The organism is Streptomyces sp. NRRL B-24484, from assembly GCF_000717715.1.
Lineage (GTDB): Bacteria > Actinomycetota > Actinomycetes > Streptomycetales > Streptomycetaceae > Kitasatospora.
In genome coordinates, this window is record NZ_JOAI01000045.1 from 1 (window position 1) to 57671 (window position 57671).

45 protein-coding genes (1 of these 45 running past the window's edge) are annotated in these 57671 nt (G+C 74.1%); 34 read left to right on the forward strand and 11 right to left on the reverse strand.

The features are described 5' to 3' along the window. The first annotated feature begins 195 nt into the window (after nucleotides 1-195). A complete protein-coding gene (locus IE98_RS0131685) occupies nucleotides 196-348 on the forward strand; it encodes a hypothetical protein (protein ID WP_159401134.1) in 153 nt (50 codons plus the stop codon). A 338-nt stretch (nucleotides 349-686) separates the two neighbouring features. Continuing rightward, a complete protein-coding gene (locus IE98_RS0131690) occupies nucleotides 687-2054 on the forward strand; it encodes a PP2C family protein-serine/threonine phosphatase (protein WP_078661479.1) in 1368 nt (455 codons plus the stop codon). Nucleotides 2055-3217: 1163 nt separating this feature from the next. On the opposite strand, the gene IE98_RS43400 is transcribed toward IE98_RS0131690, so the two are convergent. Together IE98_RS43400 and IE98_RS0131700 are read right to left on the reverse strand one after the other, a co-directional pair. After that, the gene (locus tag IE98_RS43400; RefSeq protein ID WP_052391233.1) at nucleotides 3218-3904 is read right to left on the reverse strand and encodes a class I SAM-dependent methyltransferase; all 687 of its coding nucleotides are present in this window, start codon (nucleotides 3902-3904) and stop codon (nucleotides 3218-3220) included. Nucleotides 3905-4013: 109 nt separating this feature from the next. After that, nucleotides 4014-5588, reverse strand: a complete 1575-nt coding sequence (locus tag IE98_RS0131700; protein WP_030274960.1) for an HD domain-containing phosphohydrolase — start codon at nucleotides 5586-5588, stop codon at nucleotides 4014-4016. 36 nt (nucleotides 5589-5624) lie between these two features. On the opposite strand from IE98_RS0131700, the gene IE98_RS49595 reads away from it, so the two are divergent. The 4 genes from IE98_RS49595 (at nucleotide 5625) to IE98_RS43405 (ending at nucleotide 8804) form a co-directional block, all read left to right on the forward strand. Next, a complete protein-coding gene (locus IE98_RS49595) occupies nucleotides 5625-6065 on the forward strand; it encodes a hypothetical protein (RefSeq protein WP_030274962.1) in 441 nt (146 codons plus the stop codon). A 69-nt stretch (nucleotides 6066-6134) separates the two neighbouring features. Beyond that, nucleotides 6135-6515, forward strand: a complete 381-nt coding sequence (locus IE98_RS51315) for a hypothetical protein (RefSeq protein WP_030274964.1) — start codon at nucleotides 6135-6137, stop codon at nucleotides 6513-6515. Then, nucleotides 6512-6934, forward strand: coding sequence for a hypothetical protein (locus IE98_RS0131715; RefSeq protein ID WP_030274966.1), 423 nt, complete (start codon nucleotides 6512-6514; stop codon nucleotides 6932-6934). The genes IE98_RS51315 and IE98_RS0131715 overlap by 4 nt, the downstream gene beginning before the upstream one ends. Before the next feature lie 31 nt (nucleotides 6935-6965). After that, nucleotides 6966-8804, forward strand: coding sequence for a hypothetical protein (locus IE98_RS43405; RefSeq protein WP_043175599.1), 1839 nt, complete (start codon nucleotides 6966-6968; stop codon nucleotides 8802-8804). Between the two features lie 54 nt (nucleotides 8805-8858). Here the strand turns inward: IE98_RS43405 and IE98_RS49600 are convergent, their stop codons facing one another. Then, a complete protein-coding gene (locus IE98_RS49600; RefSeq protein WP_159401135.1) occupies nucleotides 8859-9065 on the reverse strand; it encodes a hypothetical protein in 207 nt (68 codons plus the stop codon). Nucleotides 9066-9197: 132 nt separating this feature from the next. Between IE98_RS49600 and IE98_RS49605 the strand changes: the two genes are divergently transcribed. The 3 genes from IE98_RS49605 (at nucleotide 9198) to IE98_RS52670 (ending at nucleotide 10865) form a co-directional block, all read left to right on the forward strand. Continuing rightward, nucleotides 9198-9392 carry a hypothetical protein gene (locus IE98_RS49605; protein WP_043175601.1) on the forward strand — a complete coding sequence of 65 codons (195 nt, stop codon included), beginning with the start codon at nucleotides 9198-9200 and terminating at the stop codon, nucleotides 9390-9392. 146 nt (nucleotides 9393-9538) lie between these two features. Continuing rightward, the gene (locus IE98_RS45290) at nucleotides 9539-10330 is read left to right on the forward strand and encodes an alpha/beta fold hydrolase (RefSeq protein WP_030274969.1); all 792 of its coding nucleotides are present in this window, start codon (nucleotides 9539-9541) and stop codon (nucleotides 10328-10330) included. Between the two features lie 55 nt (nucleotides 10331-10385). Continuing rightward, nucleotides 10386-10865 (forward strand): sigma-70 family RNA polymerase sigma factor, encoded by a 480-nt coding sequence (locus IE98_RS52670; protein WP_078661462.1) that lies wholly within the window; start codon nucleotides 10386-10388, stop codon nucleotides 10863-10865. Here IE98_RS52670 and IE98_RS0131740 read toward each other — a convergent pair. Then, nucleotides 10786-11415 carry a hypothetical protein gene (locus IE98_RS0131740; RefSeq protein WP_030274972.1) on the reverse strand — a complete coding sequence of 210 codons (630 nt, stop codon included), beginning with the start codon at nucleotides 11413-11415 and terminating at the stop codon, nucleotides 10786-10788. The two genes, IE98_RS52670 and IE98_RS0131740, sit on opposite strands and share 80 nt — an antisense overlap. Before the next feature lie 235 nt (nucleotides 11416-11650). On the opposite strand from IE98_RS0131740, the gene IE98_RS0131745 reads away from it, so the two are divergent. From IE98_RS0131745 to IE98_RS49610, 5 genes are all read left to right on the forward strand, one after another. Then, on the forward strand, nucleotides 11651-12319 hold the full coding sequence (locus IE98_RS0131745) for a hypothetical protein (RefSeq protein ID WP_052391234.1): 669 nt from the start codon (nucleotides 11651-11653) through the stop codon (nucleotides 12317-12319). A gap of 189 nt (nucleotides 12320-12508) precedes the next feature. After that, on the forward strand, nucleotides 12509-13216 hold the full coding sequence (locus IE98_RS0131750) for a TNT domain-containing protein (RefSeq protein ID WP_159401137.1): 708 nt from the start codon (nucleotides 12509-12511) through the stop codon (nucleotides 13214-13216). A gap of 226 nt (nucleotides 13217-13442) precedes the next feature. Next, nucleotides 13443-15479, forward strand: coding sequence for a thioesterase domain-containing protein (locus IE98_RS45295; RefSeq protein ID WP_159401138.1), 2037 nt, complete (start codon nucleotides 13443-13445; stop codon nucleotides 15477-15479). A gap of 1 nt (nucleotide 15480) precedes the next feature. Then, complete coding sequence (locus IE98_RS0131760; protein WP_043175603.1) at nucleotides 15481-16746, forward strand: ATP-grasp domain-containing protein; 1266 nt, start codon at nucleotides 15481-15483, stop codon at nucleotides 16744-16746. 156 nt (nucleotides 16747-16902) lie between these two features. Next, nucleotides 16903-17055 (forward strand): hypothetical protein, encoded by a 153-nt coding sequence (locus IE98_RS49610; RefSeq protein ID WP_159401139.1) that lies wholly within the window; start codon nucleotides 16903-16905, stop codon nucleotides 17053-17055. A gap of 31 nt (nucleotides 17056-17086) precedes the next feature. Here IE98_RS49610 and IE98_RS0131770 read toward each other — a convergent pair whose 3' ends face one another. The 5 genes from IE98_RS0131770 to IE98_RS45300 all read right to left on the reverse strand — a co-directional run bounded on the left by IE98_RS0131770 (nucleotide 17087) and on the right by IE98_RS45300 (nucleotide 25797). Next, entirely contained in the window at nucleotides 17087-17857 is a 771-nt protein-coding gene (locus IE98_RS0131770) for a hypothetical protein (RefSeq protein WP_030274981.1), read from the reverse strand. Then, nucleotides 17841-19070, reverse strand: coding sequence for a hypothetical protein (locus IE98_RS0131775; RefSeq protein WP_030274988.1), 1230 nt, complete (start codon nucleotides 19068-19070; stop codon nucleotides 17841-17843). The genes IE98_RS0131770 and IE98_RS0131775 overlap by 17 nt, the downstream gene beginning before the upstream one ends. A 63-nt stretch (nucleotides 19071-19133) precedes the next feature. Then, a complete protein-coding gene (locus tag IE98_RS0131780; RefSeq protein ID WP_052391237.1) occupies nucleotides 19134-22088 on the reverse strand; it encodes an AfsR/SARP family transcriptional regulator in 2955 nt (984 codons plus the stop codon). A gap of 182 nt (nucleotides 22089-22270) precedes the next feature. After that, on the reverse strand, nucleotides 22271-23539 hold the full coding sequence (locus tag IE98_RS0131785) for a cytochrome P450 (RefSeq protein WP_234443752.1): 1269 nt from the start codon (nucleotides 23537-23539) through the stop codon (nucleotides 22271-22273). Then, nucleotides 23536-25797: an alpha/beta fold hydrolase gene (locus IE98_RS45300; protein ID WP_052391238.1), complete on the reverse strand. Its 2262-nt coding sequence runs from the start codon at nucleotides 25795-25797 to the stop codon at nucleotides 23536-23538. Before IE98_RS45300 ends, IE98_RS0131785 begins: the two co-directional genes overlap by 4 nt. 228 nt (nucleotides 25798-26025) lie before the next feature. Between IE98_RS45300 and gntD the strand changes: the two genes are divergently transcribed. The 18 genes from gntD (at nucleotide 26026) to IE98_RS0131880 (ending at nucleotide 54648) form a co-directional block, all read left to right on the forward strand. Further along, nucleotides 26026-27078: a guanitoxin biosynthesis L-enduracididine beta-hydroxylase GntD gene (gene gntD, locus IE98_RS0131795; RefSeq protein WP_234443753.1), complete on the forward strand. Its 1053-nt coding sequence runs from the start codon at nucleotides 26026-26028 to the stop codon at nucleotides 27076-27078. Next, nucleotides 27075-27923: a dimethylarginine dimethylaminohydrolase family protein gene (locus tag IE98_RS0131800; RefSeq protein WP_043175605.1), complete on the forward strand. Its 849-nt coding sequence runs from the start codon at nucleotides 27075-27077 to the stop codon at nucleotides 27921-27923. Before gntD ends, IE98_RS0131800 begins: the two co-directional genes overlap by 4 nt. Nucleotides 27924-27931: 8 nt before the next feature. Continuing rightward, nucleotides 27932-28144: an MbtH family protein gene (locus tag IE98_RS0131805; RefSeq protein WP_030274999.1), complete on the forward strand. Its 213-nt coding sequence runs from the start codon at nucleotides 27932-27934 to the stop codon at nucleotides 28142-28144. Next, nucleotides 28141-33126: a non-ribosomal peptide synthetase gene (locus tag IE98_RS0131810; RefSeq protein ID WP_043175607.1), complete on the forward strand. Its 4986-nt coding sequence runs from the start codon at nucleotides 28141-28143 to the stop codon at nucleotides 33124-33126. The genes IE98_RS0131805 and IE98_RS0131810 overlap by 4 nt, the downstream gene beginning before the upstream one ends. Then, complete coding sequence (locus tag IE98_RS0131815) at nucleotides 33116-40648, forward strand: non-ribosomal peptide synthetase (RefSeq protein WP_052391239.1); 7533 nt, start codon at nucleotides 33116-33118, stop codon at nucleotides 40646-40648. Before IE98_RS0131810 ends, IE98_RS0131815 begins: the two co-directional genes overlap by 11 nt. 84 nt (nucleotides 40649-40732) lie before the next feature. Beyond that, a complete protein-coding gene (locus tag IE98_RS0131820) occupies nucleotides 40733-41704 on the forward strand; it encodes a TauD/TfdA family dioxygenase (protein ID WP_052391240.1) in 972 nt (323 codons plus the stop codon). Between the two features lie 14 nt (nucleotides 41705-41718). Then, a complete protein-coding gene (locus IE98_RS0131825; RefSeq protein WP_052391241.1) occupies nucleotides 41719-42894 on the forward strand; it encodes a Zn-dependent hydrolase in 1176 nt (391 codons plus the stop codon). Next, complete coding sequence (locus IE98_RS0131830) at nucleotides 42891-43478, forward strand: TIGR00730 family Rossman fold protein (protein ID WP_030275009.1); 588 nt, start codon at nucleotides 42891-42893, stop codon at nucleotides 43476-43478. The genes IE98_RS0131825 and IE98_RS0131830 overlap by 4 nt, the downstream gene beginning before the upstream one ends. A 69-nt stretch (nucleotides 43479-43547) precedes the next feature. Further along, complete coding sequence (locus tag IE98_RS0131835; RefSeq protein ID WP_030275010.1) at nucleotides 43548-44429, forward strand: FAD binding domain-containing protein; 882 nt, start codon at nucleotides 43548-43550, stop codon at nucleotides 44427-44429. Then, nucleotides 44429-44902 carry a (2Fe-2S)-binding protein gene (locus IE98_RS0131840; RefSeq protein WP_030275011.1) on the forward strand — a complete coding sequence of 158 codons (474 nt, stop codon included), beginning with the start codon at nucleotides 44429-44431 and terminating at the stop codon, nucleotides 44900-44902. Before IE98_RS0131835 ends, IE98_RS0131840 begins: the two co-directional genes overlap by 1 nt. A 3-nt stretch (nucleotides 44903-44905) precedes the next feature. Continuing rightward, complete coding sequence (gene pucD, locus IE98_RS0131845; RefSeq protein WP_030275013.1) at nucleotides 44906-47293, forward strand: xanthine dehydrogenase subunit D; 2388 nt, start codon at nucleotides 44906-44908, stop codon at nucleotides 47291-47293. A gap of 16 nt (nucleotides 47294-47309) precedes the next feature. After that, nucleotides 47310-48491 carry an XdhC family protein gene (locus IE98_RS0131850; RefSeq protein WP_030275015.1) on the forward strand — a complete coding sequence of 394 codons (1182 nt, stop codon included), beginning with the start codon at nucleotides 47310-47312 and terminating at the stop codon, nucleotides 48489-48491. Nucleotides 48492-48608: 117 nt separating this feature from the next. Further along, the gene (locus IE98_RS0131855) at nucleotides 48609-49679 is read left to right on the forward strand and encodes a branched-chain amino acid aminotransferase (RefSeq protein WP_030275017.1); all 1071 of its coding nucleotides are present in this window, start codon (nucleotides 48609-48611) and stop codon (nucleotides 49677-49679) included. Between the two features lie 26 nt (nucleotides 49680-49705). Next, on the forward strand, nucleotides 49706-51463 hold the full coding sequence (locus IE98_RS0131860) for a non-ribosomal peptide synthetase (protein ID WP_030275018.1): 1758 nt from the start codon (nucleotides 49706-49708) through the stop codon (nucleotides 51461-51463). Then, nucleotides 51460-52761 (forward strand): MFS transporter, encoded by a 1302-nt coding sequence (locus IE98_RS0131865; RefSeq protein WP_043175609.1) that lies wholly within the window; start codon nucleotides 51460-51462, stop codon nucleotides 52759-52761. The genes IE98_RS0131860 and IE98_RS0131865 overlap by 4 nt, the downstream gene beginning before the upstream one ends. 4 nt (nucleotides 52762-52765) lie before the next feature. Next, on the forward strand, nucleotides 52766-53143 hold the full coding sequence (locus IE98_RS0131870; RefSeq protein WP_052391242.1) for a nuclear transport factor 2 family protein: 378 nt from the start codon (nucleotides 52766-52768) through the stop codon (nucleotides 53141-53143). A 133-nt stretch (nucleotides 53144-53276) separates the two neighbouring features. After that, entirely contained in the window at nucleotides 53277-53933 is a 657-nt protein-coding gene (locus tag IE98_RS0131875; protein ID WP_043175633.1) for a response regulator transcription factor, read from the forward strand. A 1-nt stretch (nucleotide 53934) separates the two neighbouring features. Then, entirely contained in the window at nucleotides 53935-54648 is a 714-nt protein-coding gene (locus IE98_RS0131880; RefSeq protein ID WP_030275025.1) for a thioesterase II family protein, read from the forward strand. Between the two features lie 16 nt (nucleotides 54649-54664). On the opposite strand, the gene IE98_RS0131885 is transcribed toward IE98_RS0131880, so the two are convergent. After that, nucleotides 54665-55594, reverse strand: coding sequence for a hypothetical protein (locus IE98_RS0131885; RefSeq protein ID WP_030275027.1), 930 nt, complete (start codon nucleotides 55592-55594; stop codon nucleotides 54665-54667). Between the two features lie 183 nt (nucleotides 55595-55777). Between IE98_RS0131885 and IE98_RS0131890 the strand changes: the two genes are divergently transcribed. After that, nucleotides 55778-56356, forward strand: a complete 579-nt coding sequence (locus tag IE98_RS0131890) for a hypothetical protein (protein WP_030275029.1) — start codon at nucleotides 55778-55780, stop codon at nucleotides 56354-56356. Between the two features lie 41 nt (nucleotides 56357-56397). Here the strand turns inward: IE98_RS0131890 and IE98_RS0131895 are convergent, their stop codons facing one another. Further along, on the reverse strand, nucleotides 56398-57078 hold the full coding sequence (locus IE98_RS0131895) for a macro domain-containing protein (protein WP_030275031.1): 681 nt from the start codon (nucleotides 57076-57078) through the stop codon (nucleotides 56398-56400). A 196-nt stretch (nucleotides 57079-57274) separates the two neighbouring features. On the opposite strand from IE98_RS0131895, the gene IE98_RS0131900 reads away from it, so the two are divergent. Beyond that, nucleotides 57275-57671: the 5' portion of an ADP-ribosyltransferase domain-containing protein gene (locus tag IE98_RS0131900; protein ID WP_030275033.1), read on the forward strand. The gene runs 1223 nt beyond the window's last position; the window shows 397 of its 1620 coding nt (coding positions 1-397); its start codon is at nucleotides 57275-57277; its stop codon lies off the right edge, out of view.

Genomic DNA, 57671 nt, shown 5'->3' on the forward strand with positions numbered 1-57671 from the left:
TTCGAGGACACGCCCCACCGGATCGAGGCCTGCTTCAGCCCCGGAGCGTGGCTCCAAGTCGCGGGCACCTACCTGCGAAGCGGCTCCGAGTACTGACGATCCGGTTCACCTGCCCGCGCCCGTCGGGCGGTGGCCCGCGCGCGGCGGTCGGCCGCCGCCGTCCCTTTCTTCCTGCTCGGGACCATCGTCTTGACGTTGCTCGCGACGAACGCACTCCCCGCACCGAGCGCCGACCCTGCGTTCTTCACTGGCCTTGCCGTGCTGTGCGCCGTGTCCACCGCCGTCGCGGTGATCGACCTGGTCGTCATCCGGCGCCGGATGACGGAGGAACGACGGTGGCACCGCTGACGACGCGGCCGAGCAGAGGACATGTTCGCACGCTACTGGGCGGGCGCAGGAGCAGAACGGAGTCCGCCCGAGTCCAGCGCCGCGGGCGACACCACGGAGGGAGACCGTCCGAGTGATGCCGCCGTAGCTGAGGATGCGGCTGCACTGGTCGCAGTCGCGGTCGGCAACGGGCCTGCCTACGGTTGAGAACAGGACGCGCCGAGGCGTCCGGCCTCCGGTTGCGCAACGCGTCGAAGGTACGGTCCACCAGCACAGGAATCGTAGGTGGGCCAGTGGATCCGGAGGATGGGGCCGGGTGGGCGGACGTTCCCGACCGCAGCCACCGGATCGATGACGAGATGGACCGGATCGTCGGACGTCTACGGGACCTGGCCGACACCCAGCGCCGTTTCCAGGACCTGCTGGACGCAGTGATCGCGGTGGGCCGGGAGCTGGAGCTGCCGGTCGTGCTCCGCCGGGTGATCACCACCGCGATGGACCTGGTCGACGCCCGCTACGGCGCACTCGGCGTGCTCAGCGAGGACGGCGAACACCTGGAGGAGTTCATCCCCGTCGGGCTGAGCGAGCAGCAGGTCGCAGCCCTGGCCGGGGTCGCCCTTCCGCACGGGCGCGGACTCCTGGGACACCTCATCGACCACCCCGAACCCCTGCGTGTCGCGGACATCGGCGCCCACCCGAACGCAGTGGGCTTCCCGCCGGGCCACCCGCCGATGCGGACACTGCTCGGGGTGGCGCTCACCGGACGTGGACGGGTCTACGGCAACCTCTACCTTTGCGAGCGACGCGACGGGCAGCCCTTCGACAGGCACGACCAGGACATCGTCGTGGCGCTCGCCGGCGCGGCCGGCCTCGCCATCGAGAACGCACGTCTCTACCGGCAGGTCCGCGCCAGCGCCGAGTACTTCCAGCGCCTCCTCCTTCCCCGCCTGCCCGATGTGGCGCCCTTCTCCGTCGCCGCGGTCTACCGCCCCGCCGCCACCCCGGACCACGTCGGCGGAGACTGGTACGACGCCCTGATGCTCCCCGACGGCGCCTGCGCCCTGGTCATCGGCGACGTCGCCGGACACGACCTGAAGTCCGCCGCCACCATGGCCCAGACCCGCAACATGCTGCGCGCCCTCCTCTACGACCGCCGCACCCCGCCCAGCGGCGTCCTGACACAGCTCGACCGCACCCTCCAGGCGATCACCGACAACCCGATCACCACCACCTGCCTCGCCCGCATCGAACCCGCCGAGGACGGCTGGACACTCCACTGGAGCAACGCCGGACACCCGCCACCGCTCCTGATCGGCCCCGACGGCACCGCCCGCTACCTGCACGCCGACCCCGGCCTGCCCCTCGGCGTCGACCCCGACGTGCCCCGCCCCGACCACAAGCGCCCCCTGCCCGGCAACGCCACCCTCGTGCTCTTCACGGACGGCCTGGTCGAGCACCCCCACCGCCCCCTGGACGCCGGCCTCACCGCCCTTGCGCAGGTTGCCGCCGCCCACCCCGCTCTGCCCCTCGAAGACCTGTGCCGGACCCTGGCCGACGCCCACCTCGGCGATGGACGCGACGACCTCGCCGTCCTCGCCCTGCGCACCCCGCCCACCGCGCCGGCCCCCGGGAACACCGGCGACGCACCCCCGGACCCGGGAACAGCACGAACCCCGCACCCCGGCGGGCCCGCAGCTCGGTCTCGGCGGTGGTCCTTCAGCACCTGATCCCGGCCGCTCTTCACTCGTGTCCATGACCTCTGCCGCTCCGTGATCCGGGGGCCCTGCCGCAGGGGAGGCCGGCCCTCCGACACGGAGGGCCTCCGTCTCCGTTCCGCAGCATCGAAACCCGGAATGCGCCACCACGGCACGGCACGGCACCGCCACTGCCGCACCTGCCCGTGCAGTTCGTCGACGCCGCAGCGGCGACCACCGGCGGGTGCGGACGGCCGGGGGCGGTCCGGTCATGAACCGGCTTGCCACCCGTGCGCTTCCTGGTTCACACCCACGACACCGAGACCGGTGTCGCGATGGCTGCCCGAATGCTGCACGAGCTCGGACCGCACGAGGGCTGCGCGGTACGTCTGGGCAGTGGGGACCTCGGCGCGCTCGCCGCCTCTTCCCGGCGGATCCTGGACACCGCCGGGCTGCCCGAGCCACGGATCACCGCCAGGGGCGGCACCGGTCGCCGACGACGGTCGACCGATGATGAGCCTCTCCACCGGCAGAGTGACCGTGCAAGGGGCCGAGGAGGTCCACCGCGGGCCCGGACTATTCACCCGACCACGGCCGCTGCGCTGTCTCCGGACTGAAGCCCGGGGTGCAGCGTAGGTCCCGCTCCTCCCTCGCGTTGGCTCGCCTGCCCGGGCCCCTGCGGCTCGTCGTGGGTGGTGTTCGTGCCGGCATTCGTGGTGCTGCCACTGACGCCGGCCACGGCGAGGACGGTGAAGCCGCGGCAGGCCGAGCCGAAATCGTCGTCCCGTCGGCATGGTCGACAACGACGCGGCATTGATTATCTGATCGCCAGTCAGGGACTTGCGGCCAGGTGCATCGAGGCCTACGTGGAGCGACCTACCTCCCACGCCGAGCGCCGGTCCGACCACGCTCCGGTGACCGCCGTCTTAGACTTCGGTCAACTCCCATAGCAACAAAGGGAGATCGGACCACTGGCTTCGGATGTCCCAGTCGTCTCGCTGCCTGATCAGGGCGACGACCCGAGACTGCCACCGGTCAGGGGCCGGCGACCGGCGTCCGTGGAGGAGCCGTAGACCTGCTGGGGTTGATGAGGACCTGTGAGAACGGTTCCGGCCCGCGATCCCGTGAGAGATCATGGTTCGCACATGACGCACTGACAGCCGGGGTATCCACTGCCCGGTCCGTCTCCGAGAACGTCAGGGCGCCTCGCGGCTTCGGGTCCTGGTGGTTCCGTGCAGGTGCGGGCTCGGGGCGTTGGCCTTCTGCGGCCGCCGCGCGGTGCCGAGGATCAGTGGGCGGGCGAACGGAGGTGCCGCGGGCAGTTCGCCGTGCTCAACGGACCCGACCTCGAAGCCGGCGGCCTCGATCGAATCGAGGGTCGGACGGTTGCACTCGCAGCAGACCACCAGGCGGTTGAACCAGTTGAAGCGGTCCTGGGTGCGGGCGAGCTGCGGGTCGCGGGAGCGTACGTGTTCGAGGAAGAGCAGCTGTCCGCCAGGACGCAGTACTCGGCCGATCTGGCGCAGGACGCGCGGCTGGTCGGCGACGCCGCACAGGACCAGGGTGGAGACGACCGTGTCGAAGCTGTCGTCCTCGAAGGGGAGGTCCTCGGCCGGGGCGCGGAGAACGGTGGTGTGCGGTGCGCGTTCCCGGACGTGTCGTTCGAGTCGGCGGAGCATCGCGGCTTCGGGTTCGGTGACGGTCAGGGAGAGCACGTCCGGGCCGTACAGTTCGAGGTTGGCACCGGTCCCGGCACCGATCTCCAGGACCTCGCCGGTTGCTCGGGCGATCAGCCGGCGCCGCAGCTCGCGCAGCCCCGCCTCCTCGGCCCGGGCCATGGAACGGTCGTAGACCAGTGCGAAGAACGCCGTGTGGATGCTCATGGCCGCCTCGATTCCTCACCACCGGGCTCACGCGCCCGGTACGCCTTCGACGCTACGGGCCCGGGGACGGGCACCGCATGGGGCGGTTGCCCCATCTTTCGCGGGGTCCTCACACGGTGGCCGCCTCGGCCTGCGGCAGCAGGCCGTTCTCCAGCGCGAAGAGGCAGGCGCCGGCGCGGCTGGAGGTGCCGATCTTGGCGTAGATGTGCTCGACGTGGTTGCGGGCGGTCTTCGGGGAGATGACCAAGCGGCTCGCTATCTCCTTGTTGGACAGGCCGCGGGCCAGCAGCCGCAGCACGTCGGCCTCGCGACCGGTCAGACCGGCGGGGCCGGCGGTTCGACGGGGGACGCGATGACCCGCTGCGGCGAGCACCGCCGTGACGGCCTCCGCGTCGAGTCGGCCGGCCGCGGCCTCGGCGCGCAGCTCGGCGGCAGCCTGCGGTGCGGTCAGCGCGTCGCGGTACGGCCGTGGCTCGATCATGGACCGGTAGGCGTCCGCCGTGCCGAGGATCCGGGCCCGCCGGGAGATGGCGGGCGCAGTGAGTCCGCGCGGGTAGCCTGAGCCGTCCAGCCGCTCCCGGTGCTGCACGGCGATCGCCCCGAGCGGAGCCAGCGTCGGCGACTGGCAGAGCATGCGCTCCGTCAGGTAGGGCTGCAGGCGCACCCGTTCCCGTTCGCCCGTACCGAGCGGCCCGGGTTTGTCCCAGATCGCGTTCGACACACCCAGGCGTCCCAGACCGTGGAGCAGGGCGGCCCGGTGAAGCTGGGTCCGCTGGTCCTCGGCCAGGCCCAGTCCGATGGCGGCCGCGTCGACCAGGTCGGCCACGGCCCGCGCATGGCCCAGGGTGTAGGGCGACTTCAGGTCGACGAAGTCGGCGACGGCCAGCAGCGCCTGCTCGAACTGCTCTCCGCCGAGCCACACCCCCAGCGCCGGTTCGGCGGCGATCACCGCCTCCCAGGTGGCCACCGCGTCCAGCCCGCCGAGCACCGTGTCCGCGTCCCGGCACAGCACGGCCGCGAGAAGGGGGTCGAACTGGGATCCGGCGCGCCGTTCGGCCAGCGCCGTGGCGGCCGCGGTGCCGCCCAGGCGGTGCGCGACCTCGGCGAACTCGGCCAGCTGTGCCAGGCGCGACGCGATCGGTACGGCTTCGCCCTTGAGCTCCCCGGGCCAGCCGCGTCCGTCCCACTGCTCGTAGGAGGCGGCCACCGCGCGCCGGACGGCGTCCGGCAGTCCGAGCCTCGCGGCCAGCGAGGTGGCCAGGACAGCGTGGCCGCTGATCATCCGGTCCACCTCGTGGAAGCCGCCCAGGGCGAGCTCCAGCCCGACCCGGAACCGGTGCAGCGGCGGGTTGCCCGACCCGATCAGCCGCACCGTCGCGGCGGCACCGGCCAGGCTGCGCTGCTCGTACCGGTACTTGCCGGCCTTCAACGCGATGTCGTCGCCGAACCACTTCGCCTGCTCGTGGGCGTCCGCGTGACACCCCACGTTCACCAGCAGTGCCGTGTAGTAGACGGCGACCCGTTCCTCGTCGTCCAGACCGATCCGCTCGGCCAGGCGCAGGGCGATCAGGCACTGTCGCAGCACGTGCTCCATCGGCTGGCCGAAGCCGAGGTCGACGCCCAATGACAGCGCGGCGACGAGCTCGGCCAGCCGCAACCGCGGACCGGCGTCGCTACCGCTCACACCACGACCCTACGTCGCCGCCGAGCGGGCCGCGGCATGGCGTTCCGGTCCAGCCCCGGCTTCCACGTCCACCACGACGGCCCCGCCGCCCGGCCGGCCTCCGCCGCCACCGGCCGGAGCTCGACCTGCTGGGTCACCGGCTTCCGCGCCTCCGAAGGGGGCCGCACGCTCACCGGCCTCGGCGGCACCCCCGCCGGCCCCGGCACCGTCGGCACGGCCGCCCCGCGCGACGGCCGCTTGCTCCAGGCCCGGACCGGCGTCAACGGCGTCGTCGACGAGTTCGCCGTCAACCCCGACGGGTCCCTCACCTGCCTCGGCCCGGTCACCGTGCCCGACGCAGCCGACGGCGAAGGAGTCGCCCCCCCGCACCACGGCCGCGGCGCATCACAGGGTTCGCAGTCGCGGCAGACCCCGACGCGCACAGACCGATCCCCTGACCGACGGCGCACAGCTCGGCGGACGGCGCGCCCGATGTGACCTCACGATGTGATGCCGCGAATTCACGCCTCATGGGTGAGGCATCAATCGAACCCGGAGGTGGTCATCATGCCGTGCACACGCAAGGAAGAGGCGCCGCTGCTCGTCGACTCACCGGTCGTCCGGGGCCGGTACGCCGAGCTCGACGACTGCACGGTCTCCTTCGAGACCTTCCCCGAGGACGCCGACGGCACGCCCGCCTTCCCCGGGCTGCCCGACGACCGCTGCCAGGGCCCGCACTGGGGCATGGTGATATCCGGCCTGCTCCAGCTGCGCTACCGCGACCGGACGGAGTGCTACGCGGCCGGCGACGTCTACCACGCGCCGCCCGGACACCTGCCGGTCGTGGCGGCCGGGACCGGGACGATCGACTTCGGCCCGTCCGACGAGCTGAGGGAGACGACGGCGGTCGTGGCCGCCGACATGAGCCGCGCAGGAGGTGCCCGATGAGCACCGTGCAGGTCAGTGCCGAGAGCACGGCCCAGGAGTTGGCCGACGAGTTCATCACCTTCCTGGAGACCGGCGCCGCACCGGACGGGCTGTTCGCGCCGGAGGTGTTCGTCGACTTCACGATGCCGCAGTGGCGGCTGCAGGCGCAGGGTGTTCAGGACGCCGTGGCACTGCGCAAGGCCGGCCACCCCGGGCCCAGTCGGGTGCCCCGGTCCCGGCTCGATGCCACGGCGACGGGGTTCGTGCTGGAGGTCGAGGAGCAGTGGGAGCAGAACCGGGAGTCGTGGTACTGCCGGGAGCTGTTCCGCGCCGATGTGTCCGACGGGTCGATCTCCCGGCTCTCGGTGTACTGCACCGGTGACTGGGACCGGGCGCGCGTCGCCGAACACGGCAGGACGGTGCGGTTGCTCCAGCCCTGAGCGCGCAGCCGGACCGCAGTACGATCTGATCATGGACTCTGCGGCCGAGCGGGCCGCCGCCGCCCGGGTGGCGTTGCTGGAGGCCTACTTCCGGGCCCGTGACAGCGGCGACGCCGCCCTGATGGCGGCGGCCGCGCTGGACCTGCCGTCGAGCCAGCGCTTCGGCACCCATCCCGGTCAAGTGCCCGCCCTGATCCACGAGGCGTACGCGATGGCCACCGATCCGGTGAGCCGCTGCCGCCTGGCCGCCGCGCTCGCGCTGGCCTGGGTCTACGGAGGCGACGCCCCGCGAGCGGTGGCCTTCGCCCGCGAGGCCGTCGCCCTGGCGGAGGGCCTCAACGAGCCCGACGTCACAGCCGATGCCCTCGGCGCCGCACTGGCGGCCCGCTGGGGGCCCGACGACTTCGCCGAGCGGCTGGCACTGTCGGCCCGACTGGCGGACGCGGCCGCCCACCTCACCGATCCCGCCCGCCGGTCAACCGCCCACCTGTGGCGGCTGACCACCGCATGGGAGTGCCTGGACGTGGTCGCGGTACAGCGGCAGCTCCGCGCATTGGACCTGCTCGCCGAGGACTCCGGATGCCCGCGCGACGCCTTCTTCGCCGCGTCCCGCCGGGCCATGCACGCCCTGGTCGTCAACGACCTCACAGCAGCCGACCGGCTCATCGCACAGACCGCCGGCTTGGGCGAGCAGGCTGCCGTGCCGGATTCCGAGGCCGTCCTGCACAGCCTGGTAGCGGCACGGGCCCGCCAGACCGGGGACACCGCCACCCTGCACGGCGAGGCGCTCGCCTTCGCCGCCTTCGGCGCCGCCGAGGGAGTGCCCTCGGTGGCGGCCGAGGCCGCGGTGCTCTGGCTCGCCGCCGACGAACCCGATCGGGCACGGGAACTGCTCGACCAACTCGCCGGTGGCGGACTCGACGCCGTCACACGCGACGTCGACTTCCTGCTCACCGTCACCTCACTCGTCGAGGTCGCCGCCGGCCTGCGCGTCGAAGACATCCTCGAAGACGGCGTCCGCCTGCTGGAGCCCTTCGCCGGCCGAGCCGTCCTCAACACGGGCGCGGTCGTCTTCCACGGCGTGGTCGACGACTACCTCCACCGCGCCGAACAGGCGCTGGGCCGCACCGGCGCCACCCACTGGCACCACCGCGCGGCCTCCTGCTACCAACGGATCGGCGCCGACTGGTGGCGCGAACAACTCGGCACTCCGGCGGTCCGGCCGCCGCCGCCCCGGGCGCTCACCGCCCATCTGCACCAGGACGGCGACCGCGGCTGGGTGGTCGGCAGCAGCGGCGCCGTCTTCGCGCTGCCCGACCTCAAGGGGCTCCACTACCTGCGTGAACTGCTGCGCAACCCGGGCACCGAGCTGAGCGCGCTCGACCTGTCCGCCGCAGCGCCGGGTCATGCGCCTGTCGTCATCGACGACGCGGACACCCACGAGGTCATCGACAAGCAGGCTCTGCTCGCCTACCGGACGCGGCTGCGACAGATCGACGCCGAACTGGACCAACCCGAGCCCTGGACCGACCAGGCCGAACTCGACCGTCTGGACACCGAGCGCGAGGCCCTGCTGACCGAGGTGCGCGCGGCCACAGGCCTGGGCGGACGCCGGCGCCGCTTCAGTTCGACCTACGAGCGGGCCCGCGTCGCCGTGCGCAAGGCGATTGCTTCCGCCCTCGACCGCATCCAACAGCACGACGACACCCTCGCCCGACTGCTGCGCGACACCCTGCACACCGGAGCGTCCTGCCGCTACGACCCGGACCCCGCCCGCCCGGTGACCTGGTTGCTCGACCCTGGCGAACCCGGGCCCGGGCCCCGGGCCGGCAGCGGCCCCGAGGGCGGAGCCGGCCGTGGGACTCCCTGACCGGACCGTGGTCGCGGCGGCGCACGAGGAGACACCGGAGCGGTGCCGCCGCGCTCATCGTGCTCGGTCCTCGCTCCAGGTGGGTCGGCGGACGGCTTCGGCGAAGTGCTCGGGATCGACGACCGCGTCGCGAAGATCACCGGGCTGGCGTTCGACGAGGTCCACGGCCCGGTCCGACCGTTCGGCGACGAGACGGTAGTACTCGGCGAGGAACCGGCCGACGAGGAGGAGCCGGGCGGCCCGCTCGGGAAACGGTCCCACGCCCACCCGGTAGTCACGGGCCGCCGCGAGAGCAGGCCGAGGACCGCGTACGACGCGGTGCTGAGGGCCGACTCGCCTGACATCGCCGATGCCGGCTTCCGGACTCCGCGCGTCGAAGGACTCACCGCCCCGATGCACTTCGGCGCGGACCCCGACACCGCGCAGCGCTTCGTCACCGGCCTGCTCGGCCGGCTCCTGGGCGGTCTCGACGGCACCGGGCGGACCGGCGCCCTTGCCGAGCTGCACACGAGCATCGAGGCCCACCACACCCCCGAGGGCATCCTGGACCCGTCAGCCACCTGGCTGATCACCACGGCCCGCCCGTGAACGGCCAACGGTGCACTGCGGCCGACCGATTCGCGGAGGTGGCTCACCACATGGGCTGCGACCCGCCGTCCTGCGCCACGCCGCAGTCGACACCAGACTGGAATCAGCCGGTCGTCCCCGGGGAAACCGATCGCTCGGAGGGAGCGATGGGCACTGAGTGGCAGCTTCGCGAATCCGGTCCGGCTCACGCCCCGAGCACGGTGCTGCTGCTTCCCGGCGGAATGTGCAGCGCCGGGTCCTACGCGGAGGTGATGGCGCAGCCCGTCCTCGGGCAGGTGCGGTTGGTGGCCGCGACGCTGCCGGGGCACGCAGGGACCGTGCCCTTGCGGGACTGCAGCATCGAGTCCTACGCGCGCGTCACGGCAGAGTTGGCGGCGCAGGTCCGGGCGGACGTCGTGGTCGGGTTCAGCATCGGCGCGTGTGTCGCAGCGGAGATGGTGACCTCCGGCGCGTTCAGCGGGCCGGTCGTGCTGCTGGGCATCAGTCTGTCCTCCGCGGACGAGCCGGCGTTCTTCCACGCGATCGTGGGGCTGGGCCGCGTGCTCGGCGGCCTCCCCGCGACGTTCCTGGCGAAGGGGGCGGCGTCGATGCTCAAGCGGAAACCGTTGACGCCGGAGCGCCGGGCCGAGCTGCAGGCCGACCTGGAGAGGAACGACCCGGCCGGGATGAGGCTGATCCTGCTGGACTACGCGCGGTGGCTACGACGGAGCGATCGTCGGGCCGCACGGCTCGGTCAAACCGGTGTGCCGGCCTGGATCGTCCATGCCGAGAAGGGCGACGGCGGGCTCACGGCCGCCGAGCGGAGCACCCTTGAGGCCTGCGCGAACGTCCGCCTGGTGACGATCCCGGGCTCGGTGTTCCTGCTTCCCGTCGAGGCCCCGGGGCCGGTAACGGCAGTCATCGGCGAAGCCGTCGCCCACGCGACTCGATCCGCCTGACGGTGCCGTTCCAGATCGGGTCACCGAGTGCCGTCACGGCCCCGGACGCCGAACTGTGTCTCGCGGCGCAGCGTGGCGACGCCCAGGCCCCGGCCGCGCTGCTGGAGCACCACCGGACCGGCCTGTACGCCTCGGGCTGCCGGGCAACCGCGACGACGCCGCGGACGCCGTGCAGGACACCGGCGTGGTGGCGCTACTGGGACTCGCCGAGCTGCGGGAAGCCGGGGCCGCGCGGGCATGGCTGCACACCGTGCTCCGCAGTGTCTGCCTGATGCAGCTGCGGCGACGCCGTGAGATCCCCGTCGACCACGTCGAGCCGCCCGGTACGGTGCCCGGGCCCGAAACGGTGCTGGAGGAGCACGTACCGCGCGAGTGGCTGTGGCAGGCGCTCACGACTCCGAGCCCGGACGAGCAGGTCACACCGCTGCTGCGCCACTGCCGTCCGCGCCGGCGCCTCACTGGGCGGACTGCGTCACGCCGCCCACCGGGACGACGGTCAGGTCCCAGCCGTCCGCCTCCAGTGGCTGGTCGATGAAGTTGCTGTCGTTGGAGCACTGGAGGTCGACCCCGCCCGGCGAGGACAGGCTGCCGGCGACCGTCATCGCCTGGCTCCCGAACTGGACACCCCTGATCGAGTCGAACGCGTCCGAGTGGTGGCCGCCGTTCATGACCACCCGGCAGTGCGCGAAGTAGATCGCGTCGGAGTGGTTGAACATGGAGACGTTCGCGGTGGCCACGTAGGAGCCGGCCGGCACGTCGAGGTGGGCGAGGGTGGTCCAGTCGTGCGGCAGCTCGACGGGGTCGGACGGGTGGCCGGGGCCGCCGAGTTCCCGGTAGGCCTCGTACGCGGTGCCCGCGGGCGCAGCGGACGGGCCGCCCTGACTCCAGTTCAGCGGGCTCTCGCCGCCGCGGCACTGCTGGGACGGACTGTCGATCACCCGGACCAGGCCGGTGGACTTCTGGTAGCAGGCGTGGATCTGGCCGGAGCCGTCCGGGATCGAGGCCCAGCTGATCCCGGCGGCGGTGGCAGTCAGGGCGGCGGCGGCCAGCAGGACGGTTCCGCGCCGGCCGATGCCGAGGGACATGCGTGCTCCTTTCCTCCCCCCGGGTTCCGTCGGGCGAGGACGCCGCGACGCGCATCCGCGGCCAAGCTAGACCGCGGGCGTGGGCGGGAGGCGGCAGGACACGGCCCTCGCCCCGGTTTTCATCCGGTCGGACGGGAGCCCGCACGCCCGTTGCGGGAGCGGGGGACGGCAGCCGCGGCGGAGGACCGGCCCGGGCTCCCGGCGCTGTGGTACGTTCCGGCGTCGGGGGGATGTCATGGGTGAAACCTCGGAAGCACGTGACGAACTGGACCGGCTGGGCCGGTCGTTGCGGAATCAACTCGTCGCACTGATCACCGATCTGACACCCGGCGCCGACCTCGGTCTGCTGTTCCTCGACGAGCCGTCGGTCGCCGACCGGCACGAGCCGCTGCGCCACCACTACGCGGCCCTGTTCCGCGGCGAACGTCCGGCGGACCTCACCGCTGCGGAGACCGCCTCCCGTGCGGCCGTCCTCCTCGACGCGGCCGGATGGGACGTCACGACCTCGGAGGAGTACGAGGACGGGCGGCGCTGCAGCGCGGTCGTCGCCCGGCGGGACGGCATCCGCATCCGCGTCCGGACGGGCGACCACACGTCGGCCGTGATGTTCGGCGGGCGGACGCCGGCGTTGGCATTCGCTCCGGCGGAACCGTTCCGGCGGCCCGAGCCGGTGCGCACGCCGGACACCCTCACACCCGGATACGTGCTCTGCTACGAGTGCGGCGGCCTGGGCCGGTGTCCCGGCTGCGGCGGCCGCGGGTGGGTGCCCTCCGAACCCCACGGGCGGTCCCGCTGCCGGGAGTGCCGCACCGAACGCGTCTGCCCGATCTGCCGGGGCGGGGGCGAGCTGGCCGCCTCCCAGCTGTCGGACTACCAGCGGGGCTACTACCCGGAGCCGGACTGAATCCACGGCCTCCGGCCGCTGCCGGTCCTGGCCGGCCGTCAGGGCGATTAGCCCGCCCGTGTGTTCTCCGTCGGGCCGGGGCCGGGGTTCTTCGCGTGCGGAGGGGGTTGCGTGTGCAATGACGGTGCTGTTCGGCGCTGCGTCCCTCCGCTCCCGCGTCGTCCCGTCCCCGGCCCACAGGAGCTGCCCGTGCGTTGTCCCACCCTGGTCCCGTTGTCCATGGCGGTCGCGCTGCCGCTGGCGCTCGTCGCCGCCGCGGGTCAGGCCGCGGCCGCGGCGCCGGTCCGTACGGCGGCCCGCCAGGTCCTGCCCGCGGACTGTCCGGACCTCCTCCCGCCCGACGACCCGGCCGTCTACTACTGCGGCCGGCCCGAACTCGGTCCGGCCGTCCTGCCCACCGCGGGGCCGGTGGCGGCGCTGCTGAAGGGCTACCACCGGCTCGGCGGCCTGCAGCCGACCCAGTTCCTCGACTGGTACCGCGTCGGCGACCAGTGGAAGTACCCCGGCAACCGGGGCTTCGCGGAGCTGAACGGCGACCTCGACATGCACCGGCGGACGATGCAGCCGGGCGGGCTCCTGGACCGCTTCGGGGCCGACACCGGCAAGTACCTGGCGACCGGCGGAACGCCGTACGCCAAGCGCGCCCTGCCGCCGGACTCGCTCAACGGCGTCGGGAACGGCTACCACTGCTACGTGGTGAACCGCGACTTCGACGTGCAGGCGGGCCACATCGCGGCCGGCTTCGCCCAGCCCGGCTTCGGCACCCAGGAGTGGCTGGACCCGGCCCTCAAGCCGGCCGACTTCGCCGACTCCGAGACCTACAACGTCGCCAACCTGGTCAAGCACGAGTACCTGGCGGACACCGCGCCCGAGCGGTGCGCCGCCAACCGTTCCTGAGCAGCCGGCCGCTCCTGAGGAGCCACCGCACGCCCGCGCACACCGGGTCCTGACGGAGAGGGCGGGGGACGACCCCCGCCCTCTCGACGTGCGGGGACGCCCGTCCGGCTCCCCCGTAGGGAGGGGACGGCCCCGAAGACCCGACGCCGTGCCCATTACCGGCCCGACGGCGATGCCCAATCATGACGGGAGAGTCCATCGCGGGCACGCCAGGAGGGGACCGGGCATGAGGGTAGACGAACTGTTGCCGTTGTGGGCCGGCCGCGGCACGGGCCTCCCCGTCTTCTGCCTCCCCCACGCCGGCGGCTGCGCGTCCGCCTACCGCGGCATCGCGCGCGGCGCTCCCCCCGAACTCAGTCTGCAGCCTGTCCAGCTCCCCGGCCGGGAGACCCTCGCCCGGCTGCCCCTCTGCGACGACGTGCCGCAGCTGGTGGACCTGCTGGGAACGGCCCTGCGGCCGCTGCTGGACGGGCCGTTCGCGCTCGCCGGGCACGGCATGGGTGCGCTGCTCGCCGCCGAGCTGACCGCCTGGCTGGAGCGCCGCGGGGCCCCGGTGCCGCGGCTGCTGGTCGTCTCCTCCTGCGGCGGCGATCCGGGGCCGGACGCCATGCCGACCGGCGACCTCGGCGACGCGCGGCTGCTCACCGGGCTCGCCGGGCTCGGTCGGTCGGCCCCCGGGCCGGCCGCGGACCCGGAGACCAGGGCCCACCTGCTGGACGTCCTCCGCAACGACCTGCGCCTGGTGCGCCGGTACCGGCCGGGCCACGACCGGCTGACCGTGCCCGTCCTGGCGCTCGGCGGCGACCGCGACTCCGCGGTGACCGCGACGGCGCTGGCCGCCTGGCGCCACCGCACCGCCGGGGACTGCCGCGTCGAGCTCCTGCCGGGCGGCCACTTCGTCCTCCACGAGCAGGCCGCCGCGGCCTGTGCCCTGGTCGCACGGCAACTCCGGCAGGTGGCGCGGCCGTTCGACGCCCTGTCCGCGGCGGACCGGGCGCTGCTGCCGACCGGGCTCGCCGACGCCTTCCCGGCCTCCGCGGAGCAGTCGGCCCTGCTGGCAGACCGCCGGGGGCCGGGCCACGCGGTGGTCGGCGTGTACGTCGAGGCGCCGTTCGACGAGCAGCGGTTCCGGGCCGCGCTGCGCGCCGTGACGGCCCGTCACGACCCCCTGCGCAGTTCGTTCGCGACCGCCGGGTCGTCCGTGCCGCTGCAGCTCGTCCGGGCGGAGGCGGACCCGCCGCTGGAGATCGCGACCGGCGGTGGCGCCGCGCTCGTCCGCGCCTTCCAGCGACGGCGGTTCGCGACCGGCGGCGACGCGGCCGGGCCACCGGCCTTCCGCTGCCACGTCGTCCGCGAGTCGACGTCGTTCGGCGTCTCGGTGGCCGCCCACCACGCCGCCGTGGACCGCTGGAGCGTCTGGGTCCTGCTGGCCGAGCTGGTCGCCCTGTACGAGGCACAACTCACTGGTGAGCCGGCGGAGTTGCCCGACGTCCCGGCGGACGGCCACCGGCGGCTGGCCGCCCCCGAGTACGCGGACCCGGCCTCCGCGGCCTTCTGGCTCGCCGAGGCGAACGCGCCGCCGCTGCTCCTGCCGCTGCGCTCCGCCGACGCCGTCCCCGACCCGGACGAGGCGCGGTTCATCCCGCTGGACGGGCCGGCCGTCGACCGCATCGGCGCGGCCGCCGAGGAGGCGGGGGTGCCCCCGAAGAGCCTCTTCCTCGCCCTGCACGGCTGGTCGCTGGCGCAGGCGACCGGGCGCGACACGGACATCGTCACCGGCCTGGTGACGGACTGCCGGCCCGCCGGCACCTCGTCCGACCACCTGGTGGGGCGGTTCACCAAGACCCTTCCGCTGCGGCTGCGGACCACCGGCGGCAGCTGGGCCGACCAGGCCAGGCGGGCCTGGACCGCCGAGCGGAACACCGCGGCGCACCGGCACTTCCCGCCGGCGGAGATCGAACGCCGGCTGCGCCGGGCGCCGTTCGACGTCGCCTTCGGCTTCACCCGGTTCCGTCCGCACCACCGGCTGGAGCACCTGGAGACCGCCGTCGGCTCCTGGTGGTCCGTCGGCGGGGCGGGCGTCCCGCTCGGCGTGGACGTGCTGCTCGGCTCGCCCGACCTGGGCAGCGGCGTGCTGGTCGCCTTCGACCCCGGCCTGGTCAAGGCCCCGGTCGTCGACGAGTACGTCCAGTCCTTCACCTTCGCGCTGCTCTGTGTCGCCAACTCCCTTCCGTTCGTCATGCGCACCTTCCCCGGAGGCTGACATGCTGGTGATCGCCTACGACCACGGCGCCGCCGCTGCGGCGGAGATCGCCACCGCCCTGGCCGCGGACACCCCGCTCGCCTTCCTCGTCCCGCGGTCGGACCACACCGTGCAGGTCCGGCCGCTGCTGGAGCAGTTGGGCACCGTCGTCGACCTCGCCGGTGACGACCGGGACGTCGCCCGGGTGCGGGCGCTGCGCCCCGACGGCATCGTCACCTACAGCGAGCCGATGCTGCGGGACACCGCCCGGATCGCCGACGCCCTGGGGCTGCCGGGCCACCGGCCGGAGACCGTGCTGCTGCTCACCGACAAGGAGCGGCAGCGCCGGCGGCTCGCGCAGGCCGGGGTGGACGCGGTGCGCCACCACCCCGTCCACCGCCCGGAGGACTGGGCCGCGGCCCTGGACGCCGTCGGGCTCCCGGCCATCGTGAAACCGCTGTACGGCGGCGGCAGCCGGGACACCCACCTCGTCCGGGACGAGGAGACCCTCGCCCGGCTGGCCGTGCGTCATCCCGTCGGCATGATGGTCGAGGAGTACCTGCAGGGCAGGCCGAGCCTGCCGTACGGGGACTACGTGTCGGTCGAGAGCCTCTGCGCACCGGACCGGATCACCCACGTGTCGGTCTCGGGCAAGTTCCCGATGGCGCCGCCGTTCCGCGAGCAGGGCCAGTTCTGGCCCTCCGCGCTGCCGCCGGAGGACGCGGCCGCGGTGGCCGACCTGACCACCCGGGCGCTGCGCGCGCTCGGCGTGGACTTCGGCGTCACGCACACGGAGGTGAAGCTCACCGCGCAGGGGCCGCGGATCATCGAGGTGAACGGCCGGCTCGGCGGGCTCGTCAACGAGATCAGCCGCCGGGCGGCGGGAGTCGACCTGATCCGGCTGGCCGGCCTGCGGGCGGCGGGCAAGGACGACTGGGCCGAACCGGAGCCGATGGACCGGGTCCACTTCCAGTACTGGGGAGCCGGGCCCGCCGAACGGTGCCGGCTGACCGGTGTCCGGGGCGGCCGGGAGGCCCGGGCGGTGCCCGGCATCACCGCCTACCGTCCGATCGTCAAGCCCGGCCAGTGGCTGTTCGACGGCGGGATGACCTGCCAGCTCGACATGGTGTGCGGGGAGGCGGCCTCCCACCGGGAGATGTTCGCGGTGCTCGACGAGGCACTGGGGAGGATCACCTACGACTTCCGGTTCGAGGACGGGCACACCGTCTCGGTCGCACCGCCGCGGCCGTGGAGCGCGGCCGGCGACACCGCATCGCCGCAGGTCTGAGGGCCTCCGCCGCGGCCGCTATCGCGGTGGCGGCGGAGGCGATAGTGCACCGATGCGGTCGCAATGGGCGGCCTTCCTAGCGTGAGCACCACGAGGAAACGCCGAGCAGCGCGCAACCGCCGCCGGATCGGCTCCGCCGACACATGGGAGACAGCGATGACCAAGCTCATGTTCGTACGTGTCTGCGCATGCCTGCTGGCCACTGTGGCCCTCACCGCGGTCGCCGGCTCCCTGGAGTCGCAGGCCGGCCCCGCCCACCCCGTGCACGTCGTGGCCGACAACCCCTGGGGCCCGGGCCCGCAGTCCTGACACCCGGTTCGCGGCCCTGAGAAGGTCGGGGTCAGACGGGGGGCATCAGGTCGCTCTCGCTGACGGTGTACGGCAGCGGGGGGTAGGTGAAGTCCGTTTCATGGTTCTCGCGGCGGCGCAGTCGGTAGAACTCGCGGCTCTGCTCGTCGTCGGCCGGCACCAGCGGCGCGCCGTCCGGGAGATGGGCCCGACCGTCGTGGAACCGGACGACGGTCTTCGAGGTCCGGAACGTGACGCCCAGCCATGCGTTGTCCGACGGCGGGACGGTCGTGTCCAGAACGATCCGGTGCCGGAGCCGCCGGTTGGTGTCGACGGAGAACGCGACCACACCGTTGTGGACGAGCGGGATCTCGAACCCGTCGACGCCCGGCTCCTTGGACTCGAAGATCAGCTTCCTCGACGGACCCGCTGCGGGATGCAGGTAGCAGGAGAAGACGGCGATGTACGACCCGTCGGCCAGATCGAGCGCCTGGTCGCAGTGGCTGCCCATGGTGCGGTAGGCGTCGGTGTAGCGCTCGACGAGGGCGTTGTTGAAGCCGACCGGGAGCGCCGCCCGTTCCCGGATCCGCTCCGCGAGCCGCTCGTGCACCGCCCGGAAGCGCTGCGCCGGGCTGCCGTACCGGGTGGTGGTGCGCACGACGGGCACGCCGTCCGCCCCGTCCGTCCTGGTGAGCACGGCGCCTCGCCGGCCCTTCCCCACGTCCTCCAGGTGGACCGAGGCGGACAGCTCCGCGAAGTGGTCCTCCTCGGGCGGCAGGACGCACCGGACGATCTCGTCCGAGATGCTAGGCCCGGGGTGCACCGTAGTCTCCCGTGTTCATGCTGAAGAGCAGTTCGTCGCCGTAGTCGACGAAGGAGGAGGACCTGTTCTCCTCGGCGTACAGCCGGCGCAGCTCGTCCATGCCCTCCGGTGTGGGCGGTTGCAGCCGCACCGGTCCGTCGGCCGTCTTGAGGAAGGTGTGGCCGTCCTTGTGCACGGCTTCGGCCTTCGAGCAGCGCACCACGTAGCCGAGGCGGGTCGGGAGCGACCCGGCGTCCAGCGCCGAGGGCCGGATCTCGTGGGTATAGAGGCGGTTGGTGGACAGCGGCATGAAGAACACGGACCCGGGGTGGAGGGTGAGCGTGAACTGCGAAGGGAGCGCGAGGCCGTCGCGCCCCGCGGTCGGCTCCTTGAGGCGGAAGCGGAGGCCGGTCATCCCGCTGACGCCCTTCACCCCGTGGTCGAAGGCGTCCCCGGCGAGGGGCTGCAGCCGGTCGAGCCCGTCGTAGAAGGTGCAGAAGGCCATGATGCCGTTGACGGGCATGTCCTTGGTCTTGTCGGCGTGGGACGAGATCCTGGCCTTGGACTGCTTGCGCTCCGACGTGGCCGGGGTGTTGTGGTAGATCTGCGCGAGGACGTGGTTGAGCGGTGCCTGGCCGCGGAAGACGGCGGCGGCCTCGCGGTTCAGGGCCTCGACGATGTCCGTGTCGGTCGGGCCGAAGCCCTCGGTCGGCCCCGAGAGGTTGGTGGAGCACCGGAGCAGGCGGAAGTGCAGGTCGGCGCCGTCCTGCGTGACGGGCGTCAGGTAGATCCCGCTGCGGTGGGCCGTCCCGGGCTTGGTCGACTCCGTCAGCGACTGGAAGGCGTGCTCCGCCCGGATCCGTCCGAAGTGGTCGGCGCCGGGGTCGAAGAAGCGTCGGTAGTACACGCCGGCGCCGTGCACCCGGACGGGGACCCGGCCGAGACCGACGACCGCCCACGGCTCGTCGGCGTCCTCGCGGTGACCGTGTGACAGCTCCCGGACGACGAACACCCGCTCCGCCGCCCGCAGATGGTGCCCGCTGATCCTGGAGAGGTCACCGCACAGGTAGACGGTCCTCCCCGCGAGGTCGGGCGAACCCGTGGCGAGCTCCTCCGGTGTGACGGTGGACCCGAAGAAGTCCCTGACGACGTCGTTGTCCTGCAGCGACGCGGGCGCGACCAGGATGGTGCGCGTCTCCTCGATGCAGGCTTCTGCCGGCTCTGTTGTGTCCATCGGAGCGTGATCGTCCCACGGGGGCCCGACAGCGGGCAACGGAAGAGCTCGGGAGGACGCCGCCTAGCGGTTCACCCCGCCCAGCCGTTCCAGGGCGGTGCGGGCCCGGGCGATGGCGGCCGTGTGGTCGTGGTCCTCCAGCACCCGCAGGGCGTCCTGCAGCAGGTTCCTCGCGCGGCCGTCCAGCCCCTGGGCGATGCACACCTCCGCCAGGCTGACCCGGACCTGGGCGGCGGCGTGCAGGTGTCCGGCCGCCTCGGCGGTGACCAGGGCGCCCTCCAGGCTGCCGGCGGCCTCCGCGTAGTCGCCCCGGGCCATGTGGGTGTCGCCCAGGCCGTGCTGGACGATGCACTCCCCCAGTGAGTCGGCCTGGCGGCGGACGATCGCCAGCGCCTCCCGGTACCAGCGCAGCGCGTCGTCCAGCCGCCCCTGGCCGAGGCAGAGTTGCCCCAGCCGGTGCAGGCTCATCGAGGCGACCCGGGAGCTGCCGATCGACTGGCAGGTGCGCAGCGCCTCGGTCAGCTCCTGCTCGGCCCGGTCGGGGTCGCCGCCGGCGGCGTGGATCGGTGCCATGTTGGACAGCACGTGGGCGCGGCCCAGCGGGTCGCCCGCCCGCCGGAAGAGTTCGGCCGCCCGCTCGTACCGCCGCAGCGCGCCGGCCAGGTCGCCGACGGTGTGCAGGCACAGCGCGATGTTGCGGTTGGCGAGGGCCGTCCCGCCGGTCTCGCCGAGTTCCTCGAAGAGGGCCAGCGCCCGTTCCAGGTACGGCAGTGCCTTGCCGGCCTGCCGCTGCGAGAGGTACAGCGAGCCGAGCGAGCAGCGGACGGCGGCCTCGCCGCGGAGGTTGCCCTTCTGCAGGGCGAGCTGCAGCGCCGTCTCGTGGCTCTCCTGCCAGTCTGCGTAGTGCTGGCGGACCTCGAAGAGGGTGACCAGTTGGGTGGCGGCCTCCCAGCACTCCTCGTCGAGGCCGAACTCGGCGGCGAGGCCGATCGCCGCGAGCAGTCCGGGCCGTTCGGTGTCGAGCCAGCCCAGCGGGTCGGTGAGGACGTGCCGGACGACCGCCTCCGGGGCCTGCCAGCGGGCCGAACCGCCGCGGACGACGGTGTAGTTGCCGCCCCACAGCTGGGCCTGGGCCAGGTCCATCAGGCCGAGCCAGCCAGCGAGGACGGCGCGGACGGTGCGGGCGCGCTGCTCGGCGGGGAGCCGGTCGACCGACTCCCGGAGGTAGAGCCGGACGAGGCTGTGGAAGCGGTAGCGGGGGTTGTCGGTCGCTTCGGCGTCGGTGGGGACGAGCAGTTGGCTGGTGGCGGCCTCGTCGATGACGTCGTTGGCGTCCTCGGTGTCGCCGCCGAGGATCGCGCCGGCCATCCAGCCGGGTAAGGCCTCCGCGCCGAACAGGCTGAGGTCGCACAGCAGGTCGCGCAGGTCGGGCTTGAGCGTGTCGAAGGTGGAGGAGATGGTGCTGCGCACGGCCCGGTTGCCGTGGGCGAGTTCGTCGAGCCGTCGGCGCTCGTCGTGGATGCGGTGCGCCATCGAGGAGATCGTCCGCTGCGGCGAGGCGGCGAGGCGGGCGCCGACGATGCCCAGGGCGAGCGGCAGCCGGTCGATCTCGCGGACCAACTGGGCGCTGGCCAGCGGTTCCTGGGCGACCCGCCGGTCGCCGACGATCCGGCCGAGGAGTTCGACCGCCTCGGTCTGGGTCAGCACGTCCAGGTGGACGGTCTCCAGTTCGGGCAGGCCGGTCTGCGGGCGGCGGCTGGTGACGACGACGCCGCAGTCCCGGCCGCCGGGCAGCAGCGGGCTGATCTGGTGCTCCTCGGCGGCGTCGTCGAGGATGACCAGGATCCGCTTCTCGGCCACCCGGCTGCGGAACATCGCGGCGCGTTCGTCGAGTTCGTCCGGGATGTCGCCGGGCGGGACGCCCAGCGCCCGGAGGAAGTGGTCGAGGACGCGGATCGGCGCGGCGGTGACGGTGTTGCTGCCGTGCAGGTCGTAGTAGAGCTGCCCGTCGGCGAAGTGGTCCTGGAGGGCGTGGGCGACGTGGACGGCGAGGGCGGTCTTGCCCGATCCGCCGGGGCCGTACAGGTTGACGGCGCGGTAGGGGTGGTCGTCCGGCCCGGGCGGCTCGGCCAGGACGGCGGCCAGCCGGCCGACGGTCTCCTCCCGGCCGATGAAGTAGCGGGACTTCCTGGGGAGTTGCCGCGGCGCGGTCGGGCTCTCCGGCTTGCCGTAGCCGGGGTTCAGTTCGGGTGCGTCCCGGAGTATCTCCTGTTCGAGGCGGCGCAGTTCGTCGGAGGGTTCGATGCCGAGCTCCCGCACCAGCAGCCGGCGGCCCTCGCGGTAGATCTGCAGGGCGTCGGAGCGCCGTCCGGCGCGGTGCAGGGCCAGCATCAGCTGGCCGCGGAGCTTCTCGCGCAGCGGGTGCTCCGCGATCCGGTCGGCGAGTTCCTGGACGAGCCCCCGGTCGCGGCCGCGGAGCAGTTCCAGGTCGAAATACTCCTCCAGGACGGTGAGCCGTTCCTCGTCGAGGGCGACCGCTCTGCGCTGCAGGACGTCGCTGTCGACGCCGCCGAGCGCGGGTCCGCGCCAGAGGGCGAGCGCCTCCCGGTAGGTGCGCACCGACGACTCCAGGTCGCCGGCGTCGCTGGCGGAGCGTGCGCTGCGGACGAGTTCGCCGAAGCGGTCGACGTCCCGGCGGCCCGGGGCCAGCATCAGGGCGTAGCCGACCGGGTGGGTGACGAGGGCCTCGCTCATGCCGACCACGCCCAGGGTCTTGCGCAGGGTGGAGATGCAGATCTGGATCTGGGTGCGGACGGTGGTCGGCGGGTCCTCGGCCCACACCACCTCACTGAGGTGCTCGACGCTGACGATCTCCCGCGGCCGGCAGGCCAGGGCGGCCAGCAGGAGCCTGCTCCTCCTGGCCTGGAGGGGTACCGATGTGCCGCCGCGCGTGACCTCGAACGGCCCGAGGAGTGCGAAGTGGACGTCGTCGTCCGCATCGTGCGGCTGCAGCCCCATCTGGTTCCTTTTCTGGTGGATTCCCGTCCGGTGGGCGATCGGCCGCCCGGCCTCGTGAGCGGGCGGCGACCGTGAGTGGCGATACGAGCCGCGGGTAATGCTCGCATGCTTCATCCGTAGGCGAAACCAGTCTGTCGACTCGGTGTCAACATCCTTTCGGAACAACCGATGGGTGGGGCGGGTCAGTCCTGCGTGGCGGGCCGGCGGAGCGTCATGGCGACGGGCAGGGCGCCCAGGCCGGCGATGAAGTTCGACCGCAGGCGGCGGGCGGGGCCGGCCGTCTCGATGTGCTCCAGCCGGCCGAGGAGTTCGGTGAAGAGCTCGTTCAGGGCGATCCTCGCCAGGATCGCGCCGAGGCAGTAGTGGGCGCCGGCACCGAAGGTGATGTGGCGGTTCCCGGTGCGCCGCAGGTCGAAGCGGTCCGCGTCCTCGAAGACTTTCCCGTCGCGGTTGGCCGAGCCGACCCAGGCGGCGACCGCCTCGCCCTTGTGCAGCAGGCCGCCCTCCAGTTCCACGTCCTCGACGGCGTGCCGCAGGAAGCTGCTGGCGGGGGACGTCCAGCGCAGGCCCTCCTCGACCAGTGAGGGGACGAGCTCGGGGTACCGGCGGGCCTCGGCGAGCTGGTCGGGGTGGTCCAGCAGGGCGAGGACGGTGCCGGTGAAGGCGTGCGGGGTGGTGGCGTTGGCGCCGAGCAGCAGGCTGTAGCAGTTGTAGACGGTCTTCGCCCGGCTGCCGAGTCCGGCCAGCAGGTCGAGCAGGTCGCCGCTGCCGTCCGGGCGGGCGGCGGTCTGGTCGGTGAAGTAGGAGAAGAGCTCGTGGTGGGCGATGGCCAGGGTGGCGTGCCGGTTGCGGACGGTGAAGCCCGGGTCCTCGGGGGACGCGGCCATCGAGGTCCACCGGACGAGGTCGGGCCAGTCCTGCTCCGGGATGCCCATGAGCGCCCCGGTGAACATCATCGGGAAGTCCAGTGCGGAGGCGACCAGGTCGAAGGGTCGGCCGTCGGCGGCCGGGGCGAGGACGGCCCGGGCGGCGGCCCGGATGCGGGGCCGTGCCGCCTCCAGGGCGCTCCGCGACAGGGCGTGCTGGAGCGGGCGGCGCAGTGCGGCGTGGTCGGGCGGGTCGGTGGAGACCATCATCTGGCCGGCCGCCTCGTCGCCGTGGCCGAGCTGGTCGAGCAGGCTGCCGCGCTCCGAGGTGAACGCGCGGGAGTCGCTGAGGACCCGGCGCACGTCGTGGTAGCGGGTGACCGAGGCGAAGCTCCGGCCGTCGGGCAGGGTCTGGCGGTGCAGCGGTGCGGCCCGGCGCAGGTGCGCCCAGATCCGGTGCGGGTCGCCGTCGGCGTGCAGGCCGGGGTCGAAGAGGTCCACCGTGTCGAGGTCGACCTCGGGGGCGGGCTCGGAGGTGGGCTCCTGTCGGGGGCCGCTGCCGGTGTGCTGCGTCATGACGGTCATCGGTCCTCCCCCGGCCGGTCCGGCGCCGCGACGGTGGCGAGCGCGGTACCGAGGGCGTCGACGTACCGGTCGACCAGGGCGCCGGGGACGAGCCCGGGGTCGTGCGCGACCAGCACCCCGCTGCCCAGGTCGGGGGCGTCGATCATCGCGTCGACGCCGAGCGGGAAGCTGGCCTTGTCGTAGGACCACCACTCGTCGACCTTGACCTGCAGGTCGTCGACCTGCCGGTACGGGTGGAAGTGGGTGAAGTTGAAGGAGACGTCGAAGGCGGGCCGGCCGAGGCGCTGCTCGATCGCCGAGAGCGGGTGGCGCCGGTGGGCGAGCAGGCGCTGCTCGGCCTCCCAGGTCCGTCCGGCGTGCTCGGCCCAGTCGCCCTCGACCGAACGCAGCCGCAGCGGCACCGTGTTCAGGAAGAGCCCGATCAGTGCGGCGGAGCCGGGCACCTCGGGCCTGCCGTTGGCCACCAGCCCGGTCACCACGTCGCGGTCGCGGCCGGTGGCGTGGGCCAGCGCCCGCAGGTGCAGGGAGAGCAGCAGGCTCTTCAGCGGGACGCCGGCGTGTTCGGCGGCGGCCTCCAGGCGGGCGACGTCCGCCGGGTCGAGCGGGAGGTGGCGGGTCGCGACCGGGTCGGGGACGGCGCCGGCGGGGCGGTCGGGCAGGAGCAGCGGCGGGACGTCGGCCTCGGCCTGCCAGAACGGTGCGGACTCCGCGGCGGCGGCCTCCAGGGCGACGAACTGCCGGTGGCCGTCGGCCGGTACGGCGGGCAGCTGCGGGGTGCGGCCGGCGAGTTCGGCGTCGTAGCAGGTGAGCAGTTCGACCATCAGCTGGGCCATGCTCCAGCCGTCGATGACGGCGTGGTGGATGGCGAGGGTGAGCCGGAAGGCCTCGGGTTCGCGGGCGATGTGGATGCGGAAGGCGGGGGGTGTGCCGCAGTCGATGCCGGTGGCGAGGTGGCGTTCGCGGAAGGCCCGGACGAGCGCCTCGCCGTCGCCGGTCTCGATCTCCACCGGGACGGTGACCTCGGGGTGGACGAGCTGCACGGCGGTGGAGCAGGTGGCGAGGTCGAAGGAGCTGCGCAGCAGCGGGTGGCGTCCGGTGAGCGTGCGGAGCGCGGCGCGGAACTTCTCCCCGTCGAAGGGTGCGTGGACGCGCAGGCCGACGAGGTCGTTGTAGAGGCTGGGGTCGCCGGCGAGTTCGCAGAGGTAGATCAGCCCGACCTGGAGGGTGGAGGCGGGGTAGGCGTCCTGGAGGCCGGCGGGCAGCAGGGCGCGGTCGGCGGGGCCGAGTGCGTCGAACGGCCGGTGGGTGGGTTCGGGCGCGGCGGCCGGGGTGAGGAGCGGGACGAGTTCGGCGACGGTGGAGGCGGTGAGGAGGCCGCGCAGCGGGAGGTCGAGGCCGCGTTCCTTGAGGTCGCCGACGACGGCGAGGGCGATCAGCGAGTCGCCGCCGGCCGCGTAGAAGTCGTCGTCCGGGGTGATGGCGTCGTCGTCGAGGTGGTGGCGGAGCACGTCGAGGAGGGTCTGCTCGGGCGTCCTGAGCCGTTCCTCGATCAGGGCGGCGAAGGCGTCGGGGTTCTCGAAGACGGCGAAGTGGCCGCCGGTGAGGACCTCGACCCTGCTGCCGGCGGTGGTGCGGCCGCGCCAGGTGGCGAGGGCCTCCTCGTCGGCGTCGGGGTCGTCGGTGCCGCCGACGGCGAGGATCGGGACGTCGACCGTGTCGTAGCCGGGCCGGTAGCCGCGGACGAGCCGGAGGTCGTTGCGGATGGTTTCGAGGATGAAGGCGAGCATCTCCTCGTTCTGCAGGACCTCCGGTGCGGTGCCGCCCAGTTCGGTGAGGACCTGGGCCAGTTCCCGGTCGGTGCGTTCGCGGGCGGCCATCCGGTTGTGCCGGAAGTCGCCGGCGTAGGCGGAGACGACGAGCAGTTCGGGCGTCGGTCCGCCGTTGCGCTCCAGCCAGGCGGTCAGCTCGGCGGCGATCAGGGAGCCCATGCTGTGGCCGGCCAGGACGAACGGCCGGTCGAGCCTGGGCAGCAGGCGCGGTCCGAGCCACTCGACGAGCTGCCGGGCGTCGTCGACCAGGGGCAGCGCGACGAGGTTCTCGCGTCCCGGCAGCTGCACCGGCTGGAGGTTGAGGGCCGGGCGCAGGTCGCGGGCCAGGGTGCGGAACGCGCCCGCTCCGGCGCCTGCGTGCGGCAGGCAGAAGACCGGGAGACCGGGGAGGTCGTTCTCCCAGAACGGCAGCAGATCCTCTGTCCTCATGCGGGGTTCCTCTCCGGGTTCGGGCGGGCTGCCGTCATCGTCCGGGGTGTTCGCGGTGCGGGTGTACCGGCCGGGCGTGGGCTTTCCGGGGCGGTCTCCGCCGTGCGGGGGAGGAACGGCGGGTCGGCGGACCCGGCATCCGCCGCGCGGCGGATGCCGGGTCCGATTCCACTCCCGGGACGGATGGTTCCGCCGGTCCGGCTCGGCGAGCTTGGTACCGCAGAACGAATGGCGGACCACCCGGTCCGCCCGCCGAGAAAGCGGGCACTGATGAACTCCAAGAAATTTCCCCGGGACGTGGGTGTCTACCGGGTCGACGGCGGCGAACTGGAGCAGATCGAGCGCCTGGTGGCCCGGGCGCGGAAGCAGTTCGCCACCGCCTCCGACACGGACTTCCTGTTCCGAGCGGCGAGCCTGGCGACCGGGCTGCCGGACGGCCTGGTGGACTTCCTGCGGTCGTTCGAGCTGCACGAGACCACCGCCGGGGTGGTGGTGAGCGGACTGCCGGTGGACGACGCCGCGATCGGTCCGACTCCCCCGCACTGGTCGCAGCAGGCGCAGCCGGAGTCCACGGTGCGGGAGGAGGTCTTCTTCGTCCTGCTGGCGTCGCTGCTCGGCGAACCGTTCGGCTGGTCGACGCTGCAGTCCGGCCGGATCATCCACGACGTGCTGCCCGTGCAGGGCGAGGAGACGGCGCAGAGCGGGCACGGCAGCACCGACCTGCTGGAGTGGCACACCGAGGACGGCTTCCATCCGTACCGCTGCGACTACCTCGGTCTGATGGCGCTGCGGAACCCGACGGGGGTGGCGACCACCTTCGCCGGTGTCGGGAACCTCGCGCTGCCGGCCGAGGTGACGGAGGTGCTGCAGCAGCCGCGGTTCCTGATCCGGCCGGACACCGAGCACCTGCGCACCGGCACGGCGGGCGGCAGCGTGTACGACATCGCGGCGCGCACCGTCCCGGTGCCGGTGCTGTTCGGCAGCCGTTCCGAGCCGTACCTGCGGATCGACCCGTACTTCATGGACGCCGTCGCCGGGGACCCGGACGCGACGCACGCGCTGAAGTGCGTGGTGGCCGCGCTGGAGGCGGACCTGGAGGACCTGGTGCTCGACCCGGGCGAGGTCGCGTTCGTCGACAACTACCGTGCGGTGCACGGTCGGAGGCCGTTCGAGGCGCGGTACGACGGGACGGACCGCTGGCTGAAGAAGGTCGTCGTCGCCCGTGACCTGCGCAAGTCGCGGGAGCTGCGGAGCAGTGCGCGCTCGCGGGTGGTGGCATGATCCCGCAGTCGGTGGCGCGGCCGTTCCTGCTGCGCGATCCGGAGCACTTCCGGATCGAGTTCGAGATCAATCCGTGGATGGCCACCGGTTCGCAGCCCAGCCCCGAGCTCGCCCGGGCGGAGTGGGAGGCGCTGGGGGCGGCGCTGCGCGGGGCCGGCGGGGTGGTGCACACGGCGCCGTCCGACCCGGACTGGCCGGACATGGTGTTCCCGACCGACACCGCCGTGGTGAGCGGCGGCCGGTTCCTGCGGTCGCGGTTCAGCCGGCCCGAGCGCGGCGGTGAGGCCCGGTTGGCCGCCGAGTGGCTGACCGGCAACGGCTGGCAGGAGATCCGCACCGCCGGCTGGGACCCGGCGGCCCGGCTGGAGGGCGGCGACGTGCTCGCGTTCGGGGAGCGGCTGCTCGCCGGGCACGGGATGCGCAGCACCGCGCAGGCGCGCGCCGGTCTCGCCGCGGCCTTCGGCCGCGAGGTGGTGCCCGTCCGCCTGGTGGATCCCCGGTTCTACCACCTGGACATGTCGGTCTGTCCGCTCGACGACCGCCGGGCGCTGGTGTTCCCGGGGGCCTGGGACGCGGAGGGCCGGCGGCGTCTGCTGGAGCTGATCCCCGAACCGCTGGTGGTGACCGAGCAGGAGGCGCTGACCTTCTGCGTGAACTCGGTGGTCATCGGCACCTCCGTCGTGATGTCCGCGTGCCCCGCGCGGATCGGCCGGCAGCTCGAGGCCTGGGGCTTCGAGCCTGTCGTCACCCCGATCGACCAGTTCACCAAGGGCGGCGGCGGCATCCGCTGCATGACCCTCGACCTCGATTTGCTCGCCCAAGGCGTTCCCGCCGTCCGACCGTAGGAGCAGAAGTGTCCGAGTCGAATTCCGCGCTCTACCAGGTCGTGGTCAACCACGAGCTCCAGTACTCCGTCTGGCCGGCCGGCCGGGACCTGCCCGCGGGCTGGACCGCCGAGGGCGTCAGCGGCACCCGCGAGGACTGCCTCGCGCACATCGAGGAGATCTGGACCGACATGCGTCCGCTGAGCCTCCGTCTGCGCATGGCGCAGGAAGTCGGCTCATGACCGTCCGTGCCGCCGTGCCGGGCGTCCCGCACACCGCGGAGCTGCTGCTGCCCGAGCTGTTCTGGCGTCAGGTCGCCCTGACGCCGGACGCCGTGGCGGTCAGCGACGGGGCCGAGGCCCTGAGCTACCGCGAGACCGGCGAGAGGGTGCGGACCCTGGCAGCGCGGCTCAGTGAACTCGGGGTGGGCCCGGAGGCGATGGTCGGCGTCCAGCTGCCGCGTTCCGTCCGGCTGGTGGTGGCCATGCTGGCCGTGTCCACCGCGGGCGGCGCCTTCCTGCTGCTCGACCCGGAGCACCCGGTGGAGCGTCGCACGACGATGCTCGGCACCGCCCGCGCCCTCGCGCTGGTCTGCGAGGAGCCGCTCGCCGGCCCGTGGTCGCAGGTGCGGCCGGACGAGCGGCCGGTGGCCGACGGGCCGGTCGCGGCGCCCGCGGAGCTGTACCCCGACAACGCGGCGTACGTCGCCTTCACCTCGGGGTCGACGGGTGTGCCCAAGGGTGTCGTCAACACCCAGGCGGGCCTGGCGAACCGGCTGGCGGACGCGGTCCGCCGGCACGGTGTCGGCCCCGGCGACCGGCTGCTGTCGGCGACCGGTCTGGGCTTCGACCCGGTGGTCTTCCAGGTCTTCCTGCCGCTGGTCTGCGGCGCGACCCTGGTGCTCGCCCCGGACGGTCTGGAGCGGGACCCGGTGGCGCTGCTCGCCCTGCTGCGCGAGGAGCGGATCACCGCGCTGGAGCTCGTCCCCTCGGTGCTGCAGGTGCTGCTGGAGCAGCCGGAGGCCGGCGGGGTCGGCGACCTGCGCTGGCTCACCTCGGCGGGCGAGATGCTGACGGGTGACCTGTGCGCCCGCGCGCTGTCCGTGCTCGGTGTCCGGGTGCGGAACGTGTACGGGCCGGCGGAGTGCGCGATCGGCGTCACCGACCACCCGTACGACCCGGCGCAGGGCCCGGGCGGGGTGCCGCTGGGCGGGCCGATCGACAACGTCCGGATCGTCCTGCTCGACGAGGACGGCCACCGCGCGGAGAGCGGCGAGATCCACCTCGGCGGGGTGTGCGTGGGCCGCGGCTACCTGGGTGCGCCGGGGCTGACGGCGGACCGGTTCCGGCCGGATCCGGACGGCCCGCCCGGTGCCCGGCTGTACCGGACGGGCGACCGGGCGCGGACGAACCTGCGCGGCGAGCTGGAGTTCGCCGGGCGGATCGACAACCAGATCAAGCTCAGCGGGGTGCGGATCGAGCCCGAGGGCATCGAGGCGCTGCTGACCGCGCACCCCCTGGTGGAGGCGGCGGCCGTCACGGTGGCGCCCGACCGGGTGGGCGGGCAGCAGCTGGTGGCCTTCGTGAAGGGCTCCGCCGGTCACGAGGAGCTGCGCGGCCATCTGCGCGCGCACCTGCCCGACTCGCACCTGCCCTCGGTCTTCCAGCCGGTCGACGAGCTGCCGCTGACCGCGAACGGCAAGGTCGACCGGACGGCCCTCACCGTCGACGCCGACCCCCGCCGGGCCCCGTACCGGGCGCCGGGGACGCCCGAGGAGGTCCAGGTCACCGAGATCTGGCAGGAGGTCCTCGGCATCGGGCGGATCGGGCTGGACGACAACTTCTTCCAGCTCGGCGGCTACTCGCTGCTGCTGCTCCGGGTGGCGATGCGGCTGCGCAAGCTCTCCGGGCTGCCGCTGCAGGTGCGCGAGCTGTTCGGCGCGCCGACCCCGGCCGGGCAGAGCCTGCTGATCGCCGGGACCCGGGCGCAGGCGCAGCCGGTGGCGGCGGTCGAGCCGGTGCCTCGGGACCGGCCGCTGCCGCTGTCGTACGCCCAGCAGGACCTGTGGGTGCTGGACCGGATGAACCCGGGCAGCGGCGAGTACACCATGCCGATCATGATCCGGCTGCCGGAGAACGGCATCCCGACCGTGGTCGTCGAGGGCGCGCTGCGCGACCTCGCGGCCCGGCACGAGATCCTGCGCACCCGGTACGCGTCGGTCAACGGCAGCCTCTGCCAGATCGTCGACAAGGACCGGCCGGTCCGGCCGTCCGTGGTCGAGGTGACCGAGGCGCAGCTGCCGGAGGCGGTGCGCCGCGAGACGGCCGCCGGGTTCGACCTCGCCGAGGGGCCGGTCTGGCGGGCCATGCTCGCCCGGGTCCCGGACGGCGCCGACGCGCTGCTGCTGACCTTCCACCACATCGCCTCCGACGGCTGGTCGATGGTCGTGCTCCGCCGCGAGCTGGACGAGCTGATCTCGGCCCGCAAGGACCGCCGCGAGCCCCTGCTGCCGGACATGTCCGTGCAGTACGCGGACTTCGCGGTCTGGCAGCGCGAGCGGGTCGAGGGCGGCGCGCTCGACGAGCAGCTCGGCTACTGGCGGCGGCAGCTGGCCGGCCTGCCGACGCTCGACCTGCCGACCGACCGGCCCCGGCCGCCGATCCGGGACACCCGCGGCGCCGCGTTCGAGTTCGAGATCCCCGCCGCCGTCATGCGGCCGGTGCTGGAGGCGGGCTGGCAGCGGGGCGCGACCCCGTACGCCACCCTGCTGGCCGCGTACGCCGCCCTGCTGGCCCGGTACTGCGGGCAGGGCGACATCCCGATCGGCACCCCGCTCGCCGGCCGGCTGCGCGAGGAGGTCGCCGGGGTGCTCGGCTGCTTCCTCAACACCGTGGTGATGCGCTGCGACGCCGCGGGCGACCCGGCCTTCACCGAGCTGCTGGAGCGGGTGCGGCGGACGGTCTCGGAGGCCCAGGAGGCGCAGGAGGTGCCGTTCGCCCACCTGGTGCGCGAACTGGCCCCGGAGCGGGACCAGTCCCGCAACCTGCTGGCCCAGGTGCTCTTCGACCTGCACGACGACGGGGTCACCTCGGTCGACGGCGGCAGGACCGACACCGGGATGCTGCTCGACGCCTGGACGGGCTCGAAGGCCGACCTCAACCTGGTCGTGCAGATCCAGCCCGACCGCTCCTGCCTGGCCGTGCTGGAGTACTCGACCGCGCTCTTCGACGCGGCTACCGTGCGCCGGCTGGCCGGGCACTTCCGGCAGCTGCTGGCGGGCGTCGCGGCCGACCCGCAGACCCGGCTGCACGAGCTGCCGCTGCTGCCCCCGGACGAGCGCCGGACCGTCCTGGCGGCGGGCCGCGGGGCCGACGCCGCCCGCCCGGAGCTCGCCGTGCACGAGCTGTTCGCCGTCCAGGCCGAGAAGACCCCGGACGCGCCCGCGCTGCTCTCGGACGCGGGCGGGCTGAGCTACGGCGAGCTCGCCGAGCGCAGCGACCGGCTCGCCTCGCGGCTGCGCGGCCTCGGCGTCGGACCGGAGTCGGTCGTCGGCGTCTGCCTCGACCGCGGCACCGACCTGGTGGTGTCCTTCCTCGCGGTGTGGAAGGCCGGCGCGGCGTACGTGCCGCTGGACCCGGACTTCCCGGCCGAGCGGCTCCGGTACATGCTGGACGACTCCGGCGCCCGCTGCGTGATCACCGACCGCGCCCGGGCCGGCGTGCTGCGGCCCGCCGTGCCGCTGCTGCTCGACGATCCCGGGGAGCGGGCCCGACTCGCCGCGCAGCCGCCCTTCGAGGCCGCCCCGGCCGACCTGGACGCGCTCGCCTACGTGATCTACACCTCCGGCTCGACCGGCCGCCCCAAGGGCGTCATGGTCGACCACCGGGGCCTGCTCAACTACCTGATGTGGACGGTCGAGGACTACGCGGGCGCGCGCCCCGGCGGCACCCCGCTGTTCTCGTCGACCGCGTACGACATGGTGGTGCCCGACCTCTACACCGCCCTGGTCACCGGCGAGCCCGTCCGGCTGCTGCCGCCGCACTTCGACCCGTCCGAGCTGGGCCGGCTGCTGGCCGCGGGCGCGCCCTACTCCTTCGTCAAACTGACGCCCGGCCACCTCGACCTGCTGAGCGCCCAGCTCACCCCCGAGCAGGCCGCGGGCCTGGCGGGCGTGCTCGCCGTCGGCGCCGACTCCTTCCCGGTGCCGGTGCTGGAGCGGTGGCTCGCCAAGGCCGGGCCGGACGGACCGCGCCTGCTCAACGAGTACGGCCCGACGGAGATCTCGGTGGCGAACTCCACCTACCGGATCACCGGCGGCGGCCACCCCGAGGTGCTGCCCATCGGCACCCCCGTCCCCAACACCACCATGTGGGTGCTCGACGGCCACGGGAACCCGTGCCCGGTCGGCGTGCCCGGCGAACTCCACATCGGCGGCACCGGCGTGGCCCGCGGCTACCGCAACCGCCCGGGGCTGACCGCGGCGGTCTTCGTGCCCGACCCGTTCTCCGCCGAACCCGGCCGGCGCCTGTACCGGACGGGCGACCGGGCCCGGCTGCTCGCCGACGGGAACGTCGAGTTCCTGGGGCGCCTGGACGAGCAGATCAAGCTGCGCGGCCACCGGATCGAACCGGGCGAGATCACCGCCGTGCTGACCGAGCTCCCCGAGGTCGCCGACGCGCTGGTGCGGGTCGACACCAAGGGCGCCACCGGCCGGCTGGTCGCCTGGGTCGTCCCGGCGGACGGCCACGAGCCCGTCCCGGCCGAGCTGCTGGAGCACTGCGCGCTGCGGCTGCCCGCACCGATGGTGCCCGCCGCGCTGGTGCTGCTCGACCGGATCCCGCTGAACGCCAACGGCAAGGTCGACCACGCGGCGCTGCCGGCCCCGCCCGAGGAGGCGGCGGAGCACAGCACCGGCCCGCTGGGCGAGCTGGCGGAGGGCCTGGCCGGGCTCTGGAGCGACCTGCTGGGCTACGACGTGCTGCCCGAGCTGCACCGGACGTTCTTCCAGCTCGGCGGCGACTCCGTGCTCGCCTCCCGGCTGGTCGCCGCGGTCGAGGCCGACTACGGGGTCCGGCTGCCGCTGCGCAGCGTGTTCGAGCACCCCACCGTCGCCGGCCTCGCCCGGCTCGTCGAGGAGCGGATCCGGGCGGACATCGCCGAGATGTCCGACGCCGAACTGACCCGGCTGACCACATCGGACGAAGAGGACCGAGATGAGCACTGAGATCGACGACCGGCGGCAGTCGCTGCTGCGGCAACGGCTGGCGGGTGCCCGGCGCTCCCGCGTGGCCGTCCCCCGCCTCGACCTCTCGGCCGAGCTGCCGCTCTCCTTCGGCCAGCGCCGGCTCTGGTTCCTGGACCGGTACGACGAGACGGCCACCGACAACCTGGTGCCGATCGTGCTGCGGCTGACCGGCCCGCTCGACGCGGCGGCCCTCGGCCGGGCCTGGGACCGGCTCGTGGAGCGGCACCTCGTCCTGCGGACGCACTACCGCTCGACGGCGGACGAGCCCGTGCAGTGGATCGCCCCGGACGGCCCGCGGCTCGAACTCACCGACCTGGCCGACGCCGACGACCCGGAGCGGGCGGCGCACGACCTGGCCGAACGGCTCACCGCCCGGCCGCTGCCGCTCTCCGGAGGCGCCGCCGCGCGCATCCACCTGCTGCGCCCGGCCGCCGACCGGCACCTGCTGGTCGCGGTCTTCCACCACATCGCCTTCGACGGCTGGTCGGAGCGGGTGTTCTGGTCCGAGCTGAGCGCGTTCTACCGCGAGGAGACCGGGGCGGGCGCCGCCGCGCTGCCCGAACTGCCGGTGCAGTACGCCGAGTACGCCGCCTGGCAGCGGCGTCGCTTCGACGAGGGCCGGATGGCCGCGGCCACCGCGTACTGGACGGAGCGGCTGGCCGGGGTCGTGCCGCTGGCGCTGCCCGCGGACCGGCCCCGGCCGGACGTGCGCGGGCCCGCCGGCGGGGCCTGCCGGTTCGCCGTCCCCGCGGACACCGCCGACGGCGTCCGCGCGCTGGCCCTGGAGCACGGCACCACCCCGTTCGCCGTGCTGCTGACCGCCTTCCAGGCGCTGCTGGGCCGGTACACCGGGCGCAGCGACGTCGCGGTGGGGGTGCCGGTCGGCAACCGGCAGCGGCCCGAGCTGCAGGACCTGATCGGCTTCTTCGTCAACACCGTGGTGATGCGGGCGCGTTGGGGCGCCCAGCAGGGTTTCGCCGAGCTGCTGCAGGACAACCGGCTCGCCGTGCTCGACGCCTTCGACCACCAGGAGCTGCCCTTCGAGTGGCTGGTGAACGAGCTGGACCCGGAGCGGGACCTGTCCCGCACCCCGCTGGTGCAGGTCATGTTCGGCTACCAGAACACCGGCGCGAGCGGCCCCGAGCTGCCCGGGGTACGGGCCGAGGCGGTCGAAACCGCCTGGACCACCGCGAAGTTCGACCTCAACCTGCAGGTCGTCGATGCCCCGGCCGGCCCGCTGGACGCCGTGCTGGAGTACTCGGCCGAGCTGTTCGACGCCGCCACCGCCGACCGGATCGCCGCGCACTTCCTGCGGCTGCTGGCGAGCGCGGTGCAGGCGCCGGACACCCCGGTGGCGGCCCTGGAGTACCTCACAGCCGACGAGCTGCACCGGTTCGTCACCGCCCCCAACGACAACGCGGTGGAGCGCGGCCCGGCGGCGGTGCACACGCTGGTCGCGGCGCAGGACCCGGCCGCGGTCGCCGTGGTGGCCGCCGACGGCAGCCGGCTGACCTTCGGCGAGCTCGACGCGCGGGCCAACCGGCTCGCCCGGCACCTGATCGCGCTCGGCGCCGGCCCGGAGACCACGGTCGGCGTCCACCTCGACCGCGGCCCGGACCTGGTGGTCGCGCTGCTCGCGGTGCTGAAGTCCGGTGCCGCGTACGTGCCGGTCGACCCCGCGCACCCGGCGGAGCGGACGGCGCACGTGCTCGCCGACGCCGGGGTGGCGCTGGTCCTCACCAGTGCGGCGCGGGCCGGCGCGCTGCCCGCCGCCGGGGGCCGGACGGCCGTCCCGGTGGACGCCGTGCGCCTGGACGGCCTCCCGGCCACCGACCCGGGCGTGCCGGTCGACCCGGACAGCCTGGCCTACGTCATCTACACCTCCGGCACGACCGGCCGCCCCAAGGGCGTCGAGACCACCCACCGCGGCCTCGCCAACTACCTGTTGTGGAGCGCCGGGGCGTACGCGGGGGCACCGGGCGGGACGGCGCTGTTCTCCTCGGTCGCCTTCGACCTGGTGGTGCCGAACCTGTGGACGGCGCTGATGCTCGGCCGCCCGGTCACCCTGCTCCCCGCGGACTTCGACCTCGCCGACCTCGGCCGGCTGCTGCTGGCCGCCGGACCGCTGAGCTTCCTCAAGCTGGCCCCCGGCCATCTGGAGGTGCTGGCGGGCCAGTTGGACGCCGAGCAGCGCCGTTCGGTGGCGGCCGTGGTGATCGCCGCCGGCGACAGCTTCACCAGTGCCCTGGTGGACCGCTGGCGGGTGGACGGCGCCCGCCTCGCTTCCGAGTACGGCCCGACCGAGATCACCGTCGGCAACTCCTGCCAGGAGGTGACCGGCCCGATCACCACCGAGCTCGTCCCGCTCGGCGCCCCGATCCCCAACACCACCGCCTACGTGCTGGACGGGGGCCTGCGGCCGGTGGCGACGGGCGTGGTCGGCGAGGTGTACGTGGGCGGCACCGGAGTGGCCCGCGGCTACCGCGGCCGGCCCGGGCAGACCGCCGGGAAGTTCGTCCCGGACCCGTTCTCGGCCGTGCCGGGCGGGCGGCTCTACCGGACGGGCGACCTCGCCCGGATGCTGCCCGGCGGGGAGATGGAGTTCGTCGGCCGGTGCGACACCCAGGTCAAGATCCGCGGCTACCGGGTCGAGCCCGGCGAGGTGCAGAACGTCCTCGACGAGCACCCGGCCGTCCGGGCCTCGGTGGTCGTCGGCCGGTCGGACGGGCCGTCCGGCACCGAGCTGGTCGCCTACGTGGTGGCGGACGACCGCGGCGCCGACCTGACGGCCTTCCTGGCCGGGCGGCTGCCGGCCTGGATGGTCCCCTCCGCCGTCGTCCACCTGGCGGAGATCCCGCTCACCAGCAACGGCAAGACCGACCACCGCGCGCTGCCCGCGCCGGGCCGCCGGTCGCGGCTGACCACGGAGTTCACCGCTCCGCGGCCGGGCATCGAGGCCGAACTCGCGGAGCACCTGCGGACGGTCCTCAAGACGGAGGCGGTCGGCGCGCACGACAGCTTCTTCGAGCTGGGCGGCGACTCCATCCGCGCGGTGGCGCTGGTCGGCGCGCTGCGGGCGGCCGGCTTCGACGTCGCCGTCCGGGACGTCTTCCGGCACCGCACGGTCGCCCGGCTCGCCGCCGCCCTCGGCGGGCGCAGCTCCGAGCGGCTGGACGCGCCGCTGGTCGCGCCGTTCGAGCTGCTGTCCGAGGCGGACCGGCGGCGCGTCCCGGAGGGCGTCCGCGACGCGTACCCGCTCAGCCAGGTCCAGTTGGGCATGCTCTTCGAGATGCACGCGGCGGGCGGCGAGGGGAACTACCACAACGTCACCTCGTTCCGGATCCGCGACCCGAGGCCCTTCTCCGCCGCGGCGTTCCAGGCGGCGGTGGACCACGTGGTGGACCGGCACGAGATCCTGCGCACCTCGATCGACCTCGACGGCTACTCCGAGCCGATCCAGCTGGTGCACCCGGACGCCCGGATCGCGGTGGACAGCGTGGACGTCTCCGCTCTCGCCCCGCAGGAGCAGGAGGCGGAGCTGCGGGCGCTGATGGCCCGGGAGCGCGAGCGGCCGTTCGAGCTGGACCGGCCGCCGCTGCTGCGGTTCTTCACCCGCAGCCACCGGGGCGGCTGGTGGCTGACCTTCACCGAGTTCCACCCGATCCTGGAGGGCTGGAGCTTCAGCTCGATGATCATGGAGGTGCTGGACCGCTACCGGGAGCTGGCGGCGGGCTCGGCGCCCGAGCCGCAGCCGCTGCCGGAGGTGCGCTTCGCGGACTTCGTGGCGCTGGAGCGCAGGGCGCTCGCCTCGGAGGCGTCCCGCGAGCACTGGCGGGCCTCGGTGGCCGCGCACCCGAAGTTCACCCTGCCCGGTGCCTGGGGCTCGACCACCGAGCCGCCCGGGTCGATCCAGCAGACCTACGTCCGCTTCGCGGACCTGCAGGAGGGGCTGGCCGCTCTGGCGGCCCGTGCCGACGTGCCGCTGAAGAGCGTGATGCACGCCGCCCACCTGAAGGTGATGAGCATGCTCACCGGCGAGGAGGCCTTCTCCTGCGGCCTGGTGTGCGACACCCGGCCTGAGGTGGTCGGCGCCGACAAGGTGTACGGCCTGTACATCAACACCGTGCCGTTCCCGTTCCGGCGGGGTGCGCGCACCTGGACGGAGCTGGTCCGGCAGGTCTTCGAGACGGAGATCGGCCTCTGGCCACACCGCCGCTTCCCGCTCGGCCAGATGCAGCGGGAGTTCGCCGGCGGCCAGCGGCTCGCCGACGTGTACTTCAACTACCTCGACTTCCACGTGCTCGACACCGAGCTCATCGACGTCGAGACCAGCATCGACGACAGTCCGAACGAGTTCGGCCTGTCGGTGACCTCGCACCCCGGGCTGCTGGCGCTGATCAGCCGCCCGCAGGACGTCTCCACGGAGAACCGGGAGCGCCTGGGCGCCATGTACCGCGCGGTGCTGGAGGCGATGGTCGCCGACCCGGAGGGCGACGCGACGGCCGCGCACCTGCCGGAGGGCGAACGCGAGCTGGTGCTGCTGGCACCCAACCGGACGGACGCCGCGTACCCGGCGACCACGCTGCCCGACCTCTTCGAGGCGCAGGTCCGCCGTACCCCGGACGCCGTCGCGGTGGTGGACACCGACGGCTCCACGCTCTCCTTCCGGGAGCTCGACGAGCGGGTCGACCGCCTGGCGCACGTCCTGGTGGAGCTCGGCGTCGGCCCGGAGCGCTTCGTCGCCGTCTGCCTGCGCGAGGGCACCGAGATCCTGACGGCCCTGCTGGCGGTGACGAAGGCGGGCGGCGCCTACGTCCCGATCGACCCCTCCCACCCCGCGGACCGCTCCGGCTTCATCCTCGACGACACCGCGGCGGGCGTGCTGGTCACCCGGGACTCCCTGCGGGAGCGCTTCGCGGCGTACGCGGGCACCGTGCTGTCCGTGGACGGCGACGCGGCGCGGATCGCCGCCGCGCCGGCCACCGCACCCGGCCGGGAGCTGACCCCGGCCAACCTGGTGTACACCCTGTACACCTCCGGCTCGACCGGGCGGCCGAAGGGCGTGCTGATCACCCACGAGGGGCTGGTGAACTACCTGCTCTGGGCGGTCGACGGCTACGGCCTGGACGGCGCCGACGGGGCGGTGATGCTCGGCTCGGTCGCCTTCGACCTGTCCGTGCCGAACTTCTTCCTGCCGCTGATCGGCGGGCGCAGCGTGACGGTGCTGCCGCCGGAGCAGAGCCCCGAGTCGCTTGCCGCGCTGCTGGCCGGCAAGGCCGACTACAGCCTGCTGAAGATCACCCCGGCGCACCTGGACGTGCTGCGCTCGCTGATCGGCCCCGAGGGGACGGTCGACTCGGTGCGGACCTTCGTGGTGGGTGCCGACGAGGTGAAACCGGAGACGGTGGTGGCCTGGCGGAAGACCGCGCCGGGCGCCCGCATCATCAACGAGTACGGTCCGACCGAGACGGTGGTGGGCTGCTCGGTCCACGTCGTCCCGGAGGACTTCGACCCGTCCGTGCCGGTGCCGATCGGCCACCCGATCGCCAACATCCGGATGTACGTGCTGGACGCCGCGCTCCAGCCGGTGCCGGTCGGGGTGGCCGGCGAGCTGTACATCGGCGGCGCCGGCGTGGCCCGCGGCTACCTGGGCCGGGCGGCACTGACCGCGGAGCGCTTCCTGCCCGACCCGTACGCGTCCGCCCCGGGCGCCCGGTTCTACCGGACGGGCGACCTTGCGCGCCGGCGCCCCGACGGCGAGCTGGAGTTCCTCGGCCGGATCGACCACCAGGTCAAGATCCGCGGCTACCGGGTCGAGCTCGGCGAGATCGAGGCGGTGCTGCTCACCCACCCGGAGGTCGCCGAGGCCGTGGTCGCGGCCCGCGAGGACGTACCGGGCGTCCGGCGGCTGGTGGCGTACGTGGTGGCCGTGCCCGGGGCGCAGCCGGCGCCGTCCGCGCTGCGGGCGCACCTGTCCGCGGTGCTGCCCGAGTACATGGTGCCGGCGGTCTTCGTCCGGCTCGACGAGCTGCCGCTGAGTTCGGCGAACAAGGTCGATCGGAAGGCGCTGCCGGCGCCGGAGGAGTCCGGGGCGGCGGAGCGGGCGGCGGAGTTCGTGCCGCCGCGCAGCACGACGGAGCTGGTGCTGACGGCGATCTGGGCGCAGGTGCTCGGTACCGACGCGATCGGTGTGCACGACGAGTTCACCCGGCTCGGCGGCGACTCGATCACGGTCGTCCGGATGGTCGCCCAGGCGAAGCTGACCGGGCTGGACCTGACGCCGCGGATGGCGATGAGCCACCAGACGGTGGCGGAGCTCGCCGCGGCGCTCGACGCCGCCGCGGCGGACGGTCCGTCGACCGGCCGGGACTGGACGGCGCGGCCGCCCCGCGGGCGCGGGCGGCGCCGGCTCTCGGTGCGGCCGGACGACGGCCTGCGGGAGCTGCTGGCCGACCGGGCGGTGCCCGGGGTGAGCGTCGCCGTGGTCGACGGCGGGGAGGTCGTGGACACCTGGCAGCTCGGGGTCGTCCGGGCCGGTGCGGCCGACCCGGTCGGCGACCGGACGCCCTTCCAGGTGGGCTCGATGAGCAAGCCCACCTCGGCGGCGGTGGCCCTGGCCCTGGCGGCCGAGGGGCTGCTCGACCTGGACACCGACGTGGCGGAGTACCTGCACGCCCTGCGCCTGCGCGACGTGCACGGCGCCCCGGCGAAGGTGACCGTCCGTCAGCTGCTCGGCCACAGCGCCGGGCTGCCGATCGCCGGCTTCGCCGACTTCCACCCCGCCGAGCCGCTGCCCGCCCTGGCCGCGGTGCTGGACGGCACGGCGGTGGCCGGGCGGCCGGCGCTCCGGGTGGACCCGGTGTTCGCCGGGCTGACCAGCTACTCGGCGACCAACTTCTCGGTGCTGCAGCAGGTGCTGGCCGACCTCACCGGGGAGCCGTTCGCCGCGCTGGCCCGGCGGCTCGTCCTCGACCCGCTGGGACTCGCGGACAGCGCCTTCGAGCAGGACCTGCCCGACCGCGCGCCCGTCCCGGTGGCCTGGGGCCACGACGCCGAGGGCCGGCCGCTCGACGGCGGCCTGCGGATCACCCCGGAGGCGGCCGCCGGCGGACTCTGGACGACACCGGCGGACCTCGCCCGGCTGCTGCTGTCGGTACGGGCGGAGGCGCTGGGCCTGGGCCCGGGGGTGCTCGGCACCGACCTGGCCCGGGCCATGCTCACCGGCCACGCCGACTTCGACTACGGGCTCGGCATGATGACGGACCGCCAGGGCCGCTGGTTCGGGCACTCCGGATCGACCAAGGGCACGGTCGCGATGGCCGCCGTGGACCTGCGGACGGGCAGCGGCCTCGCCGTCACCGTGAACGGCGCCGCCGGGGCGGAGGCCGTCGCCCGGATCACCGGGCAGGCGGCCCGCGCCGACCGCGACCTCGCGTGGATGAACGGCATCCACCGCTACATGCACCTCACCGGGTACCTGGGCAACAGGCCCTCGGCCTGACGCGCCGCCCACCGGGCCGGCGGGGGGAACTGCCCCGCCGCCGGCCCGCCTTGCTCAAGCAGACCAAGAGAGGGCAGAAAGACAGTGGCTGTAAGTCTGGACATCCATGCCGAACCGGGCGCTCTCGTCCTGGAGGGCGCCGAACGCGCGGACATCGAGCGGCTCGTCGAGCACCTCTCCGACGTCCCACCGCGGCTGGTGGACCACCCGACGTGGCTGGCCGCCGCCCGCGACCGCTCCTGCCGGCTGCCGGCCCGCGTGCTGGCGCAGCTGCGCCGCTTCCGCAGCGACCCGGGGCCGAACGGCTGCCTGCGGATCGCCGGGCTGCCGGTCAGGCCGGAGGGCCCGACGCCGGTCGAGGCCGGCTCGGTGGAGCGCAACGCGACCGCCTCGGCCACCCTGCTGGCGCTGTGCGTGCTGCAGCTCGGCGAGATCGTGGCCTTCCGGCAGGAGAAGTCGGGGGCGCTGCTGCAGAACGTGGTGCCCGTGCCGGGCCAGGAGTTCGAGCAGAGCAACGCGGGTTCGCAGCCGCTCCAGATGCACGTGGAGAACGTGCACCTGGAGCACCGGCCGGACTTCGTGGCGCTGCTGTGCCTGCGCAACGACCACGACGACCGGGCCGGGCTGCGGGTCTCCTCGATCCGCCAGGCCCTGCCGCTGGTCGGGCCGGAGCACCGGCGCGTGCTCGCCGAGCCGCGCTTCCGTTCCACCCCGCCGCCCTCGTTCGCGGGCGGCCGCGACCCGGTCCACGCCGTGCTGAGCGGCGCGGAGGAGGACCCGGACATCCGCGTCGACTTCGCCAACACCCACCCGCTGGACGCCGGGGCCGCCACGGCGATGGCCGCCCTGCGGCGGGCCGTCGAGGCCGTGCAGACGGACCTCGTCCTCGGCGCGGGCGACCTGGTGGTCGTGGACAACCGGGTGACCCTGCACGGCCGGTCGGCCTTCGTGCCGCGCTACGACGGCCGGGACCGCTGGCTGCAGCGCGCGTTCGTGCACGTCGACCACCGGCGGACCCGCGGCCTGCGGACGGGCGACGGCAACGTCCTGAGCTGATGGGAGCCAGTGTTGTGAACGCACCGAAGATCTCCGGGCGCCGGCTCCTCGACGACCTGGACATGCTCGCCACCTTCGGCGGGCGGGAGGACGGCGGGGTGGACCGGGTCGCGGGGTCGCCCGCCGACCTGGCCTCCCGGGTCTGGCTGGCGGACCGGATCACCGCCGCCGGGCTGCACGCCTGGACGGACGAGGTCGGCAACGTGTTCGGGCGGCAGCCCGGATCGCGCGGCCCGTGGCTGCTGACCGGCTCGCACACCGACACCGTGCCGGTCGGCGGCCGGCTGGACGGCGCGTACGGCGCCATCGCGGCCGTCGAGGTGCTGCGCACCCTGCACGAGGCCGGCCATCCGGCGGCCGCCGCGGTCGAGTCGGTCGGATTCTGGGACGAGGAGGGCGTCCTGCCGACCTCCAACGGCGGACTGGTCGGCTCCGGGACGCTGGTGGAGTCCGGGCACATCGACGAGATCACCGGGTTCGTCGAACTCCACGTCGAGCAGGGCCCCCGCCTGGAGAACCGGCGCAGCACGCTGGCGGCGGTGGAGGGCATCGTCGGGATCGACCGGTACCTGGTGGTCGTCCGGGGGCAGGCCAACCACGCCGGGACGACGCCGATGAACGTCCGCGCCGACGCGGGACGTGCCGTCGCGAAGATCGCGGCGCACCTGTGGGAGACCGCGAACGAGGTCGACGAGTCGATGGTGGTCAACGTCGGCGCGATGCAGCTGTACCCGGGCGCGCCGAACGTGGTGCCCGGGGAGGCCCACCTGACGGTGGAGTTCCGGGCCGAGTCGGAGCTGTCGCTGCTGCGGGCGGTCGAGCGCACCCGTGCGCTCGTCCGCCGGATCGGCACCGAGCAGGGCTGCTCGGTGGAGGTGTCCCAGCTGTCGCACAAGCCGGTGGTGCGCTTCCAGGACGGCTACGTCGACCGCATCCACGAGGTGTGCGTGCGGCACGACCCGTCGGCGGCCCGCCTGATGAGCTACGCCGGGCACGACGCGTCCGCGCTGAGCGCCCGGGTGCCCACCGGCATGATCTTCGTCCCCAGCACCGCCGGCATCAGCCACTCGCCGGTCGAGCAGACCCCGAAGGACGACCTGATCCTGGGCGCCCAGGTGCTGCTCGACCTGCTGGTGGAGCTCGAGTCCTCGCGTTCGCGCGCCGTTCCCGTCCACTCGGAGGCACGATGACCGGCTTCAGGAGAGTGGGCGTGTTCTGCGGAGCGCGGTCGGCCCGGCAGGAGTACCTCGACCTCGCCCGGGAGACCGGCCGCTGGCTGGGCCGCCGGCGGGTCGGCCTGGTGTACGGCGGCGGCGGGACGGGGCTGATGGGCGCGGTCGCCGAGGGCGCGCTGCTGGCGGGCTCGTACGTGACCGGGGTGGTGCCGCACCACCTGCTGAGCCTGGAGGGCCGTCAGCCGCCGGGTGTGGAGCTGATGGTGGTCGCCACCATGCACGAGCGCAAGGCGCTGATGTACCAGCTGTCGGACGCCTTCGTGGTGCTGCCGGGCGGCCTCGGCACCGCCGACGAGCTGATGGAGATCGCCACCTGGGCCAAGCTCGGCCTGCACAGCAAGCCGGTGTTCGTCGTCAACCACGGCGGCTTCTTCGACGGTCTGCTGGCCTGGCTCGACGTGGCGGTGGGCGAGCGGATGATGACCGCCGGGGACCGGTCGCTGATCAGGGACGTGCCCTCGCTGCACGCCCTCGACGGCTGCTTCTCCCCCGACGTGCCCGTCCCGGTCGCCGGTCTGGCGCCCGGTGTCCCCGGCTGACCCCGAGCGGGCAGCTGCACCGGCCCGGGCGGTCCGTCCGGGCCGGGAACGATCCGAGAGGAGGTTCCCGTGGAGTTCCTGCGCCCCGGCTGCTGGGAGGAGGCGCTCGCCGCCAAGGCCGAGCACCCGGCGGCCGTCCCGCTCGCGGGCGGCACCGACGTGATGGTGGAGATCAACCTCGGCCGGCGGCGGCCCGGGCAGCTGCTCGACCTCGGGCGGATCGGCGAACTGGCCGAGTGGGAGGTCGGCGAGCGGGAGGTCCGGCTCGGCCCGGGCGTGCCGTACGCCCGGATCGTCGCGGAGCTGGGCCTGGAGCTGCCCGGTCTGGCGCTGGCCGCCCGCGCCGTCGCCTCGCCGCAGATCCGCAACCGCGGCGGGGTCGGCGGCAACCTCGGCACCGCCTCCCCGGCCGGCGACGCCCACCCGGCGCTGCTGGCCGCGGGCGCCGAGGTCGAGGTGGAGTCGGTGCGCGGCGTCCGCCGCATCCCGATCGACGCGTTCTACACGGGCGTCAAACGCAACGCGCTGCAGCCGGACGAGCTCATCAGGCGGGTGCACATCGGCCGGGCGACCGGCCCGCAGCAGTTCTCCAAGGTCGGCACCCGCAACGCGATGGTCATCGCGGTCTGCTCCTTCGGGCTCGCGCTGCACCCCGGCAGCGGGACGGTGCGCACCGGCATCGGCTCGGCCGCGCCGACCCCGCGCCGGGCCGCGGAGGCCGAGGCGTTCCTGGCGGACGCCCTGGCGGAGGACGGCCTCTGGGAGAGCCGCGGGGCCGTCCCGCCGTCGGTGGCGAAGCGGTTCGCGGCGCTCGCGGCCGGTGCCTGCAGTCCGATCGACGACGTCCGCGGCACCGCCGGCCACCGCCGGCACGCGGTCGGGGTGATGGCCCGCCGGACCTTCCTGTGGGCCTGGGAGGCGTACCGCAAGGGCGCGGAGGGAGTCGCATGATGCGGGTGGGTTTCACCGTCAACGGCGTCCGGCGGACGGCCGACGGGGTGTGGGAGGGCGAGAGCCTGCTGTACGTGCTGCGCGAGCGGATGGGCCTGCCCGGCTCCAAGAACGCCTGCGAGCAGGGCGAGTGCGGCTCCTGCACGGTGCGCCTCGACGGCGTCCCGGTCTGCGCCTGCCTGGTCGCGGCCGGCCAGGCGCAGGACCGCGAGGTCCGCACCGTCGAGGGCCTGGCCGAGGACGGCCGGCCGGGCCCCGTCCAGCGGGCCTTCCTCGACGCGGGGGCCGTCCAGTGCGGCTTCTGCACACCGGGCCTGCTGGTCGCCGCCGACGAGCTGCTGGAGCGCGACGCGGCACCGGGCGACGCCGACATCCGCGAGGCGCTCGCGGGCAACCTGTGCCGCTGCACCGGCTACGAGAAGATCATGGACGCGGTCCGCCTGGCGGCCGCCCGGCGCCGGGAGGCGGTCTGAGGCATGGACACCCGGACACCGACGGCGGCGCGCCTCGCGCCCGCCGGCCTCACCCAGTCCGCCGCCCGGGGCGGCATCGGCGAGTCCGTCCGCCGCCCCGACGGCGTGCTGAAGGCCACCGGCGCCTTCGCCTACTCCTCCGACCTGTGGCACCGGGACATGCTCTGGGGGCAGGTCCTGCGCAGTCCGCACGCGCACGCGCGGATCCTCTCCGTCGACGCCTCCGCGGCGCTCGCGCTGCCCGGCGTGCACGCCGTCCTCACCCACGACGACCTGCCGGCCGCGCAGAAGCGCTACGGGCTGGAGATCGCCGACACCCCGGTGCTGGCCGACGGAGTCGTCCGCCACCACGGCGAGCCGGTCGCCCTGGTGGCCGCCGAGCACCCCGAGACCGCACGGCGCGCCGCCGGGCTGATCGTGGTGGAGTACCAAGCGCTCCCGCTCGTCACCGACGAGGCGTCCGCGGTCGCACCGGACGCGGTCGTGCTCCACCCGGACCGCGACGACCGCCATGCCCGCCGCGCCCCGCACCCGAACGTGCTGCACCGGCAGCCGATCGTCCGCGGCGACGTCGCGGCCGCGGCCCGGCGGGCCGACGTCGTCGTCACCGGCGACTACGAGTTCGGCATGCAGGACCAGGCCTTCCTCGGCCCGGAGTCCGGCCTCGCGGTGCCGTCCGGGGACGGCGGCGTCGACCTGTACGTGGCCACCCAATGGCTGCACTCGGACCGGCGGCAGATCGCCCCCGTGCTCGGCCTGCCCGAGGAGAAGGTGCGCATGACGCTGGCCGGCGTCGGCGGTGCCTTCGGCGGACGCGAGGACCTGTCGATGCAGATCCACGCCTGTCTGCTGGCCCTGCGCACCGGCCGGCCCGTCAAGATCGTGTACTCCCGCGAGGAGTCCTTCCTCGGCCACGCGCACCGCCACCCGGCGAAGCTCCACTACGAGCACGGCGCCACCCGCGACGGGAGGCTGACCCACGTCCGGTGCCGGATCGTGCTGGACGGCGGCGCCTACGCCTCGTCCACCTCGGCCGTCGTCGGCAACGCCGCCTCGCTCGGCATCGGGCCGTACCGGGTCGACGCCGTGGAGATCGAGGCGGTCGGCCTCTACACCAACAACCCGCCCTGCGGGGCGATGCGCGGCTTCGGCGCGGTGCAGGCCTGCTTCGCCTACGAGGCGCAGATGGACCGGCTGGCCGCCGAACTCGGCCTGGACCCGGTGGAGTTCCGGCGGATCAACGCGATGCGGCAGGGCGACCTGATGCCGACCGGCCAGCGGGTGGACTCCCCCGCGCCGGTGGCCGAACTGCTGCGGCGGGTCCGGGACATGCCGCTGCCGCCGCCGCTCGACACCGCCGACCCGGACATCCGCGACCTGCCGGGCGGGCTCGCCAACACCAGCCACGGCGAGGGCATCGTCCGCGGCATCGGCTACGCCGTCGGCATCAAGAACGTCGGCTTCTCCGAGGGCTTCGACGACTACTCCACCGCCCGGGTCCGGCTGGAGCTCCTCGGCGGCGAGCCGGTCGCGGTGGTGCACACCGCGATGGCCGAGGTCGGCCAGGGCGGCGTCACCGTGCACGCCCAGATCGCCCGCACCGAGCTCGGCGTCGAGCGGGTCACCGTCCACCCGGCCGACACCGCCGTCGGCTCGGCCGGCTCCACCTCCGCCTCCCGGCAGACGTACATGACCGGCGGCGCGGTGAAGAACACCTGCACGGCCGTCCGGGAGCGGGTGTTCGCGACGGGCCGGCGCAGGTTCGGCGGGGACCGCCCGGCCTGGGACGGCGCCGGGCTGCGGCTCGACGGCGGCAAGGTCGTCACCGCGGACGGCGAGGTCCTCGCCACCCTCGCGGAGGTGCTGGAGGGCGAGGAGCCGATCGACCTCGAACTCGAGTTCCGCCACCGGCCGACCGAGCCCTTCGACCCGGTCACCGGCCAGGGCTCCGGCCACGTCCAGTACTCCTTCGCCGCGCACCGCGCGGTGGTCGACGTGGACGTGGAGCTCGGCCTGGTGAAGGTGGTCGAACTGGCCTGCGCCCAGGATGTCGGACGGGCGCTGAACCCGCTCTCGGTGGTCGGCCAGATCCAGGGCGGCACCGTCCAGGGCCTGGGCATCGCGCTGATGGAGGAGGTCCGGGTCGACCCGGCGACCGCGCGGGTGCTCAACCCGTCCTTCACCGACTACCTGGTGCCGACCGTCCTCGACGCGCCGGCCGTCCCGGTCGACGTGCTGGAACTGGCCGATCCCGCCGCCCCGTACGGCCTGCGCGGGGTCGGCGAGGCACCGACGCTGTCCTCCACCCCGGCCGTGGTGGCCGCCGTCCGACAGGCCACCGGGAAGGCCCTCACCCGGGTCCCCGTCCGCCCCGAACACATCGTCGACTGAGAGGAGTTGACCCGGCATGCTGGACATCGCCGCCGAGCTTCACCGCTGGTGCACCGAGGGGCGCGACTTCGCCGTGGCGACGGTCGTTCAGGTCACCGGCTCCGCCCCGCGCCCGCCCGGCACGGCCCTCGCCGTCGACGCCGCGGGCACCGCGCTCGGCAGCGTCTCGGGCGGCTGCGTGGAGGCCACCGTCCACCAGCTGTGCCGGGAGGCGCTGGAGACCGGTGAGAGCGTGCTGCAGCACTTCGGGCACGCCGGCGAGGACCCGTTCGCCGTCGGCCTGACCTGCGGCGGCAGCATCGACGTCCTGGTGACGCCGGTGCGCCGCCGGGACGCCGTCCGGCCGGTGCTCGCCGCCGCACTGGCCACCGCCGCCGGGGGCGGGGCGGTGGCGGTCGCCCGGGTCGTCGGCGGGCCGGACGGCCTGCCCGGCACGGCCCTGCTGGTGCGGCCCGGCGGCGCCTACGAGGGCACCCTCGGTGCGGGCGGCGCCCTCGACGCGGCCGCCGCGGTGGAGGCCGCCGCACTGCTGGCGGCGGGCCGCACCCGGACGGTGGAGGTCGCGGCCGACTGCACCGACCGGAGCCGGCCGGTCCGGCTGCTGGTGGAGTCAAGCACGCCCCCGCCCCGGATGATCGTCTTCGGCGCGATCGACTTCGCCTCGGCGCTGGTGCGCATCGGCGGGTTCCTCGGCCACCACGTCACCGTGTGCGACGCCCGTCCGGTCTTCGCCACCCGCGAGCGCTTCCCGGAGGCGGACGAGGTGGTGGTCGACCGGCCGGACCGCTACCTCGACTCCCAGCTCGACCGGATCGACGGCCGCACCGTGCTGTGCGCCCTCACCCACGAGGCCAGGTTCGACGTGCCGCTGCTGGAGCGCGCCCTGCGGCTGCCGGTGGCCTACGTCGGCGCGATGGGCTCCCGGCGCACCCACGAGGAGCGGCTGGAGCGGCTGCGCGCGGCCGGCCTCTCGGAGCCCGAACTGGCCCGGCTGCACTCGCCGATCGGCCTCGACCTGGGGGCCTGGACGCCCGAGGAGGTCGCGGTGTCGATCGCGGCCGAGATCGTCGCCTGCCGGGGCGGCGGCACCGGCCTGCCGCTCGGCCGGGTCGGCACGCCGATCCACCGTCCGGCGGTCCACGGCGCACCGGCCCACCGTGCACCGGCCCGCGCCGGCCGGCCCCTCGCGGCGCGATAGGCCACCGATAGCGGCGTCCGGATACTCGGTGGCCGAGCGGTGGGCGACCCCCTCCGCGCGGCCCGAGTGCCTGCGTCCTGATCGCCCGGCAGACCCCTCACACCCAAGGAGTTGCGGATGACCACCGACCTCGGACTCGCGCCGTCGCACCCGGCCGTCGCCGAGCCCGGCCCCGGCGAGGCGTTCACCGACCACATGGTCGTGATGGACTGGACGGAGGCGGACGGCTGGTCCGCACCCCGGCTGAGCGGACTCGCCGACCTCTCCCTCCATCCCGGCACCCTCGGCCTGCACTACGGCCAGGTCGTCTTCGAGGGGCTCAAGGCGCACCGGCGCGCCGACGGCACGGCGGGCGTCTGGCGCCCCCGCGACCACGCGCTGCGGTTCCGCAGCTCCTGCCGCCGGATGGCCATGCCGGAGCTCCCGGTGGAGGCCTTCACCGACGCCGCCCACCGGCTGGTCCGCGCCGACGAGGGCTTCCTGCCCGCGGACGGCTCGCGCAGCCTCTACCTGCGGCCGCTGATGTTCGGCTCGGACGCCTCGCTCATGCTGCGCCCCTCGCGCACCTACCGCTTCCTGCTGATGGCCTTCGTGACCGGGGGCTTCTTCGGCGACGGGGTGGAGCCGGTCGCCGTCCACGTGAGCCGTGACCACGTCCGGGCCGTCCCCGGTGGCACCGGCGCGGTCAAGGTGGCCGGCAACTACGCCCCGACCTTCCTGGCGCAGCGCGCGGCGGAGGCCGCCGGCTGCCGGCAGGTCGTCTGGCTCGACGCCGCCGAGCGGCGCTGGGTCGAGGAGCTGGGCGGGATGAACCTCTTCCTCGTCCGCGGGCGCGGCGAGCGGGCCGAGGTGGTGACCCCGGAGCTGACCCGGACGCTGCTGCCCGGCGTCACCCGCAGCACCCTGCTGACCCTGGCCCGGCGCCTCGGCCACCGGGTGGTGGAGGAGCGGATCGCCCTGGACGAGTGGCGCGCGCAGTGCGAGGCCGGTGTCGTCACCGAGGCGTTCGCCTGCGGCACCTGGGCCGTCGTCACCCCGGTCGGCCGGGTGCGGGACGGGGACGGCGGCTGGACGGTCGGGGACGGCCGGCCGGGGCCGGTGACGACCGCGCTGCACCGGCTCCTCACCGACCTGCACCGCGGCCGCGTCCCGGACGAGGACGGCTGGTTCCACCCGTCGGCCCGCTGACCCACCCTCACCCACGGAGCGAGAGAATGACTGACTTGAGCATCACGGCCCGGTTCCGCCGGTGCTGCGAGCTGTTCGGCGACCGGGTGGCCCTGAGCGACGAGCACACCTCCCTGACGTACGCGGAGCTAGCCGCCGAGGCCGACCGGCTCGCCGCGCGGCTGGTCGAGCGGGGCGTGCGGGCGGGCGACGTGGTCGCCGTCCTCACCCGGCGGTCGGTCGACGGCATCGTCGCCCTGCTCGCGGTGGTCTCCGCCGGGGCCGCGTACCTGGCGCTGGACACCCGCTACCCGGCCGCCCGCACCGAGTTCATGCTGCGCGACTCCGGGGCGCGCCTGGTGATCACCCAGCGCGAGCTGGCCGACGGCCTCCCGGACGGGGTCGCGACGGTGTTCGCCGACGACCGCGCCCCGGCCGGGGCGCCGACGGGCGTCCGGGCGGCGGACCCGTCCGGCGAGGACCTGGCGTACGTGGCCTACACCTCGGGGTCGACCGGCACGCCGAAGGGCGTGATGGTGCCGCACCGCGGGGTGGTGCGGCTCGTGGTCGACCCGGACTTCGTCACGCTCACCCCGGAGGACGTCCTCCTCCAGATCGGCCCGGTGGCCTTCGACGCCTCGACCTTCGAGATCTGGGGGGCGCTGCTCAACGGCGCCCACCTGGTGGTCGCCCCGCCCGGCGACCTCTCGCTCGCCGAGATCACCGGGTTCGTCCGCACCTCGGGCATCACCGTGCTGCTGCTGACCACCGGTCTGCTGCACCAGGTGGTGGACCACGGCCTCGACGACCTCAAGCAGGTGCGGTACCTGCTCACCGGCGGCGACGTGCTCTCCGCCGACCACGCCGACCGGGCGGTCGCGGCGCTGCCGGGCACCGTCCTGGTCAACGGGTACGGCCCGACCGAGAACACCACCTACACCTGCTGCCACGCCTTCGACAGCCCGCTGCACACCCCCTCGGTGCCGATCGGCCGGCCGATCAACGGCACCTGGGTGCGGGTGCTCGACCCGGAGCTGCGGCCGGTGGCCCCCGGCGGGACGGGTGAGCTGTACACCGGCGGCACCGGCCTCTCCCACGGCTACCTCGGCCGCCCGGCGCTCACCGCGGACCGCTTCCTGCCCGACCCGGACGGCGACGGCGCGCGGATGTACCGCACCGGTGACCTGGTGCGCAGCACCGGGCCGGCGATCGAGTTCCTCGGCCGGGCCGACCGCCAGGTGAAGATCCGGGGCTTCCGGATCGAACTCGGCGAGGTCGAGGCCGCCCTCGCCGGGCTTCCGGCCGTCGCCCAGTACCACGTGGCCAGGACGGAGACCCCCACCGGCGGGCACGCGCTGCACGCCGCCCTCGTCCTGCGCAAGGAGCACCGGCAGACCTCGCTGCTGGAGCTGCGCCGCTCGCTCGCCGAGGTGCTGCCCGTCTACGCGGTGCCGTCCCTGATCACGGTGGTCGACGAGTTCCCGCTGACCGCGAACGGCAAGGTGGACGCGGCGGCCCTCGCGGCCCGCACGCGCAGCCGCAGCCCGCAGCTGATGACGGAGTACCGCGGACCGGGCTCCCCGGCCGAGCAGGCCGTGGTGAGCCTCTGGTCGGACCACTTCGGGGTGGCGGGCATCGGCGCGGACGACGACTTCTTCGAACTGGGCGGGCACTCCCTGCTCGGCGTGAAGATCATCGCCGAGCTCCACCAGGCGTTCGGCGTGGACATCTCGCCCCGGGACTTCTACTTCGACCCGACCCCGGCAGGCATGGCCCGGCTGGTCGCCGAGCGGGCGGCACGGTGAGCACGACCGCGAAGCGGAGCGCCTCCCTCCTGCTCCCCGTCCTGGCCGCGAACGCGGTCTCGGTGGCCGGCACCCGGCTGACCGCCATCGCCGTCCCGTGGCTGGTCCTCACCACCACCGGCTCGGCCACCCGCACCGGTCTGGTGGCCGCCTGCGAACTCACCCCGCTGGTCGTCTCCAAGGCGCTCTGCGGCCCGGTCATCGACCGGCTCGGCTCCCGCCGGGTCAGCGTCTGCGCGGACCTGCTCAGCGCGGCCGCGGTGGCCCTCGTCCCGCTGCTGCACCTGGCCGGCCTGCTGAGCTTCCCGGTGCTGCTGGTGCTGGTCGCCGTCGCCGGGGCGGCCCGCGGGCCGGCCGACACCTCGAAGTTCACCCTCGGCCCGGACATCGCGGACGCCGCCGGGCTGCCGCTGGAGCGGGTCACCGGGCTGGTCAGCGCGACCGAACGGACCGCCATGATCATCGCGCCGGCCCTGGCGGGCGCCGTCATCGGCGTGGCCGGACCGGCCAACGCCCTGCTGCTGGACGCGGCGTCCTTCCTGGTCTGCGCGGTCGCCGTGGGCGTCTGGGCGCCGAGGCGCCGCCTCCCGGCGGCGGAGACCGCCGGCGAGCCCGCGGCGCCGGAGCCGTACCTCGCCCAGCTCCGCGGCGGCTGGACGTTCCTCACCTCCGACCGGATGGTGCGCTCGCTCGTCGCGATGGTCAGTGTGACCAACCTGGTCGACGCCGCGTACAGCGCCGTCCTGCTCCCCGTCTGGATCCACGACCACGGCTACGGGGCCCTCGAACTCGGCCTGATCGGCTCGGCGTTCTCGGTGACGGCCGCCGGGGCCGCGCTGCTGGCCGCCGCGTACGGCGAGCGCGTGCCGCGCCGGACGGCCTTCCTGGTGGGCTTCTTCCTCGGCGGCGTGCCGCGCTTCGCCGTGATGGCGCTCGGCGCACCGATGTGGTGCGTGGTCGGCGTCGCGCTGGTCGGCGGCTTCGGCTCGGGGTTCATCAACCCGATCCTCAGCGCCGTGTTCGTCGAGCGCATCCCGCGCGACCTGCTGGGCCGGGTCAGTTCCCTGGCGGAGGCGGCCGCCTGGGCGGGCATGCCGCTCGGCGGGATCCTCGCCGGTTCGGCGATCGCCGCCGCCGGGCTCGCGCCGGTGCTGGTCACGGCCGGGGCCGTCTACCTGGTCGCCGTCGTCGTCCCCGGGCTGCTCCCGCAGTGGAACGGGATGGAACGCGGCAGCGGCCCGACCGACGCGGTGCGTCCCGCACCGCTCGAACCGCAGCAGACCCAGTCAGGAGCGTGACCGCATGACCACCCGCACCGAGCAGCTCGCCGTGTCCGGCACGGACTTCGTCACCAGACTCTTCGAGGTGATCGACGGCCGCCGCTGGGACGAACTGCCCACCCTCTTCGCCGAGGACTGCACCTACCACCGCCCCGGCTACGAGGCGATCAGCGGCCTCGACGCCGTGCTGCGGTTCTACCGCGAGGAGCGGATCATCAGGGACGGCCGGCACGAGATCGAGCACGTCACCGCCTCGGACTCCTCGGTCGCCTGCTGGGGACGCTTCCGCGGGGTCGGCAAGGACGGCCGGCAGCTCGACGAGCGGTTCTCCGACCTCTACCTCCTCGACGGCCGCAAGATCAGGACCCGCCGCACCTACTTCTACCGCCCAGCCATCTGAGGCGGCGTCGAAGGCACCCGGGCGTCCCACGACCGGGGTTCGGAGGCGCGCCCCACCGGCCTCTTGGGCCTTCCGTTCCGACCAGTGAAGACCGCCCGTGTGCGCAGATCAGGGGGAGACTGACGTGACCAGGATGAGCGTCGTGCTCGTTGCGGAGGACGCCTTCGTCCGCAACGGCATCAGATCGATCCTCGGCAACGAACCATCGGTCCGGGTCGCCGGGGAGGCGGCGAACGTCAGCCAGGCGTGCCGGCTCGGCACCCAGCTGGAACCGGCGCTCTTCGTCGTCGACATGCCGGTGGTCAAGGACCGGGACACCCTGCTGGGGCAGGTCCGCCGGCTGGCCGCGTCGGGCCACGGGGGCTCGGCCTCGGTGCTCGTCCTCGGCTCCGACCTGCGCCGGATGGATCTGGACGTGCTCCGGCTCGGCGGCTGCGCGATCATCCGCCGGCAGGTGGCCGCCGGCGAACTCGGTCCGGCCGTGCGGCTGTTGGCGTCCGGCTACCTGCCGGTCGAACAGTCCCTGGTGCAGCAGCTCGCGCACACCGCACCGAGGCTCGGCGCGGTGCCCACCCTCACCGAGCGCGAGCAGGAGGTGCTCCACCTGCTCGCCCGGGGGATGTCGAACGCCGAGATCGCCGCCGAGCTGGGCGTCGCCGGCTCCACGGTGAAGTCCCACGTCCAGGAGATCTTCGGCAAGTTGGGCCTGCGCAACCGGGTGCAGGCCGTCATCTACGCGTACGAGTCCCGGGCCGCGGCGCCGGTCGCGGCCCGGAGGATGGGAGCCTGACATGGCCGGGAACTGGCTGCTGCGCCGACCGCGGACGGACTCGACCGCACGCCTCTTCTGCTTCCCCTACTCGGGCGTCGGCGCCTCGATGTTCAGCCGGTGGCCCGAGGAGATCGACGGCATCGAGGTGTGCCCCGTCCAGCCGCCCGGCCGGGAGAACCGCTCACGCGAGCCGCACTACGGCAGTTACGAGCGCTTCGCCGCCGACCTGGTGGAGTTCCTCCGGCCTTACCTGGACCGGCCGTTCGCCTTCTTCGGGCACTGCGCCGGCGCCCTGCCGGCCTTCGAGACGGCCTGCCGCCTCGCCGAGACCGGGCTGCCCGCACCCGCGCAGCTCTACGTCTCGGCCCAGGTGGCGCCGCACGACTGCCCGTACGACCGGTACCTCGACCTCGACGAGGAGCAGCTCCGAGCGGAGATGAGCAACCTGGTGACCCTGCGGGGCGGCACCCCGCACCCCGTCCTGATCGACCTGGCCCTCGAAGTCCTGCACGAGGACCTGGCGGTGAACCGGGTCTACCGGCGGCCCGCCCCGGTGCGCCTGCCCGGCCCCGTCACCGTGCTGGAGTGGACGGAGGACACCGAGATCAGGCCCGACCAGATGGCCGGCTGGCGGCAGTACGCCGGGGCCGTGGAGCACGCCGCCCTGCCCGGCGGGCACTTCGACTTCCTGGCGGCGCCGCCGCTGCTGCTGAAGACGCTGTCCTTCCGCTGACGGCTGCGCCGCCGTCTCAGAGCCAGCCGCGCTCCGTCGCCCGCAGCGCGGCCTGGAAGCGGGTGGCGGCGCCGAGCCGGGACACCAGGCCGGCCACGTGGGCGCGGTACTTGCGCAGCGACATGCCGAGCGCGCGGGCGGCGGTCTCGTCCTTGTCGTAGGCGGCGAGGGCGTGCAGCACCTCCGCCTCGGCCTCGGTGAGGTCGAGGCCGTCCAGCTCGGCCGCCCGCCGCCACAGCCGTTCGAAGAGGTCGACCAGGACGGAGACGATGCCGGGCTGGCGGATCTCCAGGGTGCCGGCGTCCGGACGGCCGGGGCTGACCAGGACGAAGGCGATCCGCCGGTCGACGATCAGCATCGGCCGGAAGGGTTCGGCGCTCACCCGGTGGAGGTCGCCGTGACCGTGCCACTCGCGGGCGTAGGCCAGCTCCTGCGGGTCCCGCAGCGCCCCGGTGCCGACCATGGTGCGGCTGACCAGTCCGTCGGCCAACCGCCGCCGGTAGGTGCGGGCCGCCTCGTCCGAGTAGGGGAACCGCCCGCGCGGCAGCGGCTTGGCGTTCATGATCTCGGCGCGGTCGAACATCGCCCGGACCCGGTGGCTGACCTCCTCGGAGTCCTCGATGCGTTCGACGAGCTCGACCGCACGCCCCTGGCGGGCCTCCTCGGCGAGGTCCCGCACCGCGTCGAAGGCCGTTGCCAGGCGCGCCAGTTCGCGCGAGGTGCGCTCCACCCGGCGGCGCACCAGCAGGTCGACGGCGGCGGCGGGCGGCAGCGGGATCCGGTGGCCGTCGAGCAGGCCCAGCGCCTGCAGTTCGTCGAGCACCTGCGGCACGCCGGGCACCCCGAGCTCGGCCGCCGCCTCGGCACTGCCGGCCCGGGGTCTGCGCAGCAGGTAGCGGTAGAGCCGCTCCTGATCGTCCGTCAGCCCCGGTTCCGTCAGGCTCATCGCCGCCCCCGCCCCCGTGCAACTTCCTGCACGAAGTCTTGCACCTTCTCCCGGTTCCGCCGTACGGGGGCACTCGGGAGGATCGGGACGACTCCCCCGGCACCGTCCCGCGCCGGGCGGACCGGGCGGACCGGGCCCGGACCGGGTCACCGGACGGAACGACCACCAGGAGAAGCCACCGTCATGGGATACGTCCCCAGTTTTGTGCCGTGGATCGCCGTCGCCGTGCTCACCGGCTCGGTCGACATCCGCTGGGCCGCCGCCGCCGGCCTCGTCCTGGCCGTCGGCCTGGTCGTGGTGCGGCGCCGGGCCGGCCTCGGACGGGACGCCCTGGTGATCGAGGGCAGCGCCGTCCTGTTCTTCGCGGTGTACACCGCCGCGGCCGTCGCCGCGCCCGGCTCGGCCCTCGTCACCGGGTACGGCCAGCCGCTCTCCTCGCTCTGGCTGGCGGCGACCGCCTGGGGCTCGCTGGCGGTCGGCCGGCCGTTCACGCTGGGCATCGCCCGGGCCCGGGTGCCCGAACACCTCTGGCGCAGCCCGCTGTTCCTGCGGGTGAACCGCCACATCACCGCGGTGTGGGCCACCGCCTTCACGCTGTCGGGTGCGGGCGGGGCGCTGCCGCGCCACTACCGGCCCGAGGCGGGCACGGCCCGGACGGTGCTGACGGTCGCCTCGTTCGTGCTGCCGATCCTGTTCACCGTCCGCTACCCGGAGATCGCGCGCGCCCGGCGGGCCGGCGCCGGGGAGAAGGCCGCGGACTGACCGCCTCCCGGAGCCGCGCGGGGGGGGGCCGCGGGCCGGTGTCAGCGGCGGGCGGCGGTGCGGCGCGCGGGCGGGGTGATGCGCACGCGCCGGGTGGCGGGCGCCTTCTCGATGTCGTCGAGCTGGGCCGTGACGGTGCTGCGCAGGTCGTCGTAGTCCTCGAAGCAGTGGTCGTTGAACAGGGTGTGGCCCGTCCACATCAGGTTGGCGCACACCTGCGCGGGCACCTGCCCGGTCTGCGCGCCCATGCCGACCAGCGCCACCGAGCGGATGCTGCCCGGCGCCGCGGCGTTCTGCCGGTGCACGGCCTGGAACGCGGCGGCGCAGGCCAGCGCCACGTTGAGGGTCTGGCTGACGTTCTGCGAGGAGGACTCCATCGTCGGCGCCGAGATCAGGAACCTCGGGTTGACCGCGCCGGAGGGGACGCAGACGGCGCTGCCGACCGGCAGCCGGCCGGCGAACCCGTCCCGGATCGCCCGCTGCACCCGCAGCTGGATCCCGGCGCCGAGGTGCCGCTTGATCACCGCGTCGACCCCGCCGTCCATCCGGCCGCGGGAGTTGGTGGGGGTGACCCAGGCGTCGACCTGCTCGTCGAGGATCGAGCCGCGGTGGATCTCGACCCCGGGGGTGTCGGCGAACGCGGCGCGCCAGGACTCCACCACGGTGGTGTTGATGTCGGTCAGCACGACCCTCAGCGGCGGCTGCAGCGGGTTCTCGGTCATGGTTCGGCTCCTCCCGGACGAGCGGTCTTCCGTCGTCCATGAACCTAGGGGGCGGCACCGACAGCGCCGCCGGGTCCGCTCGGCGCCGCGGTCGGTTGTCACTCGCGGACGGTAGGACTGGAGTCGCCGTCGGGGAACTGACGGTCCGTCCCCGCCATCCGTTCGCACGGTTCGACGATTCCGGAGCAGCGCCACCATGACCGAGGCCACCACCCCCGCCCAGCCCGACCCGAACGACCCGCTGGCGCTCACGGAGCTCTTCACCGGCGGCGGCGAGCCGTGGCTGCCGCTGCTGAAGCCGGTCGTCGAGGCGCAGGCCGACGCGGCCGCGTTCATCGGCCCGAACCGCGGCCCGGCGGTCGTCCCCGTCCGCGAACTCACCTTCCAGGCGCTCAAGCCGCATGCGCCGCACAAGTGGAAGGTGGTCGTCTTCGGCCAGAACCCGTACCCGCGGCCGGAGAGCGCCACCGGCATCGCGATGTTCGACAACACCTTCCACGACTGGAAGGACAGCCAGTTCGGCCGGGTCGTCAGCATCCGCTGCCTCATCAAGGCGGCGGCGATGTGGAAGTACGGCATCCCGAAGAAGACGC

Bases quoted from the DNA above. Each gene is read 5' to 3' on its own strand.
- IE98_RS0131690 (WP_078661479.1), top strand. From the start codon at position 687: ATGGACCGGATCGTCGGACGTCTACGGGACCTGGCCGACACCCAGCGC.
- IE98_RS43400 (WP_052391233.1), bottom strand. From the start codon at position 3,904: ATGAGCATCCACACGGCGTTCTTCGCACTGGTCTACGACCGTTCCATG.
- IE98_RS49595 (WP_030274962.1), top strand. From the start codon at position 5,625: ATGGCGTTCCGGTCCAGCCCCGGCTTCCACGTCCACCACGACGGCCCC.
- IE98_RS51315 (WP_030274964.1), top strand. From the start codon at position 6,135: ATGCCGTGCACACGCAAGGAAGAGGCGCCGCTGCTCGTCGACTCACCG.
- IE98_RS0131715 (WP_030274966.1), top strand. From the start codon at position 6,512: ATGAGCACCGTGCAGGTCAGTGCCGAGAGCACGGCCCAGGAGTTGGCC.
- IE98_RS43405 (WP_043175599.1), top strand. From the start codon at position 6,966: ATGGACTCTGCGGCCGAGCGGGCCGCCGCCGCCCGGGTGGCGTTGCTG.
- IE98_RS49605 (WP_043175601.1), top strand. From the start codon at position 9,198: ATGCACTTCGGCGCGGACCCCGACACCGCGCAGCGCTTCGTCACCGGC.
- IE98_RS45290 (WP_030274969.1), top strand. From the start codon at position 9,539: ATGGGCACTGAGTGGCAGCTTCGCGAATCCGGTCCGGCTCACGCCCCG.
- IE98_RS0131740 (WP_030274972.1), bottom strand. From the start codon at position 11,415: ATGTCCCTCGGCATCGGCCGGCGCGGAACCGTCCTGCTGGCCGCCGCC.
- IE98_RS0131745 (WP_052391234.1), top strand. From the start codon at position 11,651: ATGGGTGAAACCTCGGAAGCACGTGACGAACTGGACCGGCTGGGCCGG.
- IE98_RS45295 (WP_159401138.1), top strand. From the start codon at position 13,443: ATGAGGGTAGACGAACTGTTGCCGTTGTGGGCCGGCCGCGGCACGGGC.
- IE98_RS0131760 (WP_043175603.1), top strand. From the start codon at position 15,481: ATGCTGGTGATCGCCTACGACCACGGCGCCGCCGCTGCGGCGGAGATC.
- IE98_RS49610 (WP_159401139.1), top strand. From the start codon at position 16,903: ATGACCAAGCTCATGTTCGTACGTGTCTGCGCATGCCTGCTGGCCACT.
- IE98_RS0131775 (WP_030274988.1), bottom strand. From the start codon at position 19,070: ATGGACACAACAGAGCCGGCAGAAGCCTGCATCGAGGAGACGCGCACC.
- IE98_RS0131780 (WP_052391237.1), bottom strand. From the start codon at position 22,088: ATGGGGCTGCAGCCGCACGATGCGGACGACGACGTCCACTTCGCACTC.
- IE98_RS0131785 (WP_234443752.1), bottom strand. From the start codon at position 23,539: ATGACCGTCATGACGCAGCACACCGGCAGCGGCCCCCGACAGGAGCCC.
- IE98_RS45300 (WP_052391238.1), bottom strand. From the start codon at position 25,797: ATGAGGACAGAGGATCTGCTGCCGTTCTGGGAGAACGACCTCCCCGGT.
- gntD (WP_234443753.1), top strand. From the start codon at position 26,026: ATGGCGGACCACCCGGTCCGCCCGCCGAGAAAGCGGGCACTGATGAAC.
- IE98_RS0131800 (WP_043175605.1), top strand. From the start codon at position 27,075: ATGATCCCGCAGTCGGTGGCGCGGCCGTTCCTGCTGCGCGATCCGGAG.
- IE98_RS0131810 (WP_043175607.1), top strand. From the start codon at position 28,141: ATGACCGTCCGTGCCGCCGTGCCGGGCGTCCCGCACACCGCGGAGCTG.
- IE98_RS0131815 (WP_052391239.1), top strand. From the start codon at position 33,116: ATGAGCACTGAGATCGACGACCGGCGGCAGTCGCTGCTGCGGCAACGG.
- IE98_RS0131830 (WP_030275009.1), top strand. From the start codon at position 42,891: ATGACCGGCTTCAGGAGAGTGGGCGTGTTCTGCGGAGCGCGGTCGGCC.
- IE98_RS0131840 (WP_030275011.1), top strand. From the start codon at position 44,429: ATGCGGGTGGGTTTCACCGTCAACGGCGTCCGGCGGACGGCCGACGGG.
- pucD (WP_030275013.1), top strand. From the start codon at position 44,906: ATGGACACCCGGACACCGACGGCGGCGCGCCTCGCGCCCGCCGGCCTC.
- IE98_RS0131850 (WP_030275015.1), top strand. From the start codon at position 47,310: ATGCTGGACATCGCCGCCGAGCTTCACCGCTGGTGCACCGAGGGGCGC.
- IE98_RS0131855 (WP_030275017.1), top strand. From the start codon at position 48,609: ATGACCACCGACCTCGGACTCGCGCCGTCGCACCCGGCCGTCGCCGAG.
- IE98_RS0131860 (WP_030275018.1), top strand. From the start codon at position 49,706: ATGACTGACTTGAGCATCACGGCCCGGTTCCGCCGGTGCTGCGAGCTG.
- IE98_RS0131870 (WP_052391242.1), top strand. From the start codon at position 52,766: ATGACCACCCGCACCGAGCAGCTCGCCGTGTCCGGCACGGACTTCGTC.
- IE98_RS0131875 (WP_043175633.1), top strand. From the start codon at position 53,277: ATGAGCGTCGTGCTCGTTGCGGAGGACGCCTTCGTCCGCAACGGCATC.
- IE98_RS0131880 (WP_030275025.1), top strand. From the start codon at position 53,935: ATGGCCGGGAACTGGCTGCTGCGCCGACCGCGGACGGACTCGACCGCA.
- IE98_RS0131885 (WP_030275027.1), bottom strand. From the start codon at position 55,594: ATGAGCCTGACGGAACCGGGGCTGACGGACGATCAGGAGCGGCTCTAC.
- IE98_RS0131890 (WP_030275029.1), top strand. From the start codon at position 55,778: ATGGGATACGTCCCCAGTTTTGTGCCGTGGATCGCCGTCGCCGTGCTC.
- IE98_RS0131895 (WP_030275031.1), bottom strand. From the start codon at position 57,078: ATGACCGAGAACCCGCTGCAGCCGCCGCTGAGGGTCGTGCTGACCGAC.